Origin of the sequence: Streptomyces sp. NPDC051662 (assembly GCF_040681655.1) — a bacterium.
Taxonomy (GTDB): domain Bacteria; phylum Actinomycetota; class Actinomycetes; order Streptomycetales; family Streptomycetaceae; genus Streptomyces.
Genome location: NZ_JBFAZD010000013.1, coordinates 1 through 57,671 on the forward strand (window position 1 = coordinate 1; position 57,671 = coordinate 57,671).

Consider the following 57,671-nt stretch of genomic DNA (forward strand, 5'->3'; position numbering starts at 1 on the left):
CGCCCGGTTACATTCCGAACCCGGAAGCTAAGCCTCACAGCGCCGATGGTACTGCAGGGGGGACCCTGTGGGAGAGTAGGACGCCGCCGAACAATCATTGTGGGAATGCCTCGTGCCTTTTGGTACGGGGCATTCCTGCGTTCTGGGTTCTGCATTCCATTCCCCCCTCCTCTTACCCTCCTCTTACCCCCGCTGCGTTGGTGTGCCGGCGCTGAGGGTAGGGTCAGGAGGCATCGTCGGCACGTTCCACACAGGAGGCCCCCGGGTGGAGGTCCAGGAGACTCGCGTTCAGACGGACCGAGTGCTCACCATCCCCAACATCCTCAGCATGGCCCGCCTCGTCGGCGTACCGCTCTTCCTGTGGCTGATCCTGCGTCCCGAGTTCGGCGGTCCCAAGAGCGACGGCTGGGCATTGCTGGTGCTCATGCTGAGCGGCGTCAGCGACTATCTCGACGGCAAGCTCGCCCGCCGCTGGAACCAGATCAGCAGCCTGGGGCGACTTCTTGATCCCGCTGCCGACCGGCTCTACATCCTTTCCACCCTGGTTGGCCTCACCTGGCGGGAGATCCTGCCCCTCTGGCTGGCCCTGGCCCTCGTGGCCCGCGAACTGATGCTTCTGGTCATGGTGGCCATCCTCCGCAGGCACGGCTATCCGCCTCCCCAGGTGAACTTCCTCGGCAAGGCGGCTACCTTCAACTTGATGTACGCCTTCCCGCTCCTGCTCCTCAGTGACGGAAGTGGCTGGCTTGCGTCACTCGCCGAAGTTTTCGGATGGGCGTTCGCCATTTGGGGTACAAGTCTGTACTGGTGGGCAGGGATTCTGTATGTGGTCCAGGTCCGTCGGCTTGTCAAGGCGGACAACGTGGCCGACTGAGCTCGTCGATGTGGTGCCGTGCAGCGTCGCCGGCCCCCGCCAGACGTCAAAGGGGCCTCTGTCCAGACGGGTGAAGTCGGCGAGACCGTCTCTTCAAGGAGGACGCTTCCGACATGAAGGCCGTCGTGATGGCCGGTGGCGAAGGTACTCGACTTCGCCCCATGACCTCAAGCATGCCCAAGCCGCTCCTGCCGGTCGTAAATCGCCCGATCATGGAGCATGTGCTGCGGTTGCTCAAGCGCCATGGGCTCAGTGAGACCGTCGTAACCGTGCAATTCCTCGCCTCTCTCGTCAAGAACTATTTCGGTGACGGTGAAGAGCTGGGCATGGAGCTGACCTATGCCAACGAGGAGAAGCCGCTCGGCACCGCGGGGAGTGTGAAGAACGCTGAGGAGGCGCTGAAGGACGACGCCTTCCTCGTCATTTCCGGTGACGCGCTCACCGATTTCGATCTGACCGATCTCATCGCCTTCCACAAGGAAAAAGGCGCACTGGTGACGGTGTGTCTGACCCGGGTGCCGAATCCCCTGGAATTCGGCATCACGATCGTGGACGAAGAGGGAAAGGTCGAGCGCTTCCTGGAGAAGCCCACCTGGGGACAGGTCTTCTCGGACACCGTGAACACGGGCATCTATGTGATGGAGCCCGAGGTCTTCGACTATGTCGAGGCCGACGTGTCGGTGGACTGGTCCGGTGATGTCTTCCCTCAGCTGATGAAGGAAGGCAAGAAGATCTACGGCTATATCGCCGAGGGCTACTGGGAGGACGTCGGCACACACGAGAGCTACGTCAAGGCCCAGGCCGATGTGCTCGAAGGCAAGGTCGATGTCGATATCGACGGCTTCGAGATCTCGCCGGGTGTGTGGATCGCCGAAGGCGCCGAGGTCCATCCCGACGCTGTTCTGCGCGGGCCGCTGTACATCGGTGACTACGCCAAGGTCGAGGCCGACGCCGAGATTCGCGAGCACACCGTCGTCGGATCCAATGTCGTCGTCAAGACCGGCGCGTTCCTCCATAAAGCCGTCGTCCACGACAACGTCTACATCGGGCAGCACAGCAATCTGCGCGGCTGTGTGATCGGTAAGAACACGGACATCATGCGCGCCGCGCGGATCGAGGACGGCGCGGTCATCGGCGACGAGTGTCTTGTCGGCGAAGAGTCGATCATCCAGGGCAATGTGCGGGTCTACCCGTTCAAGACCATCGAAGCCGGCGCCTTCGTCAACACGTCGGTGATCTGGGAGTCCCGGGGGCAGGCGCATCTCTTCGGAGCGCGCGGTGTCTCCGGCATCCTGAACGTCGAGATCACGCCAGAAGTCGTGGTGCGGCTCGCGGGCGCGTACGCCACCACCCTGAAGAAGGGCTCCACCGTCACCACGGCGCGCGACCACTCACGTGGTGCCCGTGCGCTCAAGCGCGCCGTGATCTCGTCGCTGCAGTCCAGCGCCATCGATGTGCGGGACCTGGAGAATGTGCCGCTGCCCGTCGCCCGGCAGCAGACGGGCCGGGGAAGCGCCGGCGGCATCATGATCCGTACCTCGCCCGGGGTGCCGGACTCCGTGGACATCATGTTCTTCGACGAGCGCGGCGCCGACCTGTCGCAGGGCGGTCAGCGCAAGCTGGACCGGGTGTACGCGCGCCAGGAGTACCGCCGCGCGTTCCCCGGGGAGATCGGCGATCTGCACTTCCCCGCGAGCGTCTTCGACTCGTACACCGGCTCGCTGCTGCGCAATGTCGATACGACCGGGATCGCGGAGGCCGGGCTCAAGGTCGTGGTCGACGCGTCCAACGGCAGCGCCGGACTCGTCCTGCCCAGCCTCCTGGGCCGGCTCGGGGTCGACGCGCTGACCATCAACCCCGGTCTCGACGAGTCCCGGCCGACCGAGACGGCCGAATCGCGCCGTTCCGGTCTGGTCAGGCTCGGGGAGATCGTCGCCTCGGCGCGCGCCGCGTTCGGGGTGCGGTTCGACCCCGTCGGTGAGCGGCTGTCGCTGGTCGACGAGCGGGGCAGGATCATCGAGGACGACCGCGCGCTGCTGGTTCTGCTCGATCTGGTCGCGGCCGAGCGGCGCAGCGGCCGGGTGGCGCTGCCCGTGACCACCACGAGGATCGCCGAGCAGGTCGCCGCGTACCACGGCACGCAGGTGGAGTGGACGACGACCTCGCCGGACGATCTGACCCGGGTGGGCCGCGAGGAGACCACGATCTTCGGTGGTGACGGCCGTGGAGCCTTTATCGTGCCGGAGTTCAGCAGTGTCCTGGACGGTACGGCGGCCTTTGTGCGGCTGATCGGTCTGGTCGCGCGTACGCAGCTCACGCTGAGCCAGATCGACGCCCGTATCCCGCGCGCGCATGTACTGCGCCGGGATCTGGCGACGCCCTGGGCGGTCAAGGGTCTGGTCATGCGCAGTGTCGTGGAGGCGGCCGGAGACCGGCAGGTGGACACGACCGATGGGGTGCGTGTGGTGGAGGCCGACGGCCGCTGGGTGATGGTGCTGCCCGACCCGGCCGAGGCCGTCACTCATTTGTGGGCGGAAGGCCCCGATGACGCGTCGGCGCAGGCGCTGCTCGACGAGTGGTCGTCGGTGGTGGACAGCGCAGGTCATTAGGGCCCTTCTCTGGTGTGTCACCGGCGTGCCGTACGGTGTGATCGACCGCCGTCCGGCGCGCCGGTGGGGCCATTCGGCGGTAGCGCCCCCGACGTGCGACGATGTGCGTCATGTCGCAGCAGCCCCCCATTCGGAGCACCGGCTCTCCGCCGCCGCGCCCCGACGCGTCGATGTCGCTGCTGAACAATGTGATGGACCACAGCCTCGATGAGGGCTACGCGGAGGCGGCGGCCCGCAGGGACGCCGAGGAGGGCGGGCTGCCGCGCACGCTCAAGGCGAAGCTCGGCCTCGCCGCGGGTCTGGTGCTGGCCGCTCTGGTCGTCACGGTCGGAGCGGCCCAGGCGCGGATCTCGGCCCCCGTGGTGGCCAAGGAGCGCGAGGAACTGATCAGCCGGATCGACGCGGAGACCGCCACGGCGGACACGCTGGAGCGCACGGTCGAGAAGCTGCGTACCGAGGTGGGTGAGCGCCAGCGCGCGGCCCTGCGGGCTCACGGCGGTGACCAGGGCGAGCTGGTCGCCCTGCTCGCGGGAGCGACGCCGGTGCACGGTCCCGGCGTACGGCTCGTGGTGGATGACGCCAAGAACACCGAGTCCGGTGGCGGCGGACCCCGGGAGAGCAGTGACTTCTCCGATACGGGCCGGGTGCGCGACCGCGACATGCAGCGGGTCGTCAACGGGCTGTGGGAGTCGGGCGCGGAAGCGATCGCGATCAATGGGCAGCGGCTGACCTCGCTGTCCGCGATCCGGGCCGCGGGCGACGCCATACTGGTCGACAACAGGCCGCTGGTGCCGCCGTACGAGGTGCTCGCGGTGGGGGACGGAAAGAAGCTGAGCACCGCGTTCCAGGACAGCGCCGACGGTCAGTATCTGCACGCGCTGCAGGAGAACTTCGGTATTCGCACCAGCATTTCGGATCAGGAAGAGGTGCGTCTGCCTGCCGCGCCGAGCCTGATCGTACGTACAGCAGAGCCGAAGGCCGCCGACGCCGGGAAGAGCAACGGACAGGGCGCGGCCAACACCGGGAAGGGCACATCGTGATCGCGGTACTGGGCCTCGTCGTGGGAGTCGTGGTCGGATTGTTGGTCCGGCCCGAGGTGCCGGCGGTGGTCGAGCCCTATCTGCCGATCGCTGTCGTCGCCGCGCTCGACGCGGTCTTCGGGGGACTGCGTGCCATGCTCGACGGGATCTTCGTCGACAAGGTCTTCGTCGTCTCGTTCCTTTCGAATGTGGTCGTCGCCGCGCTGATCGTGTTCCTGGGCGACAAGCTGGGCGTGGGCGCCCAGTTGTCCACCGGCGTGGTGGTCGTGTTCGGTATCCGTATCTTCTCCAACGCTGCCGCGATCCGCCGGCATGTGTTCCGGGCGTGAGGCCGATGAGCGGCGGAGAGACCCCCAGGAACGAGGACGGTACGAACCCCTCGTCGGAGCCGGAGCGCCAACAGCTCACAGGCCGCCAGCGGTTGGCCGCGGGGCTGTGGCCGCCGAGGGTGACCCGGGCCCAGCTGATCGTCGCGGTCCTGCTGTTCGTGCTCGGACTCGGGCTCGCGATCCAGGTCACCTCGAACAACGACGACAGCGCGCTGCGGGGCGCACGCCAGGAGGACCTGGTGCGCATCCTCGACGAGCTCGACAACCGTACGCAGCGTCTTGAGGACGAGAAGCAGCGTCTCGACGCCCAGCGCACCGAGTTGGAGACCAGCTCGGACCAGGCCGAGGAGGCGCGCAAGCAGACGCGGGAGAAGGAGCAGCAGCTGGGCATCCTGGCCGGCACGGTCGCGGCGCAGGGGCCCGGCATCACGCTGACCATCGACGATCCCAGCGGCACGGTCGAGCCGGACATGCTGCTCGACGCGATCCAGGAGCTGCGGGCGGCGGGCGCCGAGGCCATCCAGGTCAATGACGTGCGGGTGGTCGCCGATACATACTTCTCAGGTACGGGAGGTGACGTTCAGGTGGATGGCAACCGAGTCGCCACCCCGTACGTCTTCAAGGTCATCGGTAAGCCGCAGGATCTGGAGCCCGCCCTCAATATTCCGGGCGGAGTGGTCCAGACGCTGGAGAAGGAGCAGGCCACAGCCACGGTGGCGCGTGCTGAGAAGATCATCGTGGATGCCTTGCGACCGGCGAAGCGTCCTGACTACGCTCGGTCGTCGTCGCAGTGAGGCAGGGGTGCATGGCAGCCGCCGTACGCGGGCATGAGGTTGCGGGGGGTCGGCGCACGATCAGCGTGGTGCGTGGTGGAAACTGTCCGGTGGATACGGACGTTGTCAAGATGTCCGGGTCGGCAGGTGTGTTCATTCAGGGTTCGTCCTGCCCCACGGGCGGGTCTGTTTCGGTCAAGGGGAATCGCCCGTGAAGTTGTTTGCGAAGTTGTTCGGCAAGAGCGCACGCGAGGAGGGCGGCTCCGCTCGCCATCGCGCATCGCGCCATGGCCAGAGCGAGGAGTCGGGTGGCGAGCGCCCGCTCTTCCGTGACCAGGTGGGGGGCGACGCCTCCGGCGCGTCGTCTGTTGACCCTGCTGGTCCCGGCCGCATAGGTTTCGAGGACTCATCTGTCCCCGGGGGGCAGTCGCGGCAGGAGGTTCCCTCTATGTCGGCCTTGCCTGTGTGTACGAGGTGCGGACACCGAAACGCCGAAGCAAGTCGGTTCTGTTCCAACTGTGGTGCGCCACTGCGGGGCGCGGCTCCCGCGGAGCGTGCCTCGGAGACGACCTCGACGATCTCCATCTCGGGTCTTGAGGCGTATGACTCCGAGGTGACCGGCCAGACGTCGCTTCCCTCGCTCACGCCGGAGGCGCAGGCGGCGGTCGACGCGCTGCCGATGGGATCGGCGCTCCTGGTGGTGCGCCGCGGTCCGAATTCGGGCAGCCGCTTCCTGCTGGACGGCGAGCTGACCACGGCCGGCCGTCATCCTGAGAGCGACATCTTCCTGGACGATGTGACCGTGTCGCGCCGCCATGTGGAGTTCCGCAGGGGCGCCGACGGTCGCTTCACCGTCTCGGACGTGGGCAGTCTGAACGGTACGTACGTCAATCGTGAGCGGATCGATTCGGTCCTGCTGGCGAACGGCGACGAGGTCCAGATCGGTAAGTACCGGCTGGTCTTCTACGCGAGCCAGCGGGGCGCCTGACCCTCAGGGAAGGTCCATGCTGCGCACACCGAAGGGCGGTGCCGGATCCGGCACCGCCCCCACGGGCGAGCCGCCGCTGAGCATCGGCGCGGTGCTCGCCAGACTGCGGGACGAGTTTCCCGGCATCTCCATCTCCAAGATCCGGTTCCTGGAGGCGGAGGGTCTGGTCGAGCCGGACAGGACCCCCTCCGGTTACCGGAAGTTCAGCCCGGGCGATGTCGAGCGGCTGGCCCGGGTGCTGCGGATGCAGCGCGACCATTACCTGCCCCTGAAGGTCATCAGGGAGCAGCTGGACGCCCTGGGGCGCGGCGAGCACATTCAGCTGCCGGGCCCCCAGCGGGGGCCGCTGAGCGCCGTCCCGGAGGCGCGGCACGAAGCCCCGACCGCGGCGCGGATCGGCCGTGACGAGCTGTTGGCCGCGACGGGGGTCGGCGAGAGCCTGCTCGACGAGTGGGAGTCGTACGGTCTGATCACCCTGTTGCCGGACGGCGGCTATGACGCCGAGGCCGTCACCGTGGCCCGGCTTGTCTCGGATCTCGGACGATTCGGTCTGGAACCCCGGCATCTGCGAGTCATGAAGGCGGTGGCGGAACGCGAGGCCGGGCTGATCCAACAGGTCGTGTCGCCGCTGCGTCGCCACCGTAACCCGCAGACCAGGGCCCATGCCGAGGCGACCACGAAGGAGCTGGCCGCGCTCTCCACAAGCCTTCACGCGGCGCTGGTACGGACGGCTCTCGGGGTCCGGCCGGGCTGATCATGGGGGAGTCCGACTACCCAAACCTGCCGGGCACGTCCTAGGGTTGCTGTGTGAACGAGCTCGACGTTGTGGGTGTCCGGGTGGAAATGCCCTCCAACCAACCGATCGTGCTCCTGCGTGAAGTGGGAGGCGACCGGTACCTCCCCATTTGGATCGGACCGGGGGAGGCGACCGCCATTGCCTTCGCCCAGCAGGGCATGGCCCCGGCCCGGCCGCTGACCCATGATCTCTTCAAGGACGTGCTGGAAGCGGTGGGGCAGGAGCTCACCGAGGTCCGGATCACGGACCTGCGTGAAGGGGTCTTCTATGCGGAGCTGGTCTTCGCGAGCGGGGTCGAGGTGAGCGCCAGGCCGTCCGATGCCATAGCGCTCGCGCTGCGCACGGGCACGCCGATCTACGGCAGTGACGGGGTTCTGGACGATGCCGGCATCGCCATCCCGGATGAGCAGGAGGACGAGGTGGAGAAGTTCCGCGAGTTCCTCGACCAGATCTCTCCGGAGGACTTCGGAACCAACAGCCAGTGAGCGGCCGGTGAGCGCTGCGCCGGGCTCTGTCAGCGCATTCGGTCAGCCTTTCCCCGTAAAGGGGTACGGGAAACCACACTCAGGGTGATTATCACTCGGCGTGGCGAGTGTGGCGATCGTTGACGCACCCCGGGCGACTGCCTACCTTCGACAGGGCAGGTCAAGGACGGAGGGTCGGCGTGAGAAGCAGCGGCGACAGTACGGCGGCGGGCGGTCCGTATCCGCTTCACGGCAGTGCCCCCGATCCCCGAGCGGAGACGGTCGGATACCGGGGGCCGACCGCGTGCGCGGCGGCGGGGATCACGTACCGCCAGTTGGACTACTGGGCACGCACGGGACTCGTCGAGCCGAGTGTCCGCCCCGCGTACGGGTCGGGCACCCAGCGGCTCTACAGCTTCCGGGACGTGGTCGTCCTCAAGATCGTGAAGCGGTTCCTGGACACCGGGGTCGCTCTGCAGAACATCAGGGCGGCGGTCCAGCATCTGCGGGCCGGCGGCTTCCAGGATCTGGACCGGGTGACGCTCATGAGCGACGGCGCGACCGTCTACGAGTGCTCCTCGCCCGACGAGGTGGTGAACCTGCTCCAGGGGGGCCAGGGGGTCTTCGGGATCGCGGTCGGCGTGGTGTGGCGGGATGTCGAGGCCGCCCTGTCCCAGCTCCATGGGGAGCGTACCGACACCGGCGAGACGCTGATCGGCAACAACCCCGCCGATGAACTGGCCAGACGGCGGCGGGACCGGGCTGTCTGAGCCGTGGCCCGGGCCGATTGTCAGTGGCGTGAGGGAACATCGGTGATGTGAGATCCGCGCCGACGATCCTGCATCTGGACATGGATGCCTTCTTCGCCGCCGCCGAGCAGGCGGCGAAGCCGAGTCTGCGCGGAAAGCCGGTAGTGGTCGGCGGTCTGGGGCCGCGTGGGGTGGTCTCCACGGCCTCGTACGAGGCGAGACGCTTCGGGGTGCACTCGGCGATGCCGATGGCCCAGGCGAGGCGTCTGGCGCCGAACGCCGCCTATCTCGTTCCGCGCTTCTCGCTCTACCGCGCGGTCAGCGAGCAGGTGATGGAGCTGCTGAGGAGGCTGTCGCCGCTGGTGGAGCCGCTGAGCCTGGACGAGGCGTTCGTGGACCTGGAGGCGGGCGGCTCGGCCGATGACACCGCCTCGGCGCTGGCGGCGGGTGAGCGGCTGCGCGCGGACATCAGGGCGGTGACGGGGCTCAGCGGTTCGGTGGGCCTCGCGGGGTCCAAGATGCTGGCGAAGATCGGCTCCGAGCAGGCGAAGCCGGACGGTCTCGTGCTCATAGAGCCGGGTACGGAGCGCGCCCTGCTGGGGCCCATGCCGGTGCGTACGCTGCCCGGGGTCGGGCCCGCGACGGGGGACCATCTGCGCCGGGCGGGCATGACCACGGTCGCCGAGCTGGCCGAGGCGGGTGAGGACGAGCTCGTACGGCTGCTGGGGAAGTCCCATGGCGCCTCGCTGTACCGGATGGCGCTCGGGCTCGACGACCGGGCCGTGGTGTCCGAGCGCGATGCCAAGTCCGTGTCCGTCGAGGACACCTTCGATGTCGATCTGCACGACCGGGTCAGGGTGCGCACGGAGGTGGACCGGCTCGCGGACCGCTGCGTCGAGCGGCTGCGGGCGGCCGGGCGTTCGGGGCGGACCGTCGTCCTCAAGGTGCGGCGGTACGACTTCTCGACCCTGACGCGCTCGGAGACCTTGCGCGGGCCCACGGACGACCCCAGGGTGGTGCGGGAGGCCGCGGGGCGGCTGCTGGAATCGGTGGACACCACGGGTGGGGTGCGGCTGCTCGGGGTGGGGGTGACGGGGCTCGCGGACTTCACGCAGGAGGATCTTTTCGCCCAGGCCGCGGCCGGTGAGTCCGCCGCCGCGTCGCACGCGTCGGGGGACGAGGGGGTGCGTGAGCCGGTCGCTGCGGAGAGGGGCGTGGGGGAGGGGGCGGTGACGTCCGGAGCGGCGGTGGCCGGGAGCGCCGGCGATGGGCCCGCGCAGACTCCGGACGTGCCCGCCGAGCGGCGATTCCCGGCGGGACACGACGTACGCCATCGCGAGTTCGGTGCGGGCTGGGTGCAGGGCAGCGGGTTGCGGAGGGTGACCGTACGGTTCGAGGAGCCGGGGTCCGCGCCGGGGCGGGTGCGGACCTTCTGGGCCGACGATCCCGATCTGGAGCTCTCGGAGCCGCTGCCCCTGGTGCCGGCGGTGGCCGGTCAGTCGTCCTGGCCGGCCAGCCGTCCGAAGTCGCGCTCCGAGTCACGATCGGAGAGCGAAGCGGGCCGTTCGGGTGGCTCGGGGTCCGGAAGGGCCAGGCCGTAGTGGTGGTACAGCTGGAGTTCCTGGTCGGGGGAGAGATGCCGGCCGACACCGAAATCGGGGGCGTCCCGGATCAGCGCCCGCTCGAACGGGATCCGCAGACCGTCCTGGGAGAGCGTGCTGGGGGCAAGGGGAACGAAGGCGTCGCGACTGAAGAGTCCGGTACGGACGGCGGCCCACTCCGGGATTCCGGTGGCGTCGTCGAGATACACCTCGTCCACTGTCCCGAGCTTATGGCCGTTACGGTCGAACGCCTTGCGGCCTATCAGACTGCGCGGATCAATGTCGGTCTCCACGGTCCCTCCAACTGGTCGCAACTGCTTGTGAATACTACAAAAGTGCAGAACTCGGGCGTCGGCCACTCGAAAGTTGTGCCGAAGGTCGCGCTGGTAGGCTGGCAAGCGGCTGCTGACCCCGTGCGGGAGAGTCCTCCGGAGAGATGGCCGGAGGCGCCGAAGGAGCAAATCCTCCCCGGAATCTCTCAGGCCCCCGTACCGCACGGACGAGGTCACTCTGGAAAGCAGGGCGGGCGTCGGACGGCACCCGCTCTCACCGACGGTGAAAGCCGGGCCGCCTCAGGGCGGGCCGGTGAAGCTCTCAGGTCGAGATGACAGAGGGGGAGGCCGTTCGGGCACCCGCGTCTCGGTGCCCCTCACAGGTCGCGTCGACCAGGAGGCCTCCGCAATGACCGTCAACCGCATTCCGCTCTCCCAGCTGGAGCGAGGCACCCCCTTCGAGCAGCGCCACATCGGGCCCGACGCGCCGGCGCAGGCCAAGATGCTGGCTCAGGTCGGCTACGGCTCGCTCGACGAGCTGACCGCCGCCGCGGTGCCGGACGTCATCAAGAGCACGGAGGCACTGCGGCTTCCCGGGGCCCGTACCGAGGCCGAGGTGCTGGCCGAGCTGCGCTCCCTCGCGGACCGCAATCAGGTGCTCGCGCCGATGATCGGGCTCGGCTACTACGGCACGTACACACCGTCGGTGATCCTGCGCAATGTGATGGAGAACCCGGCCTGGTACACCGCGTACACCCCGTACCAGCCGGAGATCTCCCAGGGGCGGCTTGAGGCGCTGCTCAACTTCCAGACCGTGGTGGCCGAGCTGACGGGGCTGCCGACCTCGGGCGCCTCCCTGCTGGACGAGGGCACCGCGGCGGCGGAGGCCATGGCGCTCGCCCGCCGGGTCGGCAAGGTCAAGGGCGGTGTCTTCCTGGTGGACGCCGACGCCCTGCCGCAGACCATCGCCGTGATCGAGACCCGCGCCGAGCCGACCGGTGTCGAGGTCGTCGTCGCGGACCTGAGCGAGGGCATCCCCGCCGAGGTGGCCGAGCGCGGGGTCTTCGGCGTGCTGCTCCAGTACCCGGGCGCCTCGGGGGTCGTACGGGACATCAGGCCCGTGGTCGAGCAGGCACACGGCCTCGGCGCGATCGTCACCGTCGCCGCCGACCTGCTCGCGCTGACGCTGCTCACCTCGCCGGGTGAGCTGGGCGCGGACATCGCGGTGGGCACCACCCAACGCTTCGGGGTCCCGATGGGCTTCGGCGGACCGCACGCCGGATTCATGGCCGTACGCGAGAAGTTCGCGCGCAGCCTGCCCGGCCGGCTCGTCGGGGTGTCGGTGGACGCCGATGGCAACAAGGCGTACCGGCTGGCGCTCCAGACCCGCGAGCAGCACATCCGCCGCGAGAAGGCCACCAGCAACATCTGTACCGCGCAGGTGCTGCTCGCCGTCATGGCCGGGATGTACGCGGTGTACCACGGCCCCGAGGGGCTGCGGGCCATCGCGAGCCGTACCCACCGCTATGCCACGCTGCTCGCCGAGGGGCTGCGCGCGGGCGGCGTCGAGATCGTGCACGGCGCGTACTTCGACACGCTGACCGTCCGGGTCCCCGGCCGGGCCGCCGCCGTGGTCGCCGCCGCGCGTGAGGGCGGCGTCAACCTCCACCCGGTCGACGCCGACCATGTCTCCATCGCCTGCGACGAGACCACCGGCCGTACGCAACTGGCCGCCGTGTGGACGGCGTTCGACGTGACCGGGGACATCGAGGCGCTGGACGCGGCCACCGAGGAGGCGCTGCCCGACGCGCTGCTGCGGACCGACGACTATCTGACCCACCCCGTCTTCCACCAGTACCGCTCCGAGACCGCGATGCTGCGCTATCTGCGCCGGCTCGCGGACCGTGACTACGCGCTGGACCGCGGCATGATCCCGCTCGGCTCCTGCACGATGAAGCTGAACGCGACCACCGAGATGGAGCCGGTCACCTGGCCCGAGTTCGGTGCGCTGCACCCCTTCGCGCCCGCCGAGCAGGCGCAGGGCTATCTGACGCTGATCAGGGAGCTGGAGGAGCGGCTCGCCGAGGTCACCGGCTACGACGCGGTCTCCCTCCAGCCCAACGCCGGTTCGCAGGGCGAGCTGGCGGGGCTGCTGGCGGTACGGGCGTACCACCGGGCCAACGGCGACACGGGACGTACCGTCTGCCTCATCCCGTCCTCCGCGCACGGCACGAACGCCGCGAGCGCGGTGATGGCCGGCATGAAGGTCGTCGTCGTCAAGACCCGTGAGGACGGCGACGTCGACGTCGAGGACCTGCACGCCAAGATCGCCCAGTACGGCGCCGAGTTGGCCGTCCTGATGGTCACCTACCCGTCCACACACGGGGTGTTCGAGGAGCACATCGGTGACATCTGCGCGGCCGTGCACGACGCGGGCGGTCAGGTGTACGTCGACGGCGCGAACCTCAACGCGTTGGTGGGGCTGGCGAAGCCGGGCAGGTTCGGGTCCGATGTGTCGCATCTGAATCTGCACAAGACGTTCTGCATCCCGCACGGCGGCGGCGGTCCGGGCGTCGGTCCGGTCGGGGTACGGGCCCACCTCGCCCCGTATCTGCCCAACCACCCGCTCCAGCCCGCGGCCGGTCCCGAGACGGGCGTCGGACCGATCTCGGCGGCTCCGTGGGGCTCGGCCGGCATTCTGCCGATCTCCTGGGCGTATGTACGGCTGATGGGCGGCGAGGGCCTCAAGCGGGCGACGCAGGTCGCCGTGCTCGCCGCCAACTACATCGCCAAGCGGCTGGAGCCGCACTACCCGGTGCTCTACACCGGTCCGAACGGGCTGGTGGCCCATGAGTGCATCGTCGATCTGCGGCCGCTCTCCAAGGCGACCGGCGTCAGCGTCGACGACATCGCGAAGCGGCTGATCGACTACGGCTTCCACGCGCCGACGATGTCGTTCCCGGTGGCGGGGACGCTGATGATCGAGCCCACCGAGAGCGAGGACCTGACAGAGATCGACCGCTTCTGCGAGACGATGATCGCGATCCGAGCGGAGATTGAGAAGGTCGCGTCGGGTGAGTGGCCCGCGGACGACAACCCGCTGTGCAACGCCCCGCACACGGCCGCCGCGCTGGGCGGTGCGTGGGAGCACGCCTACAGCCGTGACGAGGCGGTCTTCCCGGCCGGGGTCTCGGCCGCGGACAAGTACTGGCCGCCGGTGCGCCGTATCGACGGTGCGTTCGGCGACCGCAACCTGGTCTGCTCCTGCCCGCCGTTGGACGCGTACGACAACTGACGTGTACGTGCGATGACGTGTACGTGCGATGACGCGGGCCGGACACACGAGGCCGGATCCGCGTCGAGGCCGGACATGCGTCGGGGCCGGTGCGGAGGAAGGTCTCCGGGCCGGCCCCATTCATTCCGGCGGCGTCCGAAAGCCGCCGGGCGGCGTCAGGCCGCCGTCACCACCTGTTCGGTCCGCAGCGGCCGGTGCGGGGCGATGATCTTCCCGTCGGGCAGCAGCTCGCCGGTGTCCTCGAAGAGCAGAACGCCATTGCACAGCAGGCTCCAGCCCTGCTCAGGGTGGTGAGCCATCAGTCGGGCGGCGTCGCGGTCGGCGGAGTCGGCTGTGGGACAGGCTGGTTGGTGCTGGCACATGGGCGAGTTCTTTCGCTGTGTCGTAGTGAGTGTCCTGCGGCTCGATGTGGTCAAGGCCGCCCCCCGTATCTGTCTGGTCCAGTCCTAGTGTTGCCCTAGGGATGGTAATCCGCAGGGATTTCGCGGCAGCGCTTCCTTCTGCTTAAGGACGTGTCACCCAGCCGGACGGTTCAGTTCAACCAGACGGTCTTTTCGGGTGGTTCGGGGTGGCCGAACCGGGCTAGTCCGATCGAGCAGAAAGGTACCCCGCGACCCTAGTGGCCGCGGGGTACGAGAGGAACACGAGTTGTGGGCGCGCTGCCGGCGCTCCGGTGTCAGGCCGGCGTACGCAGGAGCGGCGCGGGGGCGAGCCGCAGCCCGATCATGGGCAGCAACTCGGCGACCCGGTGCGGGCGGTGGGCCGCGATGCCCGGCGGGGCCGGCGCGAGGGGCACCAGGATGTCGGCGGGGGCGGGGGACCCCGTGGAGGCGTCGGCCTCGGTGTCCCCGTGCAGCCAGAGCGTCAGCATGTAGAGCTCGGGCACCGAAAGCAGCCGGGGCTGGTACGCGGTCCCCAGGGTCTCCGCCTGCCGTACTGCCCGCTCCGTCGCGGTGACGTACGGGCCCTCGAAGAAGCGGGCGAAGGCCCAGCCGTCCGCGGTGAGCATCGTGTCCGCGGCGGCGACGGCGCGGTCACCGCTGCGGATCAGGAAGCGCCAGCCGGCCAGCCTGGTCCGTGGCGTACGTCCCGTGGGGGTGGTCCCCCGGGCTACCGGGCCGACCTGGTCGAGCACATGGACGGGCAGCGGGAGTTCGGGGCTCAGCGGTCCCTGGACGGACTGCAGAGCGGGGGTGCGGGCATCGCGCACGGCGGTAGGGGAACCGAGTGCCGCGAGAACGCTGCGCAGGGCGGGCGCGGGAGCCGGGGGAACATGCAGCGGCATGGTGGGTTGCCTCTCACTCAGGAGACAGGGGTGACGCTTGAGGTGGTGCATGGGCGGGTGCGGACGTCGCTGTCAGCGTGCGGGGTCAGAGGTGGGCTCAGGGCCGTAGGCCGGACGCCGACTCTCTGCCTCGTATACGGGAGTTTATACGACACGTGTTCGTGCCATGTTTCTGCTAGCTGTCCTGCATATTGCGGTCAAGGCACTATTAAGTCCATCTCCTGCGTAGTTTCTGCTGATAAGCGCGGAACGCAGGCGTCTGGCCTGGGGCGATTCATCCACCGCGGACGGCCGAAACTCGTCGGCGTTTTCCGCGGCCGGTCGGGCAGTGGATACAGAACACCACGCCATGCCAAAGGAATGTGCCGCACGACCGATGTCCACACTCTACTCGGTGCCCGGAGTGAGCGGGGCGTTACGGATCACTCCGTGTGGGCATTATCGATCGTGACGCGAGCGCCCGGTGCCGCGGGCTGCCCACTCGATCGAGGAGGGACACTTCGATGGGTGAGAAGGTCGAAGCGGGCGGTTCCGGACTGTCCGATCGGCGGAGATACCGCAGGAAGCTGCAGCAGTGCCTGGCGGTGCTGGGGCGACTCCTGGCGGAGGAGGGGTTCGACCGGCCCAAGAATCTGATGGGTCTGGAGATCGAGCTGAATCTCGCGGGGTCCGACGGGATGCCCCGGATGATGAATGCCGAGGTGCTGAAGCGTATCGCCAGCGGTGATTTCCAGACCGAACTCGGAATGTTCAACATGGAAGTGAACGTCGCTCCGCACCGGCTCGGCGGACGGGTTCTCGACCAGCTCGCCGAGGAACTCCGTACCGGCCTCGGATATGCCCACCGCAAAGCGAGTGAGGTCGACGCGGGGATCGTGATGATCGGAATTCTGCCGACCCTCACCCGGCATGACGTCGTCTCCGCGAATCTCTCCGACGTCGACCGCTACACCCTGCTCAACGAACAGATGCTGGCGGCCAGGGGCGAGGATTTCACGCTCGACATCGAAGGGGTCGAGCGACTGACATGTACCTCGTCCTCGATCACTCCGGAGGCCGCCTGCACCTCCGTACAGCTCCATCTCCAGGTGACGCCCGACCGGTTCGCCGATGTGTGGAACGCGGCCCAGGCGATGGCGTCGGTGCAGGTGGCACTCGGTGCCAATGCGCCGTTCCTGTTCGGCCGCGAGCTGTGGCGGGAGTCCAGGCCGCCGCTCTTCGAACAGGCCACCGACACCCGGCCGCCGGAGCTGAAGGCCCAGGGGGTGCGGCCCAGAACGTGGTTCGGGGAGCGCTGGATCGAGTCCGCGTACGACCTCTTCGAGGAGAATCTGCGCTACTTCCCGCCGCTGCTGCCGATCTGCGACGACGAGGACCCACTGCGGGTGCTCGACAGCGGCCGAGTGCCGGAGCTCCAGGAACTGGCGCTGCACAACGGGACGGTCTACCGCTGGAACCGGCCGGTGTACGAGGTCGCGGACGGTGTGCCGCATCTGCGGGTGGAGAACCGGGTACTGCCCGCGGGCCCCACCGTCACCGACGTGATCGCCAACACCGCCTTCTACTACGGGCTGGTGCGCGCGCTCGCCGAGGACGCCAGACCGGTCTGGAGCCGACTGCCCTTCGCCGACGCGGCGGCCAACTTCGATCTCGCCTGCCGTTACGGCATCGACGCGGAGCTGCGCTGGCCGCGCCCCGGCCGGGCCGCCGGACTGACGACCGTGCCGGTGGTCAAGCTCGTACGCGACGAACTGCTGCCGCTCGCCGCCGCCGGTCTGGACGCCTGGCAGATCGAGCCGGCCGACCGCGACTTCTATCTCGGGGTGATCGAGGAACGCTGCAAGCGGCGGATGAACGGGGCCGCGTGGCAGGTGGACACCTTTCACCGGGCGCTGGAGGCCGGTCTTGAGCGGGACGCGGCCCTGGCGGCCACCACCCGTCGCTACTGCGAGCTGATGCATCTGGGCGAGCCGGTGCACAGCTGGCCGCTGGGGTTCCCCGGGGCGTCCCTCGACGGGACCGGATGAGCCGTGACGTACGGCCCGGGGCCCGTCGGCGGGCCGCGCACCGAGCCCGCCGGCTGCGCTCCAGCGCGGTCGGCCGCGCTCAGGAGCGGTCGGCCGCCGCGGAGTCGGGGCCGGTCAGTCCCGCCGACAGCATGACCGCTCGCAGCATTACGGTCCGGATCTCGGCGGGATCGCTCACCTCGTAGCCCGCGCCGCCGGTGGCCCTGGCGATCGTGTCGACCTCGTTACGGTCGGCGTCAGGGCCCACGGCGATCGCGATCAGCGGAACCGGGCGGCGGGGGTCCACGACGGTCTTCAGCCGCTTGATCAGTTCGGCCCGCGAGATCGAGTCGTCGTCCTTGTTGGAGCCGTCGGTGAGGATGACGAGCGCGTTGAACTTGCCGCTCACGTACGTGGCCACCGCCTCCCGGTAGGCGGCCAGCATCGTGTCGTACAGACCGGTGTCGCCGTCCGGGACGGGCTTGAGCGCGGTGACGGCGTGCGAGAGCCGGTCCCGGTGGGTGCCGCCGCCCTGTGCCGGATCGCCCAGCCGGGCCGTGCTCTCCAGCTCGCGGTAGTCCTTGGCGCCGTCCAGCCGGGTGGCGAACTCCCACAGGCCGATCTCGTCCTCCGGGGTGAACCCCGCGAGTGCCCGGAGCAGCGAGGCTTTCGTGACATCCATCCGGCTCTGGCCGTCCCGGCCGGGCACGGGCGCCGCCATCGAACCCGAGGTGTCCACGACCGTCGTCAGCCGTGCGCTCCGCACCGTCACGGTCCACAGGCCGAGCGCCCACTGCCGTGACTCCGAGGACGGCGGTCCCGCGTCGTTCCCTTCGTACGGCTGGGGAGCGAGGCCGCCCGCCGTGCGGAGCAGGGTGGGGTCCAGCGCGGTGTCCGCCACTCTGAAACCGTGCTCCTGGAGCGTGCGGTACGCGGCCTCGTCGCCGAGCAGCGCCATGAACCGCATGGCGGCGCGGCTCTGGTCGGTGGTCAGCTCCGTCTCGTCGACCAGGCTGTACGGGTAGTCGAGTACGGGCGCGCCGTCCGTGGGATAGAAGAGATTGAGGTTGGCGGCGCCGCTGCCTTTGGTGTTGTGCGCGAACGCGGCCTGTTCGGAGAGCAGCACCGCCTCATTGCGGCGGGGACGGCCTTTCTCCACACCCGAGTCGTCCCGCGCCAGCGTCTCCAGCACATGCGTATCGGTGTCGGAGACGCGCTGGGTGAGGTATTCGGCGGTGGCCGCGGTACGGGTGTCGCCCTCGGCGCCCGTACGCCGCGAGGATTCGGCGATGCTGCTGAGCGCGAGCAGCCCTGTGGCGCTGCGGTCGGGGTCGGCCGCGCCGAGCAGCAGCCCGTCCGCGCCGGTCGTGGTCGCGATCGTGGCCAGTTCGGCCCATGTATAGCTCTTACGGGGCCAGCCCAGGGTCCGCGCGGTCGTGGGTACGGTGGCCAGCGTCACCGGCGAGGTGGCGACCGTACCGGCCGGTGTGAGCGAAGTGCCGTCGCCCTGTCCCTTGGCGCGCTCCACCCAGATGTCGGAGTCGGGCACCCATACCTGGTAGCCGGATGTCCCCGAGCCGTCCGCGAGCGCGGCGGCGACCTGGTGGTTCTCGCGTGCCTCGACCCGTACGTCGAGACAGTGGCCGTCGGTGGTCACCCGGTCCTGTCGCGCGCGGTCCGCGATGGCGCGCAGCGCGGGGGCGATGTCGGGGGAGGCCGCCAGGTCCAGCCGTACCGGCGCGTCGGCGCAGGGATCCGCGAAGGTGAGGAGACCGCTCTGAGCCGCCACCCCCGTCCCCGCCGCCACGGCCAGGACCAGCGCGGTGGCGATGGAGACGGTGCGACGGCGCGGTGAACGGACCCTGCCCGTGCCGGTCGCCTTCGCGTCGGGCAAGCTGTGACGTCCCATGACGGTGGCGCCCCTCCTTCATGAAGGGTGTACAAGGTCGGGAAGAGTGGACGAGAACGAGCCTCGCCACGCGAACGGCGAATTGCTCCCCCGGCCTGTCGCGCGCGATCTTCGTACCTGCATTCGAGACCCTAGCGGCACCGCGTGGGGCATGAGGCGGGATTACTCAACTGGAGGCAGGTGTGCAGGCGGAGGCGGGACAGGAGGACGGTTCTCGGCCCCGGGAGGCCATCTCGCGGGCGACGTTGCGGTCGGAGACCGTGCTCGTACTGGCGCTCTCGCTCGGCGCGAGCGGAGTGTCCGCGCTGATCAGCTTTATCGGCTCGCTGACCAGACCCGAGGCGTTGGGGGACCAGGCGGCGAGGCTCAACGCGTCGGCCGCGCCCGGCCGGCCGTGGCTCGATCTCAGCTGGCAGCTGTTCGGGATCTGTACGGCGCTGGTGCCGGTCGTGCTGGTCGCGCATCTGCTGACGCGGGAGGGCAGCGGGCTGCGCGACATCGGCTTCGACGGTCGGCGGCCCGGTCCTGACCTGGGCCGCGGCACACTGATCGCGGCCGGTATCGGCAGCGCCGGGCTCGCGTTCTATCTGGTGATGCAGGCGGCGGGCTTCAATCTGACGGTGGAGCCGGAATCGCTGCCCGATGTGTGGTGGAAGTTTCCGGTGCTGATCCTCTCCGCGGCGCAGAACTCCGTGCTGGAGGAGGTCATCGTCGTCGGTTATCTGCTGCGCAGACTCGGGCAGTTGGGCTGGTCACCGATGGGCGCGCTGGTGGCCAGCTCGGTGCTGCGCGGCTCGTACCACCTGTACCAGGGGATCGGCGGGTTCATCGGCAACATGGTGATGGGCGTCGTATTCGTCCTGCTGTACCGGCGCTGGGGGCGGGTGGGGCCACTGGTGGTGGCCCACACCCTGCTCGACATCGGGGCGTTCGTCGGATACGCGCTGCTGGCCGGGAAGGTGGACTGGCTGCCCACGGTGTAGGCCCCGTCCGGCGGTTTCGCGCGGGGCCTACTTCGCGAGGGGCTGGGTGAAGCGCAGGAGATTGCCGGCGGGGTCGCGGAACCCGCAGTCGCGGACGCCGTAGGGCTGGTCCATCGGCTCCTGCAGCACCTCGCCGCCCGCGGCGCTGATGCGTTCGAAGGCGGCGTCGCAGTCGTCCGTCGCGAAGATGACGCCGCGCAGCAGGCCCTTGGCCATCAGCTCCGCCATGACCTGTTTGTCGGCCGGTGAGGCGTTCGGATCGGCGAGGGGCGGTTCCAGGACGATGTTCACGTCCGGCTGGGAGGGCGCCCCGACGGTCACCCAGCGCATCCCCTCGAACCCGACGTCGTCGCGTACCTCAAGGCCGAGCACATCGCGGTAGAAGGCGATCGCCTTGTCGTGGTCGTCGACGGCGATGAAGCATTGGGCAAGCTTGATATCCATGCCGTTCACGCTACGGGCGGGCGGCGGGGCGCGCTTCTCCGTTCCTGACCGGTCGCGTATGGATCTTCGCCATGCAGGCCGGGATGGCGGCGCCGAGGTCATGGCTCCTGGCCCGGTAGGCGCTCGGGCTCTCGCCGACCAGCTGGGTGAAGCGTGAGCTGAACGATCCCAGCGATGTACAGCCGACCGCGAAACAGACCTCGGTCACCGTGAGATCGCCGCGCCGCAGCAGCGCTTTGGCCCGCTCGATGCGGCGGGTCATCAAATAGCTGTAGGGCGTCTCGCCGAAAGCGGCGCGGAAGCTGCGGGAGAAGTGGCCCGACGACATCAGGGCGTCCCGCGCCAGCGCCGGGACGTCGAGCGGCTCGGCGTAGTCGCGGTCCATCCGGTCACGGGCCTGCCGCAGCCGGACGAGGTCATCGAGGTTCTGCCGTCTCACCTCATCAGCTTGCCACAGCGCCCGGGACCGGGGACGAGGACCATGCTCGGCCGGACAGGACCTACTCGTCCAGGTCAGACGCCGACGTACGCCGCCAGGTGCTCGCCGGTGAGGGTCGAGCGGGCGGCGACGAGGTCGGCGGGTGTGCCCTCGAAGACGATCCGGCCGCCGTCGTGGCCGGCGCCGGGGCCGAGGTCGATGATCCAGTCGGCGTGCGCCATGACCGCCTGATGGTGTTCGACGACGATGACCGACTTGCCCGAGTCGACGAGCCGGTCGAGCAGGCCGAGCAGCTGCTCGACATCGGCGAGGTGCAGTCCCGTGGTCGGCTCGTCGAGGACGTAGATTCCGCCCTTCTCCGACATGTGGGTGGCCAGCTTGAGCCGCTGCCGCTCGCCGCCGGACAGTGTGGTGAGCGGCTGGCCGAGGCTGAGGTAGCCGAGCCCGACATCGGCGAGCCGGCCGAGGATACGGTGTGCGGCCGGGGTGCGCGCCTCACCGGCGCCGAAGAACTCCTCGGCCTCGGTCACCGACATCGCGAGCACCTCGCTGATGTCGCGACCGCCGAGGTGGTAGTCGAGCACCGCCGCCTGGAACCGCTTCCCCTCGCATTCGTCGCAGGGCATGGCGACACCGGCCATCATCGCCAGATCGCTGTAGATGACCCCGGCGCCGTTGCAGGTGGGGCAGGCACCCTCGGAGTTGGCGCTGAACAGCGCCGGCTTCACGCCGTTGACCTTCGCGAACGCCTTGCGGATCGGGTCGAGCAGTCCGGTGTACGTCGCCGGGTTGCTGCGTCGCGAGCCGCGGATCGCGCCCTGGTCGATCGACACCACACCCTCGCCGGCGGCCCCGGACCGTTGCCCCAGTGAGCCGTGTACGAGCGAGCTCTTGCCGGAGCCGGCGACGCCGGTGACGACGGCGAGCACACCGAGCGGGATGTCGACATCGACATCGCGCAGGTTGTGCGCCGTCGCACCGCGGATCTCCAGCGCCCCGGTGGGCTTCCGCGTCGTCTCCTTGAGGGCCGCCCGGTCGTCGAAATGGCGTCCGGTGACGGTGCCGCTCTCCCGCAGCCCCTCGACGGTGCCTTCGAAACAGACGACACCGCCCGCCGTACCGGCGCCGGGTCCGAGGTCGATGACATGGTCGGCGATCGAGATCGTCTCCGGCTTGTGCTCCACGACGAGCACCGTGTTGCCCTTGTCCCGCAGCCGCAGCAGCAGATCGTTCATCCGCTGGATGTCATGGGGGTGCAGGCCCGTGGTGGGCTCGTCGAAGACGTAGGTGGTGTCGGTGAGCGAGGAGCCGAGGTGGCGGATCATCTTGACGCGCTGTGCCTCGCCGCCCGACAGCGTGCCCGACGGCCGGTCGAGCGAGAGATAGCCGAGACCGATCTCCACGAACGAGTCGAGGGTCTGCCCCAGCGTGGTGAGCAGCGGCGCCACCGACGGCTCGTCGAGGCCCCGGACCCATTCGGCCAGATCGCTGATCTGCATCGCGCAGGCGTCGGCTATGTTGATCTTGCCGATCAGTGACGACCTGGCCGCCTCGCTGAGCCGGGTGCCCTCGCACTCGGGGCAGGCGGTGAAGGTGACCGCCCGGTCCACGAAGGCCCGGATGTGCGGCTGCATCGCCTCCCGGTCCTTGGAGAGGAACGACTTCTGGATCTTCGGGATCAGCCCCTCGTAGGTGAGGTTGACGCCCTCGACCTTCACCTTGGTCGGCTCCCCGTAGAGGAAGTCGCGCATCTCCTTCTTGGTGTACTCGCGGATCGGCTTGTCCGGGTCGAGGAAGCCCGACTCGGCGTAGGTCCGCACGGTCCACCAGCTGTCCGACTTCCAGCCGGGGATGGTGAACGCGCCCTCGGCGATCGACTTGGAGTCGTCGTAGAGCTGGGTGAGGTCGATGTCGGAGACCGAGCCCCGGCCTTCGCACCGCGTACACATGCCGCCGGTGCGGGTGAAGGTCTGTTTGACGGCCTTGCTGCCCGTGCCGCGTTCGACCGTGATCGAACCGGTCGCCCGGACCGAGGCGACATTGAAGGAGAACGCGTTGGGCGAGCCGATGTGCGGCTGCCCGAGCCGGCTGAAGAGGATGCGCAGCATCGCGTTGGCGTCGGTGGCGGTGCCGACCGTGGAGCGGGGGTCGGCACCCAGCCGCTGCTGGTCGACGATGATCGCGGTGGTCAGCCCATCGAGTACGTCGACCTCGGGCCGCGCCAGCGTCGGCATGAAGCCCTGTACGAAGGCGCTGTACGTCTCGTTGATCAGCCGCTGGGACTCTGCGGCGATGGTGCCGAACACCAGAGAGCTCTTGCCCGAGCCCGAGACGCCGGTGAGCACGGTCAGCCGTCGCTTCGGGATCTCGACGCTGACGTCCTTGAGGTTGTTCACGCGCGCGCCGTGCACACGGATCACATCGTGGCTGTCGGCGACATGCGGCGCGGGCGACCGCGTGTCCTTCCTCGGGGCCATGCTCATGGTGTCTCCATCTGTTGCGTGTGTGACGCGGAGCCGCCTTCGCGGTCTCCGTCGGCGGCCTCGCTCCAGGCCGGGACGCGGCGTGGGGAGACGCGTAACCAGCGCTTCGGGGTGTCAGGCGCGGGCGGGCCCGATCCGGTGCGCGGCAACCGGTCCGTCCACTGCCGCGGCGACGCGTCGGCCTCAGGGCCTCGATTTCGCCCTCGATCATAGACATGTCGCGTGTGTGACCCACCCCCGGCGGCGGCGACGCCGGACCCGGGAGTGGGCGGGGGACTCAACTGTCCTGAAGCACCCCGAGGACATTGCCGTCGGGGTCGGTGAAAGTGGCCACCAGACGGCCGCCGCCGACATCGTGCGCGGGCTCCTTCACGGTGGCTCCGGCGGCGGTCACCTCGGCGAGCTTCGCCTCGATGTCCGGCACGTGCCAGTAGGACACCGGTGAGGTCATGCCCTGCGGTCCGCCACCCGGCACCAGCCCGATGTGCTGGCCACCGGCCTCGAAGCCGACGTAGTAGGACCCGTCGGCCACCGGCGGTACGCCGAGCAGCGCGGTGTACACCGCCTTGGCCGCCGCGAGGTCGGAGACGGGATGCAGCACGGTCTTGATTCCCTGCGTGGCAGAGCTGGTCATGGTCACTCCTGAAGTCATGGATCCGCTGGGGATTGTCCGGCGTGAGGACGAACGAGGGGTCTGGGAAACGACAGCCCGGAGAGGAAGCTCGCGTGACTGGTGATGTCCACGGCGATCACGCTAGCCGCGGGCCGGAATCCACGCTTCTCGATTCCTGATCGGTTCTGTTCCCGCGCCGGGGAGATCCTGCTCGCCACCCTGGAAACCCGGACATGTCCGGACCGATGCCGTCGGCGAGCACATCGCCAGCAACTCCGGCAGCCTCCTGCGAACCCCTCTCCTCCACCGCCGCCGACAGCGCGGCCCGCAGCACCGCCGAAGCCACCCGAACCGGCACCCACACCGTCATCACGACCCTGCGAAGTCGGAAGGTTGGCCTGGCCGCCGGACGGGCGCCCCAACGCGCACCACGCGGCATGAGCGGAGGTCGTCCGGCGGTGTCCTACCGAAGCGTGGTCCCTCTCGACACGTTATGTGACACCTACGGCTTGGCCGACGAGGTGATCGGCGATCTGGCCGGGGCTGCGGAGTCCGGCACCCCCGCGTAGTCGGGCAGCTCGACGCCGTTGATCGCGCGCCCGACCAGCTCGGTGAACCATTCGCCGGCGAAATCGGGGCGCGGCTCGGCGTCCGGCCCGGGGACGTCGCGGCTGCGGGCGTTCAACCGGCCGATCTCCTGGTTGGCCTCGACGAACGAGCGCATCTGCGCCTCGTAGCGGGCGAACCCGGCGTCGGGGTCCCATCCGGCAGCGGCCAGCTCTCCGGCCAGCAGGTAGGCACCGACCAGTGCCACCCCGGTGCCCTGCCCGGACATCGGCGACGAGCTGAACGCCGCGTCCCCGAGCAACCCCACCCGTCCACTCGACCAGCGGTCCATCACCACCTGGGCGACCTGGTCCAGGTAGAAGTCCGGAGTGTCGTCCAGGTGCGCGAGGATGTCCGGGGCCAACCAGCCCAGGCCCGCCATCCGCTCCCGCAGCAGGACCTTCTGGGCCGCGACGTCACGGTGGTCGACGTCGAAGTCAGCCGAGGCGAAGTAGAACATGGCCATCGCCCGGGTGGCGTCCTGGACGGGCCGCAGGAGAGCGGAGCGCCCGGACTCCTGATCCTGGTACTCCAGCAGCCAGCGGTCCAGCCCGAACTCGTTGGGCACACTGCAGAAGGCCAGCACGTGCCCGAGGTGGCGGAGGAACCGCTCATGCGGCCCGAAGACCATCGCTCGCAGCTCCGAGTGCAGCCCGTCTGCCCCGACCACCAAGTCGAAGCGCCGCCGGTTGCCGCCCGCGAAGACCACGTCGACCCCGTCCGCGTCCTGGGCGAGCCCGGCGATTCGGTCGCCGAAGACGTACTCGACGCCGTCGCGGGTGGCGTCGTAGAGCACCTGGGACAGGTCCCCGCGCAGGATCTCGATGTCCGCGATGAACCCGTCGCCACCGTCGTCGTCGGCACGGAAGGTCTCCAGCACCTGCCGGTCCGCGTCCACGGTGTGCGCGCCGGCGGTGTCGGTGCACGCCGCGCGCACCGCCGCGTCCAACCCCATGCGCCCGATGACCTCCTTGGCGACCCCGCGCGCGTCCACCGCCTGCCCGCCGGGACGCAGCTCGGGAGCCCGCTCCACCACGGTCACCTCAGCCCCCCGCCGGCGCAGCCAGTGGGCCAGCGCGGGTCCCGCGATGCTCGCCCCCGCCACCAACACCCTGGGACCGCTCACCCGCGTCCCCTGCCCGCCCGTCCGGATCGCGTGGCCCTGGTCGGAGTCGTCGACGCTCATCACAGCCTCCATCTGCTTCCACCCGCGCTGGAACGTCCCCAGCACAGGCCCACCGCTGTCGGTGTATCCAGCCGTATCGACCACGGATCCGCACAAAACTCATCGGTCACGGCAGACAGTGATGAGAAACGCCAACTCCGGTGAGACTCACATCAACCCAGACTGGTGTAAACCCGGCGAACTGGCCTGTCAGCTAAGCCGCCGCCATCGGGATCGCTTGCCGAGCGACACGTTCCGATATATCGTTGACGCATCGCGACAGATCAACGATGTCGCGAAAGATCAACGAGACAAATCAAATGAGACAGGGAGCGAAAGAGCAATGCGTTCACATGGACATGACCATGGACACGAGCACGGACGCGGACACGGTCCGGGTCCCGGCGCCTGTGGACCCGGCCACCCGGGCAGGGGCGACTTCGAGGCACGGCGCGGGGCTTTCGGCCCGTTCGGACCCGGCTTCGGCGGTCCCTTCGGCGGAGGCGGCCGTGGGCGTGGCGGCGGCAGGGGAAGGGCACGGCGCGGTGATGTGCGCGCGTCGATCCTGGCCCTGCTGAAGGACCGGCCCATGCACGGATACGAGATGATCCAGGAGATCGGCGAGCGCAGTGGCGGGGCCTGGCGCCCCAGCCCCGGCTCGGTGTACCCGACGCTCCAGCTGCTGGAGGACGAGGGCCTGATCACAAGCCGGAGTGAGGGCGGCAAGAAGCTGTTCACGCTTACCGAGACCGGGCGCACGGAGGCCGAATCGGGGCCGGAGGCCCCCTGGGAAGAGGCCGGCCGGGGTATCGACTGGGAAACGATGAACGAGATCCGTCAGGCCGGCTTCGGGCTGATGGAAGCGTTCGGGCAGGTCTGGAAGACCGGTACGCCCGAGCAGCGTCAGAAGGCTCTGGCGGTCATCACCGAATCGCGCAAGAAGCTCTATCTGATCCTCGCCGATGAGGGCTGAGCGCGCTTCGGACCGTAAGGGAGGCCCCGCGGCCATGCCTGTGTGCGAGGCGCCGCGGGGCCGTCTCGTGTCCCTGGCCGCCGCGCGGGGGCAAGGCGGCGCGCCTCCCCCGGGAGAGAAGGGGGGGCGATCTCATTCGTAAGGAGGAGGACCGGTCCGGATGTGCCCACCCTCGGTGGGACGCGAGAATGCTCCCCGCCGGGGATGTTCCGCAAGCCCGGGACTGATGGGGTGAGAGTGTGCAAAACCCATCTCCGCGGGTGCCGGAACAGTCCGCACCGAACCGAGCCGATACCGCGTCCGTACGCGCCGATGTCGAGGCCCGGCTGACCCCGGAGCTGGCATCCGTCGTATCGGGCGCGCGCAGAAGGGCGCACCGCGACGGTGACCACAGATCGACACCGCCCATCTGCTGCACTCACTGCTGGAGACGGACCCCGAGGTACGGGCCGCGTTCGACGGCGGCCCCCAACTGGCCCGGGTACTGGGCTATCTCGTCCAGCGGAGCATCGGCTACGGACTGCGCTGGCAGGGGACCGTGGAGGACTCGGGGGCCGTGCCCGTCGTACGGGAGCCCGAGGTGACGGGCTGGTCGCCCCCGGCCGTCACCGCCATGGCGAGCGCGCTGGAACGCGCCGAGCGGCGTGGTGAGCCAGTGGCCGGCGGGCTCGATCTGCTCGCCGCGCTCGCCGATGACCGGGAGTGCCGCGCGGTCGATGTGCTCGAACGGGCCGGGGTGGACGCGCGGTCGCTGGCCGGAAGGCTGTCCGGTACCTCACGATCGGTCTGATCACGGGTGATTCGGCCCGCCGCGGTGTGCCGTCCCGCCGGGCATCAGCTGTCTCGACAGGTGTCATGGAGATGACGCTCCTGACGCCGGCTGTCATGATGACGCCATGCGGATGTCTCAGGGGAGGAGCGTCGGCCTGGGCCTTGCCCTGGCGTCGGCGTTCGCGTTCGGCGGTTCGGGTGTGGCGGCCAAGCCGCTGATAGAAGCGGGACTCGACCCGCTCCATGTCGTCTGGCTACGGGTCACCGGCGCCGCCCTGGTCATGCTTCCGGTGGCCTGGCGCCATCGGGCGCTGGTACGGCAACGGCCCGCGCTGCTCGCCGGATTCGGCCTGCTGGCCGTGGCGGGCGTACAGGCCTGCTACTTCGCCGCGATCTCCCGTATCCCCGTCGGGGTCGCGCTGCTCATCGAGTATCTGGCCCCCGCGCTCGTCCTCCTCTGGGTCCGGTTCGTCCAGCGGCGGCCCGTGACCCGCGCCGCCGCGGTCGGGGTCGCTCTCGCGGTGGGCGGGCTCGCCTGTGTGGTCGAGGTCTGGGCCGGGCTCGGCTTCGACCCGGTGGGCGTGCTCCTCGCGCTCGCCGCCGCCTGCTGTCAGGTCGGCTATTTCGTCCTCTCCGACCAGGGCGCCGACGGGGAGGACGCGGCCGATCCGCTGGGTGTGATCGCGTACGGACTGCTCGTCGGGGCCGTCGTACTGACGGTGGTCGCCCGGCCATGGGGGATGGACTGGTCGCTGCTCGGCGGGAGCGCCGACATGGGCGGATCGAGTGTGGCCGCGGCCCTGCTGCTCGGCTGGATCGTGCTGATCGCCACCGTGCTCGCCTATGTGACCGGAGTGATCTCCGTACGCCGGCTCTCGCCGCAGGTGGCGGGCGTGGTCGCCTGTCTGGAGGCGGTCGTCGCGACCGTACTGGCCTGGGTGCTGCTGCGCGAACACCTCTCCGCGCCGCAGATCATCGGCGGGGTCGTGGTGCTGATCGGCGCGTTCATCGCCCAGTCGTCGACGCCGAAGGCGCCCTCCGGGCCGATGGCGGGCGGTACCGGGGCGGGCGACCCGGCGCGGTTGTCCGCCGGACGAACCACGACGTAGGGTGCCGATCATGCACGCCACCGTTCTTCCGCCTCCCGCGTCATAACGCGGGCGGCCATCCGCTGACGAAGACCGGGCTCGGACAGGCCCCGGCCGTACAGGCCCCTGCCCCGAGCGGTTCGTCGCTGCCCGCGTGACGGAGCTGAGCGACCACCATCCCGCTTCTTCACACGGAGACGTCACGTGTCCTCTTCTGTTTCCTCCGCTCCTTCCGGCCTGCCCGGGCTTCCCGTCGGACGGAGTCTGTTCTTTCTGATCGTCGCCGGGGTCGCCTGGGGGACCGCCGGGGCCGCCGCCTCGCTGCTCTACCGGGTCAGTGACCTCGGCCCGCTCGCGCTCTCCTTCTGGCGCTGCCTGGGCGGGCTCGTCCTGCTGCTCGGCGCGCTCGCGCTGCGGCGGCGCCGCGAGCCCGTGCCCGCGGAACCGCGCGGGCGGCGGCTGCTCCGGATCCTGGGTACCGGTATCGGTCTCACCGTCTTCCAGAGCGCCTACTTCGCCGCCGTGGAGGCGACCGGGCTGGCGGTCGGCACGGTCGTCACCCTCGGCGCCGGTCCCGTCCTCATCGCGCTCGGCGCCCGCGTCACCATGGGCGAGCGGCTGGGCGGCGGTGGTCTGGTCGCGGTGACGGGCGCGCTCGCCGGGCTCGGGGTGCTGGTGCTCGGCGGTGAGGGCGGCTCCGTACGCCCCGCCGGTGTCGCGCTCGCGATCCTGTCCGCCGCCGGGTACGCGGGGATCACCCTGCTCACCCGGTGGCTGGGGCGCACGGGCGGCGGTGGCGACTCGATGGCCACCACCGCCTGGGCGTTCGCCATCGGCGCGGTCATGCTGCTGCCGATCGCCTGGGGCGAGGGACTGCTGCCGCACACCGCGGAACCGGCCCGGGTGGTCTGGCTGCTGGTGTACGTGGCCGCGGTGCCGACCGCGCTCGCCTATGCCCTCTACTTCGCCGGGGCCGCGGTGGTGCGCGCCGCGACCGTCTCGGTGATCATGCTGCTTGAGCCGGTGAGCGCGGCGGTGATCGCGGTCGTTCTGCTCGGTGAGCGGCTGACCGCGGCGACCCTGCTGGGTACGGTCCTGCTCCTCGCGGCGGTGACCGGTCTCGCGGTGGCCGAGGCGCGCCTCGCGGCGGTACGGCGCCGGGCGGCGGCGGTCGGCTGACGCGAGACCGGCCGTCGCGAGACCGGCCGTCGGCTCAGAGCGCGGAGAGATAGTCCGGCGGTGTGATGGCCGGGTCGAGATCGTCGGACGGGACGGGGGCGCCGTAGCCGCGCGCGAGCGGGACGACCCCCGCCCAGTGCGGCAGCGTCATGTCCTCGGGGTCATCGTTGGGTCCGCCCGTACGGACCTTGGCGGAGACCTCGTCGAGATCGAGGCGGATCACCGCGGTCGCGGCCAGCTCCCGTGCGTTGGCCGGGCGCGAGTCGAGCGAGCGGCCCGGCACGGCGTGGTCGACGATCGCGTCGAGCGCGGTGCGCCGTTCCCCGGCGTCGGTCACCTGGCGGGCGATGCCGTGGACCACGACGGAGCGGTAGTTGATGGAGTGGTGGAACGCGGCACGCGCCAGCACCAGACCGTCGACATGCGTCACGGTCAGGCACACGGCGAGACCGGGATCGGTCTCGCCGTCCGCCCGCTCCGTACCACCGTCGGCCGCCACCATGCGCAGCGGTCGCGAGCCGGTCGAGCCATGGACGTACAGCCGCTCGCCCACCCGGGCGTAGAGCGTCGGCAGGACCACCGGGGCGCCGTCGCGGACAAAACCGAGGTGGCAGACATACGCCTCGTCGAGTATCCCGTGCACCAGCTCGCGGTCATAGGCCGCCCGCTCCCGGGCGCGGGTGGGGACGGTGCGTGGGGTGGGCCGATACGCGGCGGTGCTCTCCGGCATTGCGCTCTCCATTGCACTAGTGCATAATCTTCTTTGTGCTAGGAGATTATCGGATTGTGGGGCGGCGCGCGGCGGAGATTTCCGCCAGCGTGGAGCGAGCGGTGGGTTCCGGAGAGCTGGCCCCCGGCCAACTGCTCCCCCCGATGCGGGAGTTGGCGACGGAGCTCGGGGTCAATCCGAATACGGTCGCCGCCGCCTACCGGAGCCTGCGGGACCGCGGGGTGATCGAGACCGCGGGACGCCGGGGGAGTCGGGTGCGGGCCCGCCCCGCGAGCACCGTGCGTGGCTCGATCCGGGTCGAGGCGCCCCCCGGCGTACGTGATGTGTCGGAGGGCAACCCCGATCCGGCGCTGCTGCCTCCGCTGCACGACGCCCTCGCCGCCGCCGCGCTGCACAACGCGGAACACCCGGGGCTGTATGGACAGGCGCCCGTCGACCCGGAGTTCGCGCGGCTCGCCCGCGCGGGGTTCGACGCCGACGGGGTGCCCGCAGGACCGGTCGCCGTGACCTCCGGATCGCTGGACGCGATCGAACGCGTACTGGCGGCCCATCTGCGACCGGGGGACGCGGTCGCCGTCGAGGATCCGGGCTGGGGCAGTCTGCTGGACCTGGTGCCGGCGCTCGGCCTGCGGCCGGAACCGATGGGCGTCGACGACGAGGGACCGCTTCCCGCCGGTCTGGCCCGGGCGCTGCGGGCCGGTGTCCGCGCGGTCATCATCACCGACCGGGCGCAGAACCCGACGGGCGCCTCGGTGGGGGAGGCCCGCGCCGGGGAACTGCGCGCCCTGCTCGCCGAACATCCCGAGGTGCTGCTCATCGAGGACGACCACGGCCACGGAATGGTCGACCTGCCGCTCCACCCGCTCGCCGGGACCACCCGCGGCTGGGTGCTCGTACGCTCCACCGCGAAGGCGTACGGACCGGATCTGCGGATCGCGGTGCTCACCGGGGACCCCCTGACCGTGGACCGGGTGACGGGGCGTCAGCGGCTGGGTCCCGGCTGGGTCAGCCGGCTTCTCCAGCGGGCCGTCGTGGAGCTGTGGACCTCGGGGGCCGTGGATGTGCCGGCCGTGGCGCGGTCGTACGGCGAGCGGCGCGACGCGCTCGTACGGGCCCTGGCGGAGCGGGGCGTCGAGGCGCGCGGCCGGAGCGGAATGAACGTCTGGGTGCCGGTGGCCGACGAGACCGGGGCGGTGGCACGGCTGCTGCACGCGGGCTGGGCGGTCGCGCCGGGGGCGCGCTTCCGTGTGGCCACGCCGCCGGGCGTGCGGCTGACGGTGTCGGAGCTGACCGGAGACGACATCGGGCCGGTCGCCGACGCGGTGGCCTCGGCGGCCGGCCCGGCGCCCGCGCGCAGTTACGGCTGAGGTGCCGGGCTACGGGCGAGGCGCCGGAGTGTGGCTGAGGGGACTTCGGACTTACTCGTCTAGGGCTGTACGGCTGAGGCGCCGGAGTGTGGCTGAGGTTCCGGCCGCTTCCTGGCCCTGGTCTGGGTGAGCGCCGCCCCGGCCAGCACGATCAGGGCGCCGACAGGGGTGTTCCAGCTCAGCTCTTCGCCGAGCAGTGTGACACCGGCCGCTGTGGCGATGACCGGGATGAAGTACGTGACCATCTGCCCCGTCGTCGGGCCGACTTCGGCGACCACGCCGTACTGGAGCAGGATCGCCAGACCGGTGCCCAGCGCGCCGAGCACGATCACGGCGAGCAGCGGACCCGCCGGGAACGCGTCCGGCATGGTGGTGAACAGCGGTGTCACGACGGCGAGTTGCAGCGTGGCGAGGAAGAGCTGCGCTCCGGTCAGGGAGAGATGGGAGCCGCTGTTGCCCGCCAGGGTGCGGCGTACGTATATCCAGCCGATCGGATAGCTGAGCGAGGCGAGCAGCGCCATCGCCGTACCCGTCACATCCAGTCCGGAGAAGCCCTGCCAGGCGCCCAGCACGGTCAGCACACCGAGGAAGCCGAGGCCGAGCCCGGCGACCCGGCGCCGGGTGGGCCGGTCCTCGGAGAGCGCGACCAGCGACAGGGCCATGCCCCAGAGCGGCGAGGTGGCGTTGCAGATGCCCGCGAGGGTCGAGGGGATGGTCAGCTCGGAGTACGCGAACAGCGAGAACGGCAGCGCGTTGAGGAAGAAGGCCGCGACGGCGAGATGCCCCCAGGTGCGGAGCCCGCGCGGCAGGCGGTCCCGCTTCACCGCCATCGCCACGGCCAGCACCGCCGTACCGAAGAAGAGCCGGCCGAAGGTGACCTGGAAGGGGGCGAAGCCATGGGTGCCCACCTTGATGAGCAGAAAGCTGAAGCCCCAGATGAGCGCGAGCACCGCGAACCGTACCCGCCAGTCCACGGCCGGGCGGGTACGGGCGCCCGCTCGCGCCGGATCGACGGCGGCGGGCGCGGGCGTAACGGCAGGGTCCGCCGCCGTAACGGCGGGGGACGGGGAGGCGGAGTCCGGCCCGGGACGGGGCGGGGTGGCGGTGCTCATACGGACAGCCTGACGTGGACCATCTCGTAGAACAAGCGAGATTATGTCCACCATTCTGATTAGAATTGCTTACATGTTGAATCTGGAGCGCCTGCGCACGCTGGATGCCCTGGCCCGCCATGGCTCGGTGAGCGGCGCCGCCGAGGGGCTGCATGTCACCACCTCCGCCGTCTCCCAGCAGATGGCCAAACTGGAGCGGGAGGTGGGCCAGCGGCTGCTGGCCAGGAACGGGCGCGGCGTACGGCTCACGGACGCGGGACGTCTGCTCGCCGACCACGCCGCGCGGATCCTCTCCCAGGTCGAGGTCGCGCAGTCCGACATCGAGGCGCAGCGCGGCCGGGTGGTCGGGGAGGTACGGATCTCGGCCTTCCCCACGGCCGCCCGCGGGCTCTTCCCGTCGGCGATCCGCGCGCTGCGCGAAGGCCATCCGGAGCTACGGGTCCTGTCGCGCGAGCTGGAACCCGAGGCCGGAATCCGCGGGGTCGTCAGGGGCGATCTCGATCTCGCCGTGGTGCTCGACTGGAGCAACAAACGGCTGCCGGTGCCCGGCGGGCTGGCGACGGCGCATCTGCTCGACGATGTCCCCGATGTGGCCATGCCCGCGGACCATCCGCTCGCGGACCGGTCGGAAGTGGATCTGGAGGAGTTCGCCGACGACCCGTGGGTCTCCTGGCCGGAGGGCGAATTCTGCTACGAGTGGCTGATGTTCACGCTGCGCTCGAAGGGGTTCGAACCGCGGATCGCGCATCTCGCGGGGGAGCACCACACACAGCTCGCGTTGATCGCGGAGGGACTCGGGGTCTGTGTCGCGCCGAGGCTGGGGCGCGGCGCCGTGCCTGAGGGCGTGGCGGTCGTGCCCGTACGGCAGCGGATGCGTCGGCACATCTACGCCGTATGGCGGGCGGACGCGGATCGCCGCCCGTCGATCCGGGCAGCCGTCGAGGCGCTGGGAGAAGCGGCCGGGGCCGCGAACCTGCTCGTCGGCGGCTGACGGAGGACGAAGCGGCTGCCCCAGGGCGATATCCCGGGCGGAACCGAGGCGGAGTGGGGCGGCCGGAGGCTTCACCTTCTGCCGACGAAAAGTGAAGCCGCCGGCCGCCGGTCAGGGGTGCCATGCCGATTGCCGGTCATCAGTGTGGGGACGTCGGACCTACTCGTTCAGGCCACGCGGGACGACGTGACGCGACGGGTCGGCGAGCGCGGTCGGGTCCCCAGGTCGGGCGAGCGTGGTCGAGTGCCCGGGTCAGGCGAGTGTGATCGAGTCCCCGGCGACCTTGATCGGCGTCGCGGGCAGCGGCTGCGTCGCGGGTCCGGCCTTCACACTGCCGTCCGCCACACTGAACTGGCTGCCGTGACAGGGACAGTGGATGGTCCCGTCGGAGATGTCCTTCACGGCGCAGCCCTGGTGCGTGCACTTGGCGGAGAACGCCTTGAACTCGCCCGCCGTGGGCTGGGTGACCACGACCCCCTGATCGGCGAAGACCTTCCCGCCGCCCTCCGGGATCTCGGTGGTCTTCGCGAGGACAGCGGTCAGGCCCCCACCACCGCCGCCCGCGCCGTCGTCGGGCGTCGCGGGGTTCGAGGCAGCGGAGTCCGCCGGAGTGTCGGAGCCGGTGGACTCCGTCGGAGTGTCCGAGCCGCCGCACGCGGCCAGCGCCGCCGCCAGCCCCGTCGCGCCCGCCGCCGCGACCACGGTCCGGCGTGCGACGACCCGTGCGGTCCCCTGCGTTCCCGTCATTCCGAGCTCCGTTCCCTGATGGGCCCTGCTGCGCCGGCCGGTCGGCCGTTCAGCCATAGGTACGGCTATACCCGTCGCGATGTTCAGCTACCGAGGGACTTTGTGAGGAAGCCGAGTTCGTGGCGCAAAAGTGCGTCCGCCTGCCCCACACGGGTGACGAGATGGCCCGCCCCCGGCAGCGGCAGTACGGTGTGCGGCCGGCCCGCGGCGAGCAGCGCGGCGGAGAGCCGCAGCGTATGGGCGGGGAACACATTGTCGTCGGCGAGCCCGTGGACGAGCATCAGCGGCCGGGTCAGCCGGTCCGCGTACGGGATCAGCGAACAACGGTCGTAGTTCTCCGGCTGGATGTCCGGATGACCGAGGTGGCGCTCCTCCCAGTACGTGTCGTACAGCCGCCGGTCGGATACCGCGGCTCCCGCGACCGCCGCGTGGAACACATCGGGACGGTGCAGCACGGCCGCCGCCGCCAGATAGCCGCTGAACGACCAGCCCCGGATCCCTACCCGCCCCAGGTCCAGCGCGTCGTACCGGTCGGCCGCCGCGTGCAAGGCGTCGACCTGGTCCGTCAGTACGGGCGTCAGCCGGTCCCCGAGGATGGCCCGCTGCCACTCCACGCCGCGTCCCGGGGTGCCGCGCCCGTCCGTGGCCAGTACGGCGAACCCGTGCTCCGCGAACCACTGGCACACGGCGGTGTACCAGCCGCCGCCCTTCGTCACGACCCGCATGCCCGGGCCCGCGTACGGGCTGAGCAGTACCGGCAGCTTCCCCGCGTCCGGTGTGTACCACGACGGCAGATGCAGACGGCTGCGCAACTCCCGCTTCCCGAGGGCGAGATGGACCGGCCTGGGGGTGACCAGCGGCTGTTCGGCGAGGACCGCGATCCGGCCCGACGGGGCTCCGCCGCGTACCACCGTGACCGTGTGTCCGTCCGGGGTCCTGCTGTCGAGTACGACGGTGTCGCCGCCCGCCGACGCGGTGTGCACCCCCGGCTCGTCCGTCAGCCTCACGAACCCGGTGTCCGGGGCGTACGACCACACATGGGTCTCCGTCGGCTCCTCGCTCGCGGTGAACAGGACCCGCTCGCCCACCGCGCCGAGCACGGCGTCGACCTGGAGCCCTTCCGGCGCGAGCGCGTCACCGATCCGCAGGGAGCGGGCGTCGCCGCGCGGGCACGGCAGGACCGCCGTCCCCGACGCGGTGTGCAGCGGGGCGCCCGGCAGCCACTCCACCCAGTGCTCGTCGGTCTGCCGGAACAGCCGCTCGACCTCGCCACTGGCCGGGTCGACGCGCAGGACCCAGAGCGTGCGCTGGTCCCGGGTCTGGAGGCCGACCACCGGGCCGCCGCTCTCCCAACCGGCGCTGACGACATACTCGAAGGCAGGGTCCCGCCAGACACCCGCCGGAGCCTCGTCCTCGGGGGCGCGCTCAGGCAGCCGTACGAGGGTGTGCCGGCCGTCGAGTGTGACCACACTCAGCGAGGTCCGCGAGTTGGCGGTGCCCGCCGCCGGATACGGCACCGAGCGCGGCGCCCGCGCCGGATCGGACGGATCGCCGATGTACCGGCGCCGCACCATCGAGGTGTCGACCCGGGCCACCAGCAGGGCGTCCCCGTCAGGCGACCACCAGTAGCCGCGCGTCCTGCCGATGGACTCGGCGGCGGTGTGATCGGCCAATCCATAGGCCACATCGGGGCCTTCGGGCTCGGCGAGCGGCCGGTCGCCCGTGCCGTCGGTCCCTACGACGCGCAGCGCGCCGCCGCTGACATAGGCGACGCGGGTGCCGTCGGGCGAGGGGCGCGGATCGACGACCGGGCCCTCGGTGCGGATACACCGGGGGGCGCCGCCGTCCGTCCGTACGACCCAGAGGGCACCGCCCAGCGCGTACGCCACGACGCGCGCCTCGCGGTCGGTGGCGTATCCCACCACCCCTACGGAGGTCTCGCGGGCCCGTTCGCGTCGTATCCGTTCCGCGTCGGAGACGTGCTCGTCGTCGGCGGGGGCGGCGGGGGCGGCGGGGCCCGAGGGCGCGGCGGGGTCGGCGGGGGCCGAGGGGTCGGCCAGAATCCGCTCCTCGCCGCGCTCGTACAGCCACAGCGGGCTGCGCGGATCGACCCCGGACAGGGACCGTACGAACAGCACGCGCTCGCCGTCCGGTGACACGGTGAACTGCCGGGGGACACCCAGCGAGAAGCGGCGGGTACGGGCGAACTGCAGCGGAAAGCCGGTGGTCTCCATGGGTCTCCAGGTCTCTTTCGCAGGGCATGTCGAAGCGACGCCGGGCGGGCGCTGACAGAGTGACCCGCTGTGCCACGCCCTCGCGTGGGGGCGGCTCGCTTCACCTTCGGGCATCGTCGAGGCCGACGGCCTCGGTAGGTACGTCATGAAGTTGTACACCCGGGCGTGGAACGGCCGCGACCACGAGGGCGGCGCTGTCGGCTGTCGGCCGCCGCGCCATGGCTCCGTGTGTGTGGGGTCAGTGGCCTCGGGGGGCGTACATGATCACAGCCATCCCGACGAGGCAGACCAGGGCGCCGATGATGTCGAAGCGGTCGGGGCGGTAGCCGTCGGCGACCACGCCCCAGGCGATGGATCCGGCGACGAAGATGCCGCCGTACGCGGCCAGGATGCGTCCGAAGTTGTCGTCGCTCTGGAATGTGGCCACCACGCCGTACAGCCCCAGGGCGATCACGCCGGCGCCGATCCAGATCCAGCCCTTGTGTTCGCGGATCCCCTGCCAGACCAGCCAGGCGCCTCCGATCTCGAACAGCGCGGCGACGGCGAACAGGGCGATGGAGCGGGCGACAAGCACGTCAGGGATCTCTCTGGTGGGGAGGCGTTGTGGGGATGGGGGAGAGTGTCACATCGACCGGGGTGGAGGTGGACCGTCGCGGCCGGGCGAGGAAGCCGCACCGCGGATCGCAGGGCTCGGCCCGGTCGGGCAGTGCGTCCAGGTGGTCGAGCGCGGAGTTCAGGGATGTGGTGAACGCGGTCAGTTCCGCGACGCGTCGTTCGGCCTCCTCCAGGCGTGCGGCGATACGGGGCCTCAGTTCGGCCTTCACCTCGCGGCAGGCGCCGCCTTCCCACAGGGCGAGCAGCTCACGGATCTCGTCCAGGGGCAGGCCGAGGTGTTTGGCGGCGCCGATGAACGCGAGTCGCTCCACGGCGTCCTCGCCGTAGACGCGGTAACCGGCCGGGGTCCGGTCGGCGGGCAGGAGACCGGCGCTCTCGTAATAGCGCAGGGTGGTGGCCGGGACGCCGCAGCGTGCGGCGAGCTGGGAGATCCGCATCGCGCTCATATCCGCGACGGTAAACCCTCGACTCGGGTCGAAGGTCAAGGTGGGTCGGCGGTCGGGGCCACCGCCGGGATGCACAGGGCCCGCCGAAGCGACCCCCGGCGGGCTCCGACAGGCTCTGATGGGCCTCTGACGGCAGCTGACGGGCGCTGATGGGCGCTGCTGACGGGCTTCTGACGGGCGAGAATGACCGAGCGGCGCGCCATGCCCCCGAAGTAGCCTGGCGCAATGCTCACCGAAGTCACCGCGACCCGCTATGTCACGCCCTTGGGTGAGGGTGGTTCGCTGCCGGGGATCGTCGAGGCCGACGATCTCGGTACGTACGTCATGAAGTTGTCCAGAGAGCGGGCCTGACCTGCGGTAATACCGGCAATCGGGCCTCTGATCTGCAAGGACGCTTCTTTCTGTGTCTTTCAGGCTCGTGCCGACTTACGTAGTTGATTCTCCCCAAACGCTCCCCAGCGGCGTCCATACTCCCCAGCCGTGTGACCTGTAGGGCAGGCTTTCGAAATGCCTGCGGTGGGTTACTCGGGGTGGTTCAACGTAGGTGGGCGAGACAACGCAGCGAGCGTGCGTGCCAGGCGTCGCGGGCCAGGCGGGACTTTCGCAGCACGCCCTGGCCCGATGAACGCGGCGGGGACCGGCGGAGCCGCAGGAAGCACCTGGCACACCTGTCGACTGGTCCTCGATGAGTCAGTCGTGGGAGCCGTATCCGTTCAACGTCTGGATACCCAGATGGTCGGGCCTACCTCGGGCGTTCTCATCTCGGTGCTCGATCGGCCATCAGCCGGACCGGGTGCCGCCGTGGCCGACCGGGTGCGGGCTTGCGGAGTGCCGCCGAGCTGCGCGTACGGATCGTCCCCTTGCGATGGCTGTCGCAGTGCGCGAAGTCAGCGGCTCTCGCCTTGGTCCGGGGCGGCGGGCAGGGCGGCGGGCAGGGCGCCGGTGCAGGTGGCGCGGCCGTACTTGCCGTAGGCGGTGGCGCGTTGGACGTGTTGGCCTCGGATGGCGAGGGTACAGCCGGCCTCGCCGCCCTGGGCGTCGAGGATGATGTTGACGGCCGGGTCCTCGCCAAGTGGCACCTGGACGGTCTTCTTCCAGGGCAGTTGGACTCCGGATTCGGTTGTCGCGTTGCCCGATTCGCCGCGGGCCAGATAGGAGATCTCGACTGTGCCCTGGCCCTGCACTTCGTACGTCACCTCGGCGGTGGGGACGGCGCGGGGCTTCGGCTCATCCTCGGTGTTGAGGATGCCGTAGCCGATGAGCCCGGCGCAGACGAGCAGCAGGACGGCCACGATCACGAGGACTCCGCGATCCGTCTCTCTGGAAGCTGTCCGAGTCTCGGTGGCCTCGGGGCCTTCGGTCGTTTCCGAGGTTTGTGTCGTTGACATGAGCCCGCCTTTCGTTCGGTTCGCATTCGCGGCGCGAATGTCCGGTGAGAACCCGGCGGTTATACACCATCAGAATTCATTCGGTCGAACGACCGGACATTGCGGGCGAATTAGTGCGTGAAATCGCAGCCGGATGTCCGGAATGCCTTTCCGGTTGACGGGCGTCGCCGCAACTGACTAAGAATCACGCCGTCACGGTCGGCCCTTGGTTGGGCAGGGGGAGGTGCGTCTCGACGCGCCTGTGACCGGCGGTTTTGTCGTGGTTTTGCATCGCCTCCTTCCGATTGTGGTGCAGGTTCGACCGGTACAGCCCCGCCTCGCGGCCGGCTGTTCGGCGTGCCTGCTTTCTTGTGCGCGACAACGCGCTCTGAAATCGAAAGGCATTGGCGTGAAAGTTCGGTACGGGAGATATATCTCCTGTCTGGTTGTTTCGGCGGTGGCGAGTACGCTGCTGCCGCAGGTCGCTTATGCGGCCCCCGCTTCGTCGTCCAAGGACGATGACAAGGGCGTCGTGGACACCGTCGCGGGCTGGTTCTCGGACGACGACGAGGGCGAGAGCGACGACAAGCCGCCGGTGGGCGGCGCGTTGGAGATACCGAGCCGGGAGAAGCTGCCGAAGGGAAAGAAGCTCCCGAAGGCCGAGCGGGTCGGGGAGCTGACCGACCGGCGCACCGCGCAGGCCCGGTTCTGGGAGATGTCGGACGGGCGGGTGGAGGCCGAGCTGTCGGCCGTGCCGCTTTCGTACAAGGCCGGGAAGTCCTGGAAGCAGATCGACACCACGGTCCGCGCCACCAAGACCAAGGGTTTCGACTTCGCCAACACCGCCAACTCGGGTCGGACTTGGTTCGGTTCGGATCCGAAGAGACTGCTGCGTTTCGAGGCGCCGGACGGCCGTTCGGTCAGCCTGGGGCTTGAGGGCGCCAAGGAACTCCACCCGACAGTCAAGGGTGACACGGTCACGTACGAGGACGCGATCCCCGGTGCCGATCTTGAGTACGTCGTGGGCCGCGGGCAGGTCAAGGAGAACATCGTCCTTGACGCGGCCCCGACCGGACCTGTGTCGTACACCTTCACCCTGGATACCGACGGACTGACACCGAAGGCCCGCGAGGACGGTTCGGTCGCGCTGTTCGGTGAGTTGCCGAACACTCCGGTTCTGGTGATTCCGGCGCCGTACATGACGGATGCCAAGAAGGACGCGCTGTCGCCCACCGGTGGTACGTACTCCACCGCCGTCACTCAGAAGCTCGGCCGGGACGGCAAGGGCTGGAAGCTCACGGTCACCCCGGATGCCAAGTGGCTGGCGGCGAAGGAGCGGCAGTACCCGGTGGTGATCGACCCGACGATCACCATCGCGCCCGACGCGGCGGCCTCGCAGGACACCATGGTCCTGTCGGACCAGGCGGGGGTGAACTTCAACAACACCTGGAAGCTGTCGGCCGGCAAGACCGACACGGGCACCTCGCGCTCGCTGGTCAAGTTCCCGCTGACGGAGATCCCTTCGGGCGTGACGGTCGACGCCGCGCGCCTGGGCGTGTACTTCGACCAGTCGCACACCACCAATGCCAACGATGTCACCATCGGCGCCTACCGGGCGACCGGCGCGTGGGACGAGTCGACGGCGACGTGGACCAACACCAGTGCGCTGGTGGGCGAGTTGTCGGGCACCACGGTGCAGCTCGACGACGGCGACGCGGGCACGGCCGCGGTCGGGGAGTGGCCCAGGGGCACCACGACCGGTGGCGCGGCGACCAACGACGACTTCGCGTACAACAAGAACGCCGCCACCGGTGAGACGTACACCTGGCAGCCGAAGGTGGCCGAGGCCGCGAGCTATCGGGTGGATGTGCACTACCCGGCCGCGTCCGACGCGGCGACCGCTGCCCCGTACACCGTGACCTACAACGGTGGCACGAAGAACTACACGGTCAACCAGACCGGCACCGCGGGTACGTGGAAGACCCTGGACGCCACGCAGTACGACTTCGCCAAGGGCAACACGGGCAAGATCGTGCTCGGGGACACCGGTTCGTCCACGACGCGGACGCTCGCCGACTCGATCCGTCTGGTGAACCCGGCCTCGATCGTCAAGAACACCGGCGAGTACAACCAGTGGCACAACTTCCCGGTCACCGACACCGTCCAGAAGTGGGTCTCGGGCACCGCCGCCAACCACGGCTTCATTCTCAAGGGGACGGACGAGTCGGCGACCGCGCCGACCGGCGGTCCGCGCTACGAGGCGGGCGACGGCAGCACGTACGGCGGCGAGACCTCGACGATCCCACGGCTCACCGTGACGTACGGCAAGGTCGGCACCACGCTGAACTCGCCTACCGTGGTGCACTCCACGGGACCGGAGCTGTCCTGGGCGAAGTACTCCAACACCACCGGTGACGCCTCCCTCGACATCGCCGAGTACCAGCTGCACCGCTCCACGCAGCAGGTCTTCACGCCGTCCGCCGCGACCCTCATCGCGCCGATCGGCTCGACGGCGACGACATACACGGACACCACCGCCGTGCCGACCCCGGACTCCAGCTCGGCGGAGATCGGCAAGTCGTACTTCTACCAGCTGGCGGTCAAGACCAAGGACGGCCAGCTCCTCGGCTCGCCGACCAGGGTGGTCGGCATCCCGAAGGCCGGCCGCACGATGAAGATCATCCAGGGCAGTCAGGGAGGTGTCACCGACACCACGCTGTCCTCACAGCAACCGACCACCAACCAGGACACCATCCAGTCCTTCGGCGTGGGCCAGAAGTGGCTGAGTGTCGGCAACAACTCCACCACGTACGGCAAGACCCGCGCGGTCCTGAAGTTCCCCACGACCGGCATACCGGCCACCGCCACGGTGCTTGAGAACAAGATGTACATGTGGGGTGCGGAGACCACCACAGGCACCGACGGTGCGATCTACGAACTCCGCGGCCTGAACAAGGACTTCGACGAGGCCACCGCCACCTGGAACAACCAGAACGCGACCACGGCATGGACGACACCGGGCGGCGACATGTCCGCGGCCGTCTCCGACACCGTCGCGCAGGTCGCCGACGTGGGCCGGCACTGGTGGGACGCGACCGGCCTGATGCAGTCGTGGGTGAAGACCCCGACCGGCAACAAGGGCGTGGTGGTCAGGCTCAAGGACGAGACGACCACCGGCCCGCAGGAGCGCACGCTGTTCCTCAACGCCGAGGCCCCCGACGCGCAGTTGCGCCCGTACATGCAGGTCATCTACGTCGACTCCACCACGGAGGACACGTACTACGCGCCGCAGACCCCTGCTCGTATGACGCCGAACTCCACCTACACGGTGGACTTCACGGTCACCAACACCACCAGTGCCGCCTGGGCCGCCGGAGAGCGGGAACTCTCCTACACCTGGAAGCTGCCCGACGGCACGGACTCCACCAACGGCGGCAACCAGCTCAGGACAGCGATCCCGGCGCTCCTGCCGGGCAAGTCCGCCACCATCCAGGCCCAGGTCAAGACGCCGATCAACTCGGACTCGGGCAGCAAGCGGACCGAGTACGTGCTCGGCTGGGACGTCCGCAAGATCTCGGACGGGACCTGGCTGTCGGCCGGGACGGGCGGCATCCCGTCGCTGAAGCAGAACGTGGCGGTCGAGGACCCGACCTCCAACAGCCTGGGCCTGGAGAAGTTCTACTCGTACGCCGGCAAGAACACCGGCGCCGGCTCGACGGTGATGAACAACACCGCGGCGGGCAATGCGGTCTGGTCCTACAACGCCTTCAACAACCCCGGCCGCGGGCTCAACACCTTCGCACGTCTGGCGTACAACTCGCAGGACACCTCCGACACGGTCGCGGGCCACGGCTGGTCGATGCAGGCCGCCGGACCCCTCCGCCTCGGCGCCCCGCTCGACTTCCACCCGAACCCCAGCCCGACGGAGATCCGCCTCCCGGACGGGGACGGCACCACGCACGTCTTCCGCAAGCAGCCCGACGGCACCTGGAAGGCCCCGGCCGGCGTCAACTACCGGCTCACGCCGAAGTTGAACCTGGACTGCACTCCGGCCAAGGATCCGATCCCGGACGCCTGGACGCTCACCCGGTCCGACGGCACGCGTTTCCTGTTCGGCTGCGACGGCTACCTGACGTCGATCGTGGACAAAAACGGCAACACGCAGACGTTCACGTACGAGGAGCGCAAGTCCAACAACAAGCCGACCAAGTTCCTCAAATACATCACCGACCCGGCGGGCCGGCAGTCACTGACGGTCGAGTACTACGGCAAGGGTGACGCGGCCTACGAGTACATCAACGACTCGGGCGCGAAGGTCTCCGGCACCAATCTGAACAACTCGAAGATCTACGACCACGTAAAGTCCATGACGGACATCTCGGGGACGGATATTTCGGGACGGAAGGTCTCCTTCTACTACACGGACAAGGGCCTGCTCGGGCAGATCACTGACGGGTCCGGCTCCAGCCAACCCAAGGATTTCAAGTTCACCTACGACGCCACGCAGGGCAACAAGAACGTCAAGCTGGTCAAGGTCACCGACCCGCGCGGTAACCCCACCAACCTGGCGTACTACGCGCCCCAGGCCGGCGACGACCCGAAGTACCACTGGTGGAGCAAGACGATCACCGACCGCCTGAACGGGACCACGAACTTCAGCTACGCGGTCAACCCCGTCAACTCGAAGTTCGTCGACACTCGTGTCACTGACGCGGAGAACCACACAACGACCCATGTGACCGACGACTTCGGCCGCCCGGTGCAGACGACCAATGCCAAGTCGCAGACTGTGAAGCAGTCCTGGGACACGGACAACAACGTCACGTACCTGGAAGAGGACAACGGCGCCAAGACCGCGTACTGCTACGACCAGAAGACCGGGAATCTGCTCTGGCAACGGGACGCCGAGAAGAACAAGGCGGGAGTGCCCCCGGCGAGCGACTGCGCCCCCGGCACCTATCCGGCCGACTCGGTCAGACTGGAGTACCAGACGAGATCGGACGGCTACGCCGCCGACCTCTGGAAGAAGACGTCGCCCTCGGGCCGCACCTGGCAATTCGGCTATGACGGCTTCGGCAATCTGAAGACGGTCACCGACCCGAAGGGCGTCGCGACCACTACGACAGGCGACTACACCACCACCTACGAGTACGACACCTTCGGCCAGCTGACCAAGGCGACCGACGCCAACGGTAACCCGACGACCAACAGTGACTTCGGCCCGGCCGGATACCCGAGGACCATCACCGACGCGCTGGGCAAGTCGTCGACGTATGTCTACGACGATCGCGGTCAGGTGACCGAGGTGTCCGACGCGCTGGGCAACAAAGCCACGCAGACGTACGACGTGTACGGACGTCTACTGGTCAAGACCGTACCCAAGGACCAGGACGCGGGTGTGCTGATCACGACGCCCGCGCCGGTGTACGACGCCAACGACAACGTCACCAACTCGACGGCACCGAACGGTGCGGTGTCCACAGCGCTGTACGACGCGACCGATCAGATCAAGGAGGCCACCGCTCCGAAGGACACAACCACGTCCGACGAGCGGAAGTCGACCTACGCCTACGACAAGGTCGGCAACCTGCTCAAGACAGTCGAGCCCAAGGGCACCCTCACCAGCGCGGACGCCAACGACTACACGACCACCAGCAACTACGACGAGATCTATCAGCTGACCTCCGTCGTGAACTGGATGGGCGACAAGATCTCGTACACCTACGACAGTGTCGGCAATGTCACCCAGGTGGTGGACCCGAAGAAGAACGCGACCGCCGACCCGGATGACTTCTCCAGCAAATCGGCGTACGACCTGAATCACCGGGTCACGTCCACCACGGACGCGGCAGGGAAGTCGAGTTCGCGCACCTATGACAAGGACTCGCTCGTCGTCGCCACCAAGGACGCCGAGAACAACGAGACTCTGATCAGCTACAACGAGCGAGCCGACCAGACCGAGATCAAGGTTCCCTACTCCGGCACCTCGCCCATCACCTACCGGACCACCAGGTTCGAGTACGACCAGGCCGGCAACAGGACGAAGGTGATCTCGCCCCGAGGCGTGGAGACGGCCAACACCGAGGACTTCACCAGCGAGATCACATACGACCAGCTCAACCGCCCGAAGCGGCAGATCCAGCCGTACGACCCTGCGGACGCCCGCTACAACAAGAAGGTCTGGACGGAGACGTTCTACGACGAGATCGGCCGGGTCTCCAAGACGTCACTGCCGCCGTCGGAGGGCCAGAGCGTCCGCAACGACACCACATACGACTACTACGACAACAACTGGATGAAGTCGACGACGGACCCGTGGTCCATCGCCACCAGTTATGACTACAACCAGGTCGGTCAGCAGACCACACGGACGCTGGCCTCGGCAGGGGGCTCCGCCGACCGGACGATGGCTTGGTCGTACTACCCCGACGGCAAGCTGAAGTCCAAGAGCGACGACGGCGTCCCGGTCGGCAGTGCGGTGGTTCTGGCCGACAACTCCGACAGCCAGAGCACCGCGTCGACGGGCACGTGGACGCGGAGCGACATCACAGGACAGCAGGGCTACGACCACAGCACGCACGCGGCGGGCGCGGGCACCGACGCGTTCAACTGGACGCTGAATGTTCCGAAGGACGGCACGTACACGGCGTACGCGAAGTTCCCGAAGGTTACCGGCGCGGCGACCGCCGCGAAGTACACCGTCACCCATGGCGGTGTCCCGACCGACATGACCGTCGACCAGAACGCCGCTACCGGGACCTGGGTCAGCCTCGGTTCTTACGCGTTCAAGCAGGGCAACGCCGACAAGATCACCCTGACTCAGAACAGCGCGGGCGTCGTTGTCGCGGACGGGATCAAGCTCGTCCGCGATACCTCCGGTGAAACCGACACGGAGAAGCGGTCGTTCGCCTACGCCTATGACGCGAACGCCAACCTCGTCTCGATCGACGACACCTCGTCGGGAGCGAAGGTCGACGCCTACACGATGACTTACACCGGGCTGAACCGGGTCCGGAGCGTCACGGAGGCCCTCGCGGGCCAGGAGAAGAAGGCGACGACGTACGCGTACGACGCCAACGGAAACCCAGAAACGGTCAGTCACCCCGACCAGTTCAGCAAGTACACCTACGACCTGCGTGAGCTGGTCAAGACGGTCTCGGTCGGCACGACGGCCTCCGATACGTCGCCGAAGGTCACGTCGTACACGTACAACGACCGGGCGCTGCGGCTGAGGGAGAACAAGCCGAACAACAACACCGTCGACCACACCTATTACCTTGACGGTGCTCTCAAGACGCTGACCGAGAAGAAGCAGGACGGCACGCTGGTCAACGAGCACGCCTACGCCTATGACGCGAATGGCAACACCGCGCAGGATGTGGCGAAGAAGATGAACGCCGACAACCACTCGGCGTACCTCTCCTCGACCACGGACTTCACCTACGACCCGGTCCGGCGACTGGTGAAGTCGGTGAAGACCGGCAACGGCGCGGGGACCGAGACCTTTGTCCACGACGACAATGCGAATGTCGTGAGCCAGACGGTCAAGGGCACCACCAGCGCGTACACGTACGACCGCAACCGACTGCTCTCCTCAGTGACGTCGGGCACGAAGTTCACGTACAACTACGACCCGTTCGGCCGGCAGGAATCCGTCACCGGTGGCGGCCAGGTCATCGAGCGCAGTGTGTACGACGGCTTCGACCATGTCGTCGAGTCGCAGAAGATGGACGACACGGGCGCGCTGAAGTCCACGAAGTACGTCTTTGATCCGCTCGACCGCACCACGTCCAAGACCGCGGACGGCAAGACGACCGATTTCACCTACCTCGGGCTCTCCAACGAGGTGATGAGCGAGGAGGTCGCGGGCAAGCTGACCAAGTCGTACCAGTACAGCCCGTGGGGCGAGCGTCTGTCCCAGGTCAAGCACAACAGTGACGGGACGAGCGAGGACGGCTTCTACGGCTACAACGGCCACACCGATGTGGAGACCCTGACCAGCAAGGACGGTGACGCCAAGGCCACGTACGGCTACACCGCTTACGGGAAGGACGACGAGTCCGAGTTCACCGGTATCGACAAGCCCGACGCGGGTAACCCGGCCAAAGAGGCATACAACCCCTACCGCTTCAGCTCGAAGCGCTGGGACGCCTCTTCCGGCACGTACGACATGGGCTTCCGCGACTACAACCCCGGCCTGAACCGCTTCACCACGCGGGACATGTACAACGGCGCCCTCGCCGACATGGGTCTCGGCACCGACCCCCTCACCGGGAACCGGTACTCCTTCAGCGGCGGCAACCCGACCAGTTTCATCGAGATGGACGGGCATGCTCCGTGCGTCGACGGGATCAAGCCCGTCTGCGGAGTCGCGGCAGCTGGCGGAACGGCCTGTTTCTTCGTCTGCGCCGCGAATCCGAATCCCGGCATGACGAAGCCGCGCGCTTCCATGCCGCAGGTCGACAGCGCGGAACTCAAGAAGACCATCGAAGAGCTGTACCTCCGCCCGGCGGAAAAGGGTGGCACGGGTGATGGACGGACCGCGACGGCTCTGATTCACGAGTTCAACTCCGGCGCCCCGGCAAAGGCGGGCTCCAAGAAGTGGCATGTGGAGAAGGCGTCCAACAAGATCGCCGGTATCACCAACCTCCTGGAACTCGACCGCAAGGCCAGGGTCGCGATGGAGGCCGGCAAGAAGTACTCGCCGAACGACCTGCTCTCCGAGAACGACGTCAAGGTCGCCAGGAAAGAAGCGGGTGATCTCTGGAACGCGCTCAACTCCAATGACATCGGAGGTGGGATCACCAAGATGGTCAATGCGGATCCTGATCTCAAGGAGACGTTGACCAAGAACCGGCAGTCCGTAGTGGACGCACAGTCGCTGAGCGACATGACCGGACAGGAATTCAAGCCCATTGGTCGCGATCCCCGGCCGAAGCCGCATGGAAGTCCGACCAGACTGCGCGGCTTCTACAGGACGTTCGGTGTTGCTGGAACGGCGGCATCCGTCGGCTCTGTACCCAGCTATGTTCGCGAATACGGTGTGGCAGAAGGAGGCTGGGAATGGTTCAAGGACGCAATTGATCCATGGGGATTCCACGAGCTGACGGAGCCGCAGTCTGTTCCGATGGCATAGGATGAACCCCTCTGACCAGGGGGATCTGCCATCTCGCGGTTGAGTGTGGGGCTCTCGCGTGGTGCAAGCCGCGCGGGAGCCCCTGCCCTCTTGAGGGCATCCAACAATCTCAGTCACTTCGTTCTCATCGAGAGGTACAGAAATGCCGGAATTGGGCAGGCGAGAGATTCCAGGTCTGCTGCTCCGAGTGGTTCCGGAGTCTCGGCGCGTCATTGAGACCGCGGCCGGGGTGCCTGCGGACCAGGCCGTGTCAGGCGGAATGGAATGGTTTGACCTCTATGACTTTCTTTCGGATGTCTTCCGCGGTCTGTTGCGGCCGGCGCTCTTGGAGAAGGAACGTGACGACGATCTCGTGGCGAGGAGTTTCGATTTCGTCGAGACAGTCCTGCGGAGCTCCAACGAATCCGTGAGCGGCGCGGGATATTTCCAGTTCGTGGAGCCACTGTTCGGCGGCGAGGACCTTCTGGTGGCGGCGATCCCGGTCATGAGGGAAGAGACCCTGCGGCTCACCTTGAGCGAACTGGATACGGAGCGGCTGTCCTCCGGGGCCCGTGCGGCCCTAGTTGACTACTTGACTTAGCTTGTCCTGCCTTCCAGCCTGCGCTGGCTGAAGCCGGCATCATCCCCCCCCCCGAGCTGAGGGAGCGAAACCCTGGCAATGGGCGGCGGCTCCGAAGGATGGCTTCCACGTGCCGCGGCATACCTGTGCCTCGATCATGCTGGAGGCGGGGGAGTCTGTCGTGACCTTGGCACGGTGGCCGGGGCATTCCTCGCTCACGGTCACCCTCGGTTACTATGCTTACTTCATGCTGGAGGCCGGAAGCAAGGGGCGCACCGCGATCGACGGACTGATGCGGAAGTAGGGGAAACGGCATGCCAGCCGAAACTCCCCAGCTTCTCCCCAGGGTCGTCGGGGGAGGATTCCCACCGCTACCCGTCCCGGATGGTATCCGTGGGTTCCAAGGTTGATGAGATGGGTGGCCTGGGAAAATGCTGAGTGAGGTCATCGCGACCCGCTATGTCACGCCCTTGCGTGAGGGCGGCTCGCTACCGGGGATCGTCGAGGCCGACGATCTCGGTACGTACGTCATGAAATTCACCGGCGCGGGACAGGGCCGCAAGACCCTGGTCGCCGAGGTGATCTGCGGACAGCTGGCCCGCAGGCTGGGGCTGAGAATCCCCGAACTGGTCCGGATACAACTCGATCCCGTGATCGGACTCTCCGAGCCCGACCAGGAGGTACAGGAGTTGCTGAAGGCGAGCGGTGGGCTGAACCTCGGCATGGACTATCTGCCGGGATCGATCGGCTTCGACCCGCTGGCTTACCAGGTGGGACCGGAGGAGGCCGGGCGGATCGTCTGGTTCGACGCGGTCGTCAACAATGTCGACCGGTCCTGGCGCAACCCCAACATGCTCGTCTGGCACGGCGACGTGTGGCTCATCGACCACGGCGCGACGATGATCTGGCACCACAACTGGCCCGGTGCGCGGGCTTCCGCGGCGAAGCCGTACAACGCCTCCGACCATGTACTCGCCTCCTTCGGTCCCGACATCGCGTCGGCCGCGGCCGAGCTGGCGCCGCTGGTCACCGAGGAGTTGCTGAGGGAGATCGCCGCCGACGTACCGGACGAGTGGCTGGTCGACGAGCCCGGCTTCGACTCCACCGACGCGCTGCGGCTCGCGTATGTGGAGCCGCTGCTCGCGCGGGCCGGCACGATCCATGAGCGCATCACCCTCGACGCGCCCGCCACGAACGGCCCCTCGCGGGCGCCCGGTTGGCTGGCCGACCGGCTGACGCCCGGAGCGCGGACCACGCGGCGGACGGCTGACGGACAGAGCACCGAGGACGGCGGCCGGTGACCACCAAGGACGTCTACGAGTACGCGCTGCTGCGGGTCGTGCCGCGGGTCGAGCGCGGCGAGTGTTTCAACGCCGGGGTACTGGTCTACTGCCGTGCCCGGTCGTACGTTTCGGCCAGGACGCATCTGGACGAGGCCAAGCTGAGGATCCTCGACCCGGACGCGGATGTCATGGGGGTACGGGCGGCGCTGCGCGCGGTCGAGAGCGTCTGCCGTGGCGGCGACGCGGCCGGGCAGGCCGCGGAGGACGACGCGGGGCGGCGGTTCCGGTGGCTCATCGCGCCGCGCTCGACCGTCGTACAGCCCGGTCCCGTACACACCGGACTGACGGCCGACCCGGGGGCGGAGACCGAGCGGCTGCTCGATCTGCTGGTGCGCTGACGAACGGCTCGCGATGTCGATGTGGCGTGGCGAGGCGACGTGGATAGGGCGACGCGGGCCGGGTGATGCCGGTGGTGTGACGCCGGCTCCGGATCCCGCCATCGGCGCCGTCGGCCGTTGACACCGCGTGCCGTGGCTTCTAGCGTCTCTCTGCTGGACCTACTAAGCGGTTGCTCAGTGGTCTTGGTGATCAGGAGTCGCAGGAGCCTAGGGCGAGGAGAACAGGGATGTCCACCACCGAGCAGCGCGTAGCCGTCGTGACCGGGGCGGCGCGTGGCATTGGCGCCGCCACCGCCGTACGGCTGGCGGCGGAGGGCCGCGCCGTCGCCGTACTCGACCTCGACGAGGCGGCGTGCGCGGACACCGTCGGGAAGATCACCTCGGCCGGCGGCACGGCACTCGCCGTCGGCTGTGATGTCTCCGACAGCGCGCGGGTGGAGACCGCTGTCGCGCGGGTCGCCGCCGAGCTGGGGGCGCCGACGATCCTGGTCAACAACGCGGGTGTGCTGCGGGACAATCTGCTCTTCAAGATGACCGAGTCCGACTGGGACACGGTGGTGAACGTGCATCTCAAGGGCGCGTTCCTGATGGCCAAGGCCTGCCAGAAGTACATGGTGGACGCCGGGTTCGGCCGTATCGTCAGCCTCTCCTCCAGCTCCGCGCTGGGCAACCGCGGCCAGGCCAACTACGCGGCGGTCAAGGCCGGTCTCCAGGGCTTCACCAAGACCCTCGCCAAGGAACTCGGCAAGTTCGGCATCACCGCCAACGCGGTGGCGCCCGGCTTCGTCGTCACCGAGATGACCGCGCAGACCGCCGCCCGGATCGGCATGGACTTCGAGGAGTTCCAGGCCGCGGCGGCGAGCCAGATCCCGGTGCAGCGCGTCGGCAGGCCGGAGGACATCGCGAACGCCATCGCCTTCTTCGCGGGCGAGGAGGCCGGCTTTGTCTCCGGCCAGGTCATGTACGTCGCCGGCGGACCGCTCAACTGAGGCCGGGGGCAACGGACATGACGGAGCGGACGCGGCAGCCGGAGTCCGAGCGGCAGATGCCGGACAGCGGGAAGGTCGCCCTGATCACGGGCGCGAGCCGGGGCATCGGATACGGAGTGGCCGAGGCGTTCGTCGCCCGCGGCGACCGGGTGTGCATCACCGGCCGGGGCGAGGACGCGCTCAAGGAGGCCGTGGAGAGGCTCGGTTCCGACCGGGTGATCGCTGTGCCCGGCAAGGCGCACGACGAGCGGCACCAGGCGGCGGCCGTCGAACGTGTCATGGAGGTGTTCGGCAGGGTCGACTTCCTGGTCAACAACGCGGGGACGAACCCCGTCTTCGGCCCGATGGCCGAGCTGGACCTGAATGTGGCCCGCAAGGTGTACGAGACCAATGTCATCTCGGCGCTCGGCTTCGCCCAGCAGACCTGGCGGGCCTGGCAGAAGGAGAACGGCGGCGCGATCGTGAACATCGCGTCGATCGCCGGGGTCTCGGCGTCCCCCTTCATCGGCGCGTACGGCATGAGCAAGGCGGCGATGGTCAATCTGACCCTTCAGCTGGCGCACGAGTTCGCGCCGGCGGTACGGGTCAACGCCATCGCGCCCGCCGTGGTCAAGACCAAGTTCGCGCAGGCGCTGTACGAGGGCAGGGAGGCGGAGGCCGCGGCATCCTACCCGATGGGACGGCTCGGGGTGCCCGAGGACATCGGCGGCGCCGCCGCGTTTCTCACCTCGGACCAGTCCGACTGGATCACCGGCCAGACGCTGGTCGTCGACGGGGGCATCTTCCTCAACGCCGGGGTGGGGTGACGATTCCCGGCCCCAACCTCCCCAAAAGCCCCACCGGATCAGCGTATTGATCCGGTGGGCGCCGCGATAGGGTCTGCCGATCCATGGCTGAACAAGGAGCGTGAACGTGTTCAACGTGAACGTGTTCAACCGGACAGCTCGGCGGGCCGCCATCACTCTGGTGGCCATGTCCCTGCTCGCGGGATGCGGTCTGTTCTCGGACAATGACGCGGAAGCCGAACGAACGATAACCGTCGGCACGACGAGTGAGCCGAGCACCCTCGATCCGGCGGCGTCCTGGGACAACTCCTGGGAGATGTTCCGCAATGTCTTCCAGACCCTGGTGAGCTTCCCGGCCGGCAGCTCGTCCCCGCGACCCGATGCCGCGCGGGAATGCCGGTTCACGGACACCGCCAACCGGGTGTTCCGGTGCGAGCTGCGTGACGGTCTGCAGTTCTCCAACGGCCATCCGCTCGACGCGGCGGCCGTCAAGCACTCCTTCGACCGGATCCGCGAGATCAATGTGCCGGGCGGCCCCGCCGGTCTGCTGGCATCGCTCCACACGGTGGAGACGAGCGGGGACGACACCGTCGTCTTCCGGCTGCGGAAGCCGGACGCGACCTTCCCCTTCATCCTCGCCACACCCGCCATGTCCCTGGTCGCCCCGGCCGAGTATCCGCCGGACAGGCTGCGCCGGGACGGCGGGATCACCGGCTCGGGGCCGTACGTACTCGCCTCGTACACCAGCGGGGACAGGGCGGAGCTGACCCGGAACAAGGACTACCGCGGATTCGCGAAGCACCGGAACAACGCCGTCACCATCCGGTACTTCAAGGACTCCGGCACGGTCTTCCGCGCCCTGCAGAAGAAGGACATCGACGTCATCTACCGGGGTCTCACCTCGGAGCAGGTCGTCGAACTCGAACGCAAGGGGGCGCGGAACAAGGATCTCCAACTGGTCCAGGCGGTCGGCGCCGATATCCGCTATCTGGTGTTCAACCCCGCCGATCCGGCGGCCGGGAAGCTCACGGTACGCAGGGCGGTGGCCCAGCTCGTGGACCGCGACGCGCTCGTGGCCAAGGTCTACCGGGGCACGGCCGAGCCGCTGTACTCGATGGTCCCCCGGGGCATCTTCGCGCACACCACCGGCTTCTTCGACCAGTACGGCGAGCCCGATGTGCACGAGGCGAGGGCGATCCTCAACGGCGCGGGCATCACGGAGCCCGTGCCCCTCACGCTCTGGTACACCACGGACCGCTACGGGTCCGGGACGGCCGCGGAGTTCACCGAGCTGAAGCGCCAGCTCGAAGCGTCGGGACTGTTCAGGATCACCCTCCGGAGCAAGCCGTGGAAGCAGTTCCAGGCGGGCTACCAGAAGGGGGAGTTCCCCGTATTCGGCCGCGGCTGGTTCCCCGACTTCCCGGACCCGGACAACTTCATCGCGCCCTTCGTCGGCACGGACAACGCGCTGAGTACCCCGTACGAGAGTCCGGAGATCACCCGGAAGCTGCTGCCCCAGTCCCGGCGGGTGAGCGACCGCGCCGCGGTGAACGAGCAGTTCGAACGCGCCCAGGAGATCCTCGTCGATGACGTACGGCTCCTTCCGCTGTGGCAGGGCAGGCTGTACGTGGCGTCGACCGACGACATCGGCGGCGGCGAGCGGGCGCTCGATCCGCAGACCGTCATGCAGATGTGGGAGCTGAGCCGGAAGGCCGGCTGGTAGCCGCCGATGCCGCTGTCACCGGCTACGAGAGACCGTTGTCAGTGGTCCCCGGTAGGTTCAGTCACGCACAAGTGATCGCTTACCGGAGGTTGTTGACGTGACCGACACCGACATGCTGCCCGAGTCCTGGCGCGGCGTCCTCGGCGATGAGCTGCAGAAGCCCTATTTCAAGGAGCTGACCGAGTTCGTCGAGGAGGAGCGGGCCAAGGGGCCGGTCTATCCGCCGCGCGAGGAGGTCTTCGCCGCGCTCGACGCCACTCCGTACGACAAGGTGAAGGTCCTGATCCTGGGCCAGGATCCCTACCACGGCGAGGGTCAGGGGCACGGCCTGTGCTTCTCCGTGCGGCCCGGTGTCAGGACCCCTCCCTCCCTGCGGAACATCTACAAGGAGATGAAGGAGGAGCTGGGCCACCCGGTACCGGACAACGGCTATCTGATGCCATGGGCCGAGCAGGGGGTGCTGCTGCTCAACGCGGTGCTGACGGTCCGCGCGGGTGAGGCCAACTCCCACAAGGGCAAGGGCTGGGAGAAGGTGACGGACGCGGTGATCCGCGCCGTGGCCGAGCGGCCCGATCCGGCGGTCTTCGTCCTGTGGGGCGCCTACGCGCAGAAGAAGCTGCCGCTGATCGACACGGAGCGGCATGTGGTGGTGAAGGGCGCGCACCCCTCGCCGCTCTCCGCGAAGAAGTTCTTCGGCTCGCGGCCCTTCACCCAGATCAATGAGGCGGTCGCCGCGCAGGGGCACGCTCCCATCGACTGGCGCATTCCGGACCTCGCCGACCGCGGCTGATCCGCCGGACCGGCCGACAGGCTCGGGTTGTCCGCCCGAGCCTGAAGGCCATTGTCCGTCATGCCGGATAGCGTTCTGTTCGTCGGATTTTCTGGACGGCCTGTGGACGGCATACGGAGGCGGCGGTAGTGAGGGAGCGGCAGGAGGCGTCGGAGGACGCCGTCATGACCAGGATCGGGCAGGCGGTCATGCTTCTCCACGGCGGCGACCGCGAGGAGGCGCGCAACCGGTTCGGCGAGCTCTGGGGGGAGCTGGGGGAAGCGGGGGACGCGTTTCACCGCTGCGCCCTGGCGCACTATATGGCCGATACGCAGGACGACCCGGGTGATGAACTGGCCTGGGATCTACGGGCGCTGACGGCGGCGGACGGGCTGAGGGAGGAGTCGGCGGCCGATGACCGGGCGGGCGGCGGCCGGGGGGCCGGCGACGGCGCGGGCGATGAGCGGCTGGCGGAGGCCCGGGCGGGCGTACCCGGGACCTCTTCGGTGGTACGGGCCTTCTACCCGTCGCTCCATCTCAATCTCGCCGCCGACTATGTGAAGCTCCAGCGGCCTGAGGCGGCGCGGCTCCATCTGGACCGGGCGCGTGAGGCGGCGGTCGCCCTGGGGGACGAGGGGGATGTGAACGGGGTCCGGGCGGGGATCGAGCGGCTGGAGCGGCTGCTGCGCGGGCGGTGAGGGACAGAGTGGGGGGTGGGGAGGGGCTGGGGGGCTGCGGGCCGAGGGACGGGGGCGAGGGACTGCGGGGTCGAGGGGCTGCGGGGCCGAGGGACGGGGGGCCGAGGGGCGTCAATCGCCGTAGGTGTCACGGCAGATACGGGCCTGGGGGCTGTCCTTCGGCCACTGGCCGTAACGCTCGCCCAGCGCGCAGACATCGGTGACGACCGGTGCGGGCGAGGGCGCCGTATGCCGCTGTTCCTCGGGGTGGTCCTGGGGCCGCCGCTCCGGCCGGGACATGACCGGGGGCCGCGTGGAGCCGCTCGTCCGGTCCGGGGCGGGCCGGTCCCAGGCCGGCGGACGGGCTCCGGCGGAGGAGGGCGGCGCCGCCTTCGGGGCCGACGGGGGCACGACCGCTTCCAGCGCCTCCCTGGCCGGGGCCTCGATGATCAGCGGCTCGGGCGCCCCCGGGGGCTGGATACCGCTGCTCGTTCCCGGACGCGGCGAGGGACCGGGCGAGGGGTGCGGTTCCACGGCCACACATCCGGAGACGGCGGTGACCGCCATCCCCATCAGGATCATCGCCGCGCTTCTCGTTCGGTTGGTTCGGTGCACTCGGGCAACTCTGCTGGTTAGGGGCGCTGTTGGGGAGCGTAAGAGTGCGGATTGGCCCGGACGGGTGAACGCCGGGCCCGCGCGCCGCCTGCCCGGTCGGGTCGGCCGGCCGGCCCCTCGGTCCGTCGATTCTGCCGGTCCGTGGGCCCGTCGAGTCAGTCGCCCGTCAAGCCGTCGATCCGCTCACGGAGGAGATCGGCATGGCCGTTGTGCCGGGCGTACTCCTCGATCAGATGGGTGTAGATCCAGCGGAGGGTGTACGGATCGCCGGTATGCCGGCTGGGCTGTCCGGTGCCGAGTTCGTCGAGGGAGTGCCGCGCGGCCAGTTCGCGGGCGTGGGCGATCTCGGCGCGCCAGGTGGTGGACGCCTCCTCCCAGGTGTCGGCCTCGCCCGGGTGGAAGTCGCCGTCCGGGTCGGCGTCGGTGCAGTAGAGCGCCGCGCTCCGCTCGTCGGTCAGCCGGTTACGGAACCAGTCGCTCTCCACCTCGGCCATATGCCGTACCAGACCGAGCAGGGACAGCTCGGAGGGCGGAACGGACGCCTCCTTGAGCTGTTTCTCGTCCAGGCCGGAACATTTCAGGGCCAGGGTCTCGCGGTGGTAGTCGAGCCAGCCCTCCAGCATCTCGCGCTCGCCGGCGAGGGTGGAGGGTTCGGTGCGCCGCGGTGTGGCCTCGGGCGTGGCCTCGGTGGATGTCATGGCGGACATACTCATGGATGAGCCGCCGAGGTGGCGAGTGGTTTAGGTGGCGGGCGGTCCGTCCGGGGTTCCCAGCATTCCCCGCAGCAGTTCGGTGAACCCCAGGCGCAGCGCCTCCAGGGAGGGCACGGCGTCGTGGTACGAGCCCGCCGCGCAGGAGAACATCAGCCCCTCGCACCAGGCCACCAGCGACAGCGCGTGCCGCTCGGGGGCGGTGGAGCCCGCCGCGGTCATCATCGCGACCAGTGGTTCGCGGAACCGCCGTCCCGTCTCGTCGTAGTAGGCCCGTAGCTCCGGTCGGCGGGTGGCCTCAAGCGCCAGTTCGTAACGGGAGACGAGCAGTTCGGGGTGGCCGGTCAGATAGCGGTGCAGCGCGAGCGCCAGCGCGTCGACGGGGGTGCCCCGGCCGCCCGTACCGACCGGCATCTCGTCCGGGGTGAGCACCCGCGCCTCGCGCTCGGCCTGTCGCCGTACCGCCGCCTCAAGCAGCGCCTGCCGGGTGCGCGCGTGGTTGGAGGTGGAGCCCTGCGGGAGCCCGGCCAGTTCGTCCACGGCCCGGTGGGTCAGCCCACGCATACCGCGCTCGGCGAGCAGGGCGAGGGCGGTGTCGGCGATCAGTTCGGCGCGGGAGGACCCGGTGGTGCGTGCGGCCATGGCATCAATCTATCTCGCCAACTACACCTGTAGTACGGTGAG

At 69.1% G+C, this 57,671-nt stretch carries 48 protein-coding genes, 1 rRNA gene, 1 pseudogene and 1 riboswitch; of the genes and pseudogenes, 31 read left to right on the forward strand and 19 right to left on the reverse strand.

The window, feature by feature from the left end; all coding sequences use genetic code 11:
• From rrf to AB0M67_RS22225, 11 genes are all read left to right on the forward strand, one after another.
• Positions 1 to 92 (forward strand): 5S ribosomal RNA (gene rrf, locus AB0M67_RS22175); the annotation flags it as partial.
• Positions 93 to 265: 173 nt separating this feature from the next.
• A complete protein-coding gene (locus AB0M67_RS22180) occupies positions 266 to 874 on the forward strand; it encodes a CDP-alcohol phosphatidyltransferase family protein (RefSeq protein WP_365747894.1) in 609 nt (202 codons plus the stop codon).
• A 113-nt stretch (positions 875 to 987) separates the two neighbouring features.
• Positions 988 to 3,483, forward strand: a complete 2,496-nt coding sequence (locus AB0M67_RS22185) for a mannose-1-phosphate guanyltransferase (RefSeq protein ID WP_365747896.1) — start codon at positions 988 to 990, stop codon at positions 3,481 to 3,483.
• Between the two features lie 110 nt (positions 3,484 to 3,593).
• Positions 3,594 to 4,523 carry a DUF881 domain-containing protein gene (locus AB0M67_RS22190; RefSeq protein ID WP_365747897.1) on the forward strand — a complete coding sequence of 310 codons (930 nt, stop codon included), beginning with the start codon at positions 3,594 to 3,596 and terminating at the stop codon, positions 4,521 to 4,523.
• Entirely contained in the window at positions 4,520 to 4,852 is a 333-nt protein-coding gene (locus tag AB0M67_RS22195) for a small basic family protein (protein ID WP_023543062.1), read from the forward strand. Before AB0M67_RS22190 ends, AB0M67_RS22195 begins: the two co-directional genes overlap by 4 nt.
• A gap of 5 nt (positions 4,853 to 4,857) precedes the next feature.
• On the forward strand, positions 4,858 to 5,646 hold the full coding sequence (locus AB0M67_RS22200; protein ID WP_365747899.1) for a DUF881 domain-containing protein: 789 nt from the start codon (positions 4,858 to 4,860) through the stop codon (positions 5,644 to 5,646).
• Between the two features lie 82 nt (positions 5,647 to 5,728).
• Positions 5,729 to 6,613, forward strand: coding sequence for an FHA domain-containing protein (locus AB0M67_RS22205; RefSeq protein ID WP_351419695.1), 885 nt, complete (start codon positions 5,729 to 5,731; stop codon positions 6,611 to 6,613).
• Positions 6,614 to 6,629: 16 nt separating this feature from the next.
• Positions 6,630 to 7,367: a MerR family transcriptional regulator gene (locus AB0M67_RS22210; RefSeq protein WP_365747901.1), complete on the forward strand. Its 738-nt coding sequence runs from the start codon at positions 6,630 to 6,632 to the stop codon at positions 7,365 to 7,367.
• A 53-nt stretch (positions 7,368 to 7,420) separates the two neighbouring features.
• Complete coding sequence (locus AB0M67_RS22215; RefSeq protein WP_006123076.1) at positions 7,421 to 7,894, forward strand: bifunctional nuclease family protein; 474 nt, start codon at positions 7,421 to 7,423, stop codon at positions 7,892 to 7,894.
• Between the two features lie 179 nt (positions 7,895 to 8,073).
• Entirely contained in the window at positions 8,074 to 8,643 is a 570-nt protein-coding gene (locus tag AB0M67_RS22220) for a MerR family transcriptional regulator (RefSeq protein WP_365747903.1), read from the forward strand.
• 47 nt (positions 8,644 to 8,690) lie between these two features.
• Positions 8,691 to 10,223, forward strand: coding sequence for a DNA polymerase IV (locus AB0M67_RS22225; protein ID WP_365747905.1), 1,533 nt, complete (start codon positions 8,691 to 8,693; stop codon positions 10,221 to 10,223).
• On the opposite strand, the gene AB0M67_RS22230 is transcribed toward AB0M67_RS22225, so the two are convergent.
• Positions 10,118 to 10,516, reverse strand: a complete 399-nt coding sequence (locus AB0M67_RS22230; RefSeq protein ID WP_249948556.1) for a PRC-barrel domain-containing protein — start codon at positions 10,514 to 10,516, stop codon at positions 10,118 to 10,120. The two genes, AB0M67_RS22225 and AB0M67_RS22230, sit on opposite strands and share 106 nt — an antisense overlap.
• A 113-nt stretch (positions 10,517 to 10,629) precedes the next feature.
• A riboswitch (glycine riboswitch) is annotated at positions 10,630 to 10,727 on the forward strand.
• 177 nt (positions 10,728 to 10,904) lie between these two features.
• On the opposite strand from AB0M67_RS22230, the gene gcvP reads away from it, so the two are divergent.
• Entirely contained in the window at positions 10,905 to 13,790 is a 2,886-nt protein-coding gene (gene gcvP / locus AB0M67_RS22235; protein ID WP_365747907.1) for an aminomethyl-transferring glycine dehydrogenase, read from the forward strand.
• Positions 13,791 to 13,945: 155 nt separating this feature from the next.
• Here the strand turns inward: gcvP and AB0M67_RS22240 are convergent, their stop codons facing one another.
• On the reverse strand, positions 13,946 to 14,152 hold the full coding sequence (locus AB0M67_RS22240) for a DUF5999 family protein (protein WP_030353035.1): 207 nt from the start codon (positions 14,150 to 14,152) through the stop codon (positions 13,946 to 13,948).
• A gap of 314 nt (positions 14,153 to 14,466) precedes the next feature.
• Positions 14,467 to 15,075, reverse strand: a complete 609-nt coding sequence (locus AB0M67_RS22245) for a hypothetical protein (protein WP_365747909.1) — start codon at positions 15,073 to 15,075, stop codon at positions 14,467 to 14,469.
• Positions 15,076 to 15,578: 503 nt separating this feature from the next.
• Here AB0M67_RS22245 and AB0M67_RS22250 point away from each other — a divergent pair.
• A complete protein-coding gene (locus AB0M67_RS22250; RefSeq protein ID WP_365747911.1) occupies positions 15,579 to 17,102 on the forward strand; it encodes a glutamate--cysteine ligase in 1,524 nt (507 codons plus the stop codon).
• A gap of 79 nt (positions 17,103 to 17,181) precedes the next feature.
• Here the strand turns inward: AB0M67_RS22250 and AB0M67_RS22255 are convergent, their stop codons facing one another.
• Positions 17,182 to 18,990, reverse strand: a complete 1,809-nt coding sequence (locus AB0M67_RS22255; RefSeq protein WP_365747913.1) for a substrate-binding domain-containing protein — start codon at positions 18,988 to 18,990, stop codon at positions 17,182 to 17,184.
• A 182-nt stretch (positions 18,991 to 19,172) separates the two neighbouring features.
• On the opposite strand from AB0M67_RS22255, the gene AB0M67_RS22260 reads away from it, so the two are divergent.
• Positions 19,173 to 19,973 carry a CPBP family intramembrane glutamic endopeptidase gene (locus AB0M67_RS22260; RefSeq protein ID WP_365747915.1) on the forward strand — a complete coding sequence of 267 codons (801 nt, stop codon included), beginning with the start codon at positions 19,173 to 19,175 and terminating at the stop codon, positions 19,971 to 19,973.
• A gap of 27 nt (positions 19,974 to 20,000) precedes the next feature.
• Here the strand turns inward: AB0M67_RS22260 and AB0M67_RS22265 are convergent, their stop codons facing one another.
• The 5 genes from AB0M67_RS22265 to AB0M67_RS22285 form a co-directional block, all read right to left on the reverse strand.
• Positions 20,001 to 20,417 carry a VOC family protein gene (locus AB0M67_RS22265; protein WP_365747917.1) on the reverse strand — a complete coding sequence of 139 codons (417 nt, stop codon included), beginning with the start codon at positions 20,415 to 20,417 and terminating at the stop codon, positions 20,001 to 20,003.
• 10 nt (positions 20,418 to 20,427) lie between these two features.
• The gene (locus AB0M67_RS22270) at positions 20,428 to 20,802 is read right to left on the reverse strand and encodes a helix-turn-helix transcriptional regulator (RefSeq protein ID WP_365748248.1); all 375 of its coding nucleotides are present in this window, start codon (positions 20,800 to 20,802) and stop codon (positions 20,428 to 20,430) included.
• Between the two features lie 128 nt (positions 20,803 to 20,930).
• A complete protein-coding gene (locus tag AB0M67_RS22275) occupies positions 20,931 to 23,339 on the reverse strand; it encodes an excinuclease ABC subunit UvrA (protein WP_365747919.1) in 2,409 nt (802 codons plus the stop codon).
• Positions 23,340 to 23,616: 277 nt separating this feature from the next.
• A complete protein-coding gene (locus AB0M67_RS22280) occupies positions 23,617 to 23,973 on the reverse strand; it encodes a VOC family protein (RefSeq protein ID WP_365747920.1) in 357 nt (118 codons plus the stop codon).
• 481 nt (positions 23,974 to 24,454) lie between these two features.
• Positions 24,455 to 25,744, reverse strand: a complete 1,290-nt coding sequence (locus tag AB0M67_RS22285; RefSeq protein WP_365747921.1) for an FAD-dependent monooxygenase — start codon at positions 25,742 to 25,744, stop codon at positions 24,455 to 24,457.
• A gap of 322 nt (positions 25,745 to 26,066) precedes the next feature.
• Here AB0M67_RS22285 and AB0M67_RS22290 point away from each other — a divergent pair, with 322 nt between their 5' ends.
• From AB0M67_RS22290 to AB0M67_RS22305, 4 genes and pseudogenes are all read left to right on the forward strand, one after another.
• Entirely contained in the window at positions 26,067 to 26,696 is a 630-nt protein-coding gene (locus tag AB0M67_RS22290; RefSeq protein ID WP_365747923.1) for a PadR family transcriptional regulator, read from the forward strand.
• A gap of 239 nt (positions 26,697 to 26,935) precedes the next feature.
• Positions 26,936 to 27,486 (forward strand): annotated as a pseudogene (locus AB0M67_RS22295) (Clp protease N-terminal domain-containing protein).
• 106 nt (positions 27,487 to 27,592) lie between these two features.
• A complete protein-coding gene (locus AB0M67_RS22300; protein WP_365747925.1) occupies positions 27,593 to 28,576 on the forward strand; it encodes an EamA family transporter in 984 nt (327 codons plus the stop codon).
• Positions 28,577 to 28,759: 183 nt separating this feature from the next.
• The gene (locus AB0M67_RS22305; RefSeq protein ID WP_365747927.1) at positions 28,760 to 29,734 is read left to right on the forward strand and encodes an EamA family transporter; all 975 of its coding nucleotides are present in this window, start codon (positions 28,760 to 28,762) and stop codon (positions 29,732 to 29,734) included.
• A 34-nt stretch (positions 29,735 to 29,768) separates the two neighbouring features.
• Here AB0M67_RS22305 and AB0M67_RS22310 read toward each other — a convergent pair whose 3' ends face one another.
• Positions 29,769 to 30,464: a pyridoxamine 5'-phosphate oxidase family protein gene (locus AB0M67_RS22310; RefSeq protein ID WP_365747929.1), complete on the reverse strand. Its 696-nt coding sequence runs from the start codon at positions 30,462 to 30,464 to the stop codon at positions 29,769 to 29,771.
• Positions 30,465 to 30,499: 35 nt separating this feature from the next.
• Here AB0M67_RS22310 and AB0M67_RS22315 point away from each other — a divergent pair, with 35 nt between their 5' ends.
• Positions 30,500 to 31,831 (forward strand): aminotransferase class I/II-fold pyridoxal phosphate-dependent enzyme, encoded by a 1,332-nt coding sequence (locus AB0M67_RS22315; RefSeq protein WP_365747931.1) that lies wholly within the window; start codon positions 30,500 to 30,502, stop codon positions 31,829 to 31,831.
• A gap of 59 nt (positions 31,832 to 31,890) precedes the next feature.
• Here the strand turns inward: AB0M67_RS22315 and AB0M67_RS22320 are convergent, their stop codons facing one another.
• On the reverse strand, positions 31,891 to 32,943 hold the full coding sequence (locus tag AB0M67_RS22320; protein WP_365747932.1) for a DMT family transporter: 1,053 nt from the start codon (positions 32,941 to 32,943) through the stop codon (positions 31,891 to 31,893).
• A 73-nt stretch (positions 32,944 to 33,016) separates the two neighbouring features.
• Between AB0M67_RS22320 and AB0M67_RS22325 the strand changes: the two genes are divergently transcribed.
• Complete coding sequence (locus AB0M67_RS22325) at positions 33,017 to 33,934, forward strand: LysR family transcriptional regulator (RefSeq protein WP_365747934.1); 918 nt, start codon at positions 33,017 to 33,019, stop codon at positions 33,932 to 33,934.
• A gap of 252 nt (positions 33,935 to 34,186) precedes the next feature.
• Here AB0M67_RS22325 and AB0M67_RS22330 read toward each other — a convergent pair whose 3' ends face one another.
• The 4 genes from AB0M67_RS22330 to AB0M67_RS22345 form a co-directional block, all read right to left on the reverse strand.
• Positions 34,187 to 34,681 (reverse strand): Rieske (2Fe-2S) protein, encoded by a 495-nt coding sequence (locus AB0M67_RS22330; RefSeq protein ID WP_365747936.1) that lies wholly within the window; start codon positions 34,679 to 34,681, stop codon positions 34,187 to 34,189.
• A gap of 83 nt (positions 34,682 to 34,764) precedes the next feature.
• Positions 34,765 to 36,915 (reverse strand): prolyl oligopeptidase family serine peptidase, encoded by a 2,151-nt coding sequence (locus AB0M67_RS22335; protein ID WP_365747938.1) that lies wholly within the window; start codon positions 36,913 to 36,915, stop codon positions 34,765 to 34,767.
• A 238-nt stretch (positions 36,916 to 37,153) separates the two neighbouring features.
• Complete coding sequence (locus AB0M67_RS22340; protein WP_365747940.1) at positions 37,154 to 37,489, reverse strand: YnfA family protein; 336 nt, start codon at positions 37,487 to 37,489, stop codon at positions 37,154 to 37,156.
• A 1-nt stretch (position 37,490) separates the two neighbouring features.
• Complete coding sequence (locus AB0M67_RS22345) at positions 37,491 to 37,976, reverse strand: MerR family transcriptional regulator (RefSeq protein WP_365747941.1); 486 nt, start codon at positions 37,974 to 37,976, stop codon at positions 37,491 to 37,493.
• A 225-nt stretch (positions 37,977 to 38,201) separates the two neighbouring features.
• On the opposite strand from AB0M67_RS22345, the gene AB0M67_RS22350 reads away from it, so the two are divergent.
• Positions 38,202 to 38,327, forward strand: coding sequence for a hypothetical protein (locus AB0M67_RS22350; protein ID WP_365748264.1), 126 nt, complete (start codon positions 38,202 to 38,204; stop codon positions 38,325 to 38,327).
• A gap of 536 nt (positions 38,328 to 38,863) precedes the next feature.
• On the opposite strand, the gene AB0M67_RS22355 is transcribed toward AB0M67_RS22350, so the two are convergent.
• Complete coding sequence (locus AB0M67_RS22355; RefSeq protein WP_365747943.1) at positions 38,864 to 39,274, reverse strand: MmpS family transport accessory protein; 411 nt, start codon at positions 39,272 to 39,274, stop codon at positions 38,864 to 38,866.
• 1,474 nt (positions 39,275 to 40,748) lie between these two features.
• Here AB0M67_RS22355 and AB0M67_RS22360 point away from each other — a divergent pair.
• The 10 genes from AB0M67_RS22360 (at position 40,749) to AB0M67_RS22405 (ending at position 55,683) form a co-directional block, all read left to right on the forward strand.
• A complete protein-coding gene (locus AB0M67_RS22360) occupies positions 40,749 to 48,479 on the forward strand; it encodes a DNRLRE domain-containing protein (RefSeq protein ID WP_365748250.1) in 7,731 nt (2,576 codons plus the stop codon).
• A gap of 142 nt (positions 48,480 to 48,621) precedes the next feature.
• Positions 48,622 to 49,059: a hypothetical protein gene (locus AB0M67_RS22365; RefSeq protein ID WP_365747945.1), complete on the forward strand. Its 438-nt coding sequence runs from the start codon at positions 48,622 to 48,624 to the stop codon at positions 49,057 to 49,059.
• Between the two features lie 160 nt (positions 49,060 to 49,219).
• Complete coding sequence (locus AB0M67_RS22370) at positions 49,220 to 49,342, forward strand: hypothetical protein (protein WP_365747947.1); 123 nt, start codon at positions 49,220 to 49,222, stop codon at positions 49,340 to 49,342.
• Positions 49,343 to 49,469: 127 nt separating this feature from the next.
• Positions 49,470 to 50,339 (forward strand): HipA family kinase, encoded by an 870-nt coding sequence (locus AB0M67_RS22375; RefSeq protein WP_365747949.1) that lies wholly within the window; start codon positions 49,470 to 49,472, stop codon positions 50,337 to 50,339.
• Complete coding sequence (locus AB0M67_RS22380; RefSeq protein ID WP_365747951.1) at positions 50,336 to 50,719, forward strand: DUF3037 domain-containing protein; 384 nt, start codon at positions 50,336 to 50,338, stop codon at positions 50,717 to 50,719. Before AB0M67_RS22375 ends, AB0M67_RS22380 begins: the two co-directional genes overlap by 4 nt.
• Positions 50,720 to 50,946: 227 nt before the next feature.
• Complete coding sequence (gene fabG / locus AB0M67_RS22385) at positions 50,947 to 51,708, forward strand: 3-oxoacyl-ACP reductase FabG (RefSeq protein WP_365747953.1); 762 nt, start codon at positions 50,947 to 50,949, stop codon at positions 51,706 to 51,708.
• 56 nt (positions 51,709 to 51,764) lie between these two features.
• Positions 51,765 to 52,514, forward strand: coding sequence for an SDR family oxidoreductase (locus AB0M67_RS22390; RefSeq protein WP_365748252.1), 750 nt, complete (start codon positions 51,765 to 51,767; stop codon positions 52,512 to 52,514).
• Between the two features lie 121 nt (positions 52,515 to 52,635).
• Positions 52,636 to 54,216 carry an ABC transporter substrate-binding protein gene (locus AB0M67_RS22395; RefSeq protein ID WP_365748254.1) on the forward strand — a complete coding sequence of 527 codons (1,581 nt, stop codon included), beginning with the start codon at positions 52,636 to 52,638 and terminating at the stop codon, positions 54,214 to 54,216.
• 97 nt (positions 54,217 to 54,313) lie between these two features.
• Positions 54,314 to 55,006 (forward strand): uracil-DNA glycosylase, encoded by a 693-nt coding sequence (locus AB0M67_RS22400; RefSeq protein WP_365747955.1) that lies wholly within the window; start codon positions 54,314 to 54,316, stop codon positions 55,004 to 55,006.
• Positions 55,007 to 55,134: 128 nt separating this feature from the next.
• On the forward strand, positions 55,135 to 55,683 hold the full coding sequence (locus tag AB0M67_RS22405; RefSeq protein ID WP_365747957.1) for a hypothetical protein: 549 nt from the start codon (positions 55,135 to 55,137) through the stop codon (positions 55,681 to 55,683).
• Between the two features lie 111 nt (positions 55,684 to 55,794).
• On the opposite strand, the gene AB0M67_RS22410 is transcribed toward AB0M67_RS22405, so the two are convergent.
• From AB0M67_RS22410 to AB0M67_RS22420, 3 genes are all read right to left on the reverse strand, one after another.
• Positions 55,795 to 56,244, reverse strand: coding sequence for a hypothetical protein (locus tag AB0M67_RS22410; protein WP_365747959.1), 450 nt, complete (start codon positions 56,242 to 56,244; stop codon positions 55,795 to 55,797).
• Between the two features lie 188 nt (positions 56,245 to 56,432).
• Positions 56,433 to 56,975 carry a DinB family protein gene (locus AB0M67_RS22415; protein WP_365747961.1) on the reverse strand — a complete coding sequence of 181 codons (543 nt, stop codon included), beginning with the start codon at positions 56,973 to 56,975 and terminating at the stop codon, positions 56,433 to 56,435.
• A gap of 42 nt (positions 56,976 to 57,017) precedes the next feature.
• Positions 57,018 to 57,629, reverse strand: coding sequence for a TetR/AcrR family transcriptional regulator (locus tag AB0M67_RS22420; protein ID WP_365747963.1), 612 nt, complete (start codon positions 57,627 to 57,629; stop codon positions 57,018 to 57,020).
• Between the last annotated feature and the right edge of the window lie 42 nt (positions 57,630 to 57,671).

Coding starts and splice junctions, on each gene's coding strand:
- AB0M67_RS22185 (WP_365747896.1), top strand. CDS start 988: ATGAAGGCCGTCGTGATGGCCGGTGGCGAAGGTACTCGACTTCGCCCC.
- AB0M67_RS22190 (WP_365747897.1), top strand. CDS start 3,594: ATGTCGCAGCAGCCCCCCATTCGGAGCACCGGCTCTCCGCCGCCGCGC.
- AB0M67_RS22200 (WP_365747899.1), top strand. CDS start 4,858: ATGAGCGGCGGAGAGACCCCCAGGAACGAGGACGGTACGAACCCCTCG.
- AB0M67_RS22210 (WP_365747901.1), top strand. CDS start 6,630: ATGCTGCGCACACCGAAGGGCGGTGCCGGATCCGGCACCGCCCCCACG.
- gcvP (WP_365747907.1), top strand. CDS start 10,905: ATGACCGTCAACCGCATTCCGCTCTCCCAGCTGGAGCGAGGCACCCCC.
- AB0M67_RS22240 (WP_030353035.1), bottom strand. CDS start 14,152: ATGTGCCAGCACCAACCAGCCTGTCCCACAGCCGACTCCGCCGACCGC.
- AB0M67_RS22245 (WP_365747909.1), bottom strand. CDS start 15,075: ATGCCGCTGCATGTTCCCCCGGCTCCCGCGCCCGCCCTGCGCAGCGTT.
- AB0M67_RS22250 (WP_365747911.1), top strand. CDS start 15,579: ATGGGTGAGAAGGTCGAAGCGGGCGGTTCCGGACTGTCCGATCGGCGG.
- AB0M67_RS22255 (WP_365747913.1), bottom strand. CDS start 18,990: ATGGGACGTCACAGCTTGCCCGACGCGAAGGCGACCGGCACGGGCAGG.
- AB0M67_RS22265 (WP_365747917.1), bottom strand. CDS start 20,417: ATGGATATCAAGCTTGCCCAATGCTTCATCGCCGTCGACGACCACGAC.
- AB0M67_RS22270 (WP_365748248.1), bottom strand. CDS start 20,802: ATGGACCGCGACTACGCCGAGCCGCTCGACGTCCCGGCGCTGGCGCGG.
- AB0M67_RS22275 (WP_365747919.1), bottom strand. CDS start 23,339: ATGAGCATGGCCCCGAGGAAGGACACGCGGTCGCCCGCGCCGCATGTC.
- AB0M67_RS22280 (WP_365747920.1), bottom strand. CDS start 23,973: ATGACCAGCTCTGCCACGCAGGGAATCAAGACCGTGCTGCATCCCGTC.
- AB0M67_RS22285 (WP_365747921.1), bottom strand. CDS start 25,744: ATGAGCGTCGACGACTCCGACCAGGGCCACGCGATCCGGACGGGCGGG.
- AB0M67_RS22290 (WP_365747923.1), top strand. CDS start 26,067: ATGCGTTCACATGGACATGACCATGGACACGAGCACGGACGCGGACAC.
- AB0M67_RS22300 (WP_365747925.1), top strand. CDS start 27,593: ATGCGGATGTCTCAGGGGAGGAGCGTCGGCCTGGGCCTTGCCCTGGCG.
- AB0M67_RS22310 (WP_365747929.1), bottom strand. CDS start 30,464: ATGCCGGAGAGCACCGCCGCGTATCGGCCCACCCCACGCACCGTCCCC.
- AB0M67_RS22320 (WP_365747932.1), bottom strand. CDS start 32,943: ATGAGCACCGCCACCCCGCCCCGTCCCGGGCCGGACTCCGCCTCCCCG.
- AB0M67_RS22325 (WP_365747934.1), top strand. CDS start 33,017: ATGTTGAATCTGGAGCGCCTGCGCACGCTGGATGCCCTGGCCCGCCAT.
- AB0M67_RS22330 (WP_365747936.1), bottom strand. CDS start 34,681: ATGACGGGAACGCAGGGGACCGCACGGGTCGTCGCACGCCGGACCGTG.
- AB0M67_RS22335 (WP_365747938.1), bottom strand. CDS start 36,915: ATGGAGACCACCGGCTTTCCGCTGCAGTTCGCCCGTACCCGCCGCTTC.
- AB0M67_RS22345 (WP_365747941.1), bottom strand. CDS start 37,976: ATGAGCGCGATGCGGATCTCCCAGCTCGCCGCACGCTGCGGCGTCCCG.
- AB0M67_RS22350 (WP_365748264.1), top strand. CDS start 38,202: ATGCTCACCGAAGTCACCGCGACCCGCTATGTCACGCCCTTGGGTGAG.
- AB0M67_RS22360 (WP_365748250.1), top strand. CDS start 40,749: ATGGTCCTGTCGGACCAGGCGGGGGTGAACTTCAACAACACCTGGAAG.
- AB0M67_RS22365 (WP_365747945.1), top strand. CDS start 48,622: ATGCCGGAATTGGGCAGGCGAGAGATTCCAGGTCTGCTGCTCCGAGTG.
- AB0M67_RS22375 (WP_365747949.1), top strand. CDS start 49,470: ATGCTGAGTGAGGTCATCGCGACCCGCTATGTCACGCCCTTGCGTGAG.
- fabG (WP_365747953.1), top strand. CDS start 50,947: ATGTCCACCACCGAGCAGCGCGTAGCCGTCGTGACCGGGGCGGCGCGT.
- AB0M67_RS22390 (WP_365748252.1), top strand. CDS start 51,765: ATGCCGGACAGCGGGAAGGTCGCCCTGATCACGGGCGCGAGCCGGGGC.
- AB0M67_RS22410 (WP_365747959.1), bottom strand. CDS start 56,244: ATGATCCTGATGGGGATGGCGGTCACCGCCGTCTCCGGATGTGTGGCC.
- AB0M67_RS22415 (WP_365747961.1), bottom strand. CDS start 56,975: ATGACATCCACCGAGGCCACGCCCGAGGCCACACCGCGGCGCACCGAA.
- AB0M67_RS22420 (WP_365747963.1), bottom strand. CDS start 57,629: ATGGCCGCACGCACCACCGGGTCCTCCCGCGCCGAACTGATCGCCGAC.